This is a genomic window from Bradyrhizobium frederickii (assembly GCF_004570865.1).
GTDB classification, from domain to species: Bacteria; Pseudomonadota; Alphaproteobacteria; order Rhizobiales; family Xanthobacteraceae; genus Bradyrhizobium; species Bradyrhizobium frederickii.
In genome coordinates, this window is the sequence record NZ_SPQS01000030.1 from 1 (window position 1) to 56,483 (window position 56,483).

Consider the following 56,483-nt stretch of genomic DNA (forward strand, 5'->3'; position numbering starts at 1 on the left):
CCCCCCTTGCGGGGGAGGGTGGGGGAGAGGGGTGGCCAAGGAAAAGGTGTTTGTACTCGGCGGCGGGCGGAGCGACCGAGAGATTCCCCGTGTGGTACCCCTCTCCCTGCCCCTCCCCCGCAAGGGGGGAGGGAATGAGACAGAAGTGCTCCCCTCACTTTACTTTCGCGAAATTTGAGCGCAGCGCGGCCGTTGCGCGCTTCTTCAAATTTCCTCCGTGACAACACCGCGTTCTAACAGTTCACCGCCGCACTCCGGCCAAGCCAAGCCCGTTCTACTGTGCATGGGGTTGTTTTCCGCTTTTGTCTTCACCAGCCTAACCCGACCGTCGAGAACGCCATTCACACCCCATTCATGCCGGTTCCCGTTCCATGCGGCCGTTCATGGAGAGGGACCTCATCGATGCAAATTTCCAACGAAGGCCTGCTCGTCATCCTGTTCGTCGGCCTGGTGGCCGGCTGGCTTGCCGGCAAGATCGTGCGGGGCGCCGGGTTCGGCCTGATCGGTGACATCGTGATCGGCATCTGCGGTGCCTTAGTGGCGAGCCTTCTGTTTCCAAAGCTCGGCATCCGCCTCGGCACGGGCCTGATCTCCGAGATCGTCTATTCCGCCATCGGCGCCGTCATCCTGCTGCTGGTGGTGCGGCTGGTGCGGGGCGGCGGCCGGCTCTAGCAGCCGTCCGGCTCGATCGATCGGAACTTGCCGCCTCTTCCAGATCTGGGGAGAGGCGGCGACGTCTGCACCAAAAAGCCGCAAAGACTGTGAAATACCGGACTTGCGTGCTCGGCCGCCAGGAGTAGATGTGGCCCTTCGGGGCTCTGAATGAACCGGCCCGCGTTGGACGCCGCGCCAACATGATGTTAATTCGGGGCGCGTATCCTGAATTGCCCGTGAAATCAGGGGCTTTGGCCCCGCCAGAAAGAGATCAGACTGATGGCAGCCCCTGGCGCCCGCCGTTCAGAGCTCGGTGACGCCTTGCGCGCCTGTCGCACGGCGTTCGTCGGCGTCGGCCTGATGAGCTGCATGATCAACCTGCTCTATCTGACCGGGTCGATCTTCATGCTGGAGGTCTACGACCGGGTGCTGCCGAGCCGCAGCATTCCGACCCTGGTCGGCCTGATCATCCTCGCCGGCTTCCTCTACATGGCGCAGGGCGTGCTCGACATGATCCGCAACCGGATCCTGGGGCGGATCGGCACCGCGCTGGACGAGGCGCTCAACAAGCGCGTGTTCGACACCATCGTGCGCCTGCCGCTGCTGGTCGGCAGCCGCAACGAAGGTCTCCAGCCGCTGCGCGATCTCGACAACGTCCGCTCCTTCCTCGGCGGCATGGGCCCGAGCGCATTCTTCGATCTGCCCTGGCTGCCGCTCTACCTCGCCATCTGCTTCGCCTTCCACGTCATGATCGGCGTCACCGCGTTGATCGGCGCCGTCATCCTGGTTGGCCTGACGCTGGTCACCGAATTCATGTCCCGCCAGCCGGCGAAGGAGGCGATGGGCCTTGCCGCCCAGCGCAACGATCTCGCCCAGGCCAGCCGCCGCAACGCCGAAGTCATGGTGTCGATGGGCATGGCCGGCCGGATGAACCAGCGCTGGAGCGAGGCCAACGAAAAATATCTCGCCGGCAATCAGCGCGCCAGCGACGTCGCCGGCGGTCTCGGCGCGGTCGCAAAGGTGCTGCGCATGATGCTGCAATCGGCCGTGCTCGCGGTCGGCGCCTATCTCGTCATCCACCAGGAGGCGACCGCCGGCATCATCATCGCAGGTTCGATCCTCGCCGCCCGCGCGCTGGCACCCGTCGACCTCGCCATTGCGCACTGGAAATCCTTCGCCGCCGCGCGCCAGAGCTGGCACCGCCTCACCCGCCTGCTGGAGCAGATGCCGGCGCAGGCGACGCCGACCCAGTTGCAGGCGCCCACCAGCCGGCTTTCGGTCGAAGGCGTCGCCATGGTGCCGCCCGGCGACCAGCGCCTCATCGTGCAGGACATCACCTTCACGCTCAGTGCGGGCAACGGCCTCGGCGTGATCGGCCCGAGCGGCTCCGGCAAGTCGTCGCTGATCCGTGCGCTGGTCGGGGTCTGGCAGCCGGTGCGCGGCAAGGTGCGGCTCGACGGTGCGGCGCTCGATCAATGGTCCTCCGACATGCTCGGCCGGCACATCGGCTATCTGCCGCAGGACGTCGAATTGTTTGGCGGCACCATCGCCCAGAACATCAGCCGGTTCGATCCCGAGGCGACGTCCGACGCCATCATCGCGGCGGCGAAAGAAGCCGGCGTGCACGAGATGATCATCAAGATGCGCGAGGGCTACAACACGCAAGTCGGCGAGCAGGGCACCGCACTCTCGGCAGGCCAGGCGCAGCGCGTGGCGCTGGCGCGCGCGCTCTACGGCAATCCGTTCCTGATCGTGCTGGACGAGCCCAACTCCAACCTCGACACCGAAGGCGATGAGGCGCTGACCCGCGCCGTCCGCGCCGCCCGCGAGCGCGGCGCCATCGTCGTCGTGGTGGCGCACCGCCCGATCGGCGTCGAGGCGGTCGACCAGATTCTGGTGCTGCGCGACGGCCGCATGCAGGCGTTCGGTCCGAAGGAACAGATACTGGCCCAGGTGCTGCAGCCGCGCGCGACGCCGCCGGCGCCGATCAAGATCGTCAGCGAAGGCGGAGTGGCCAAACCATGAGCACAAAGCCATGAGCACGATGGCCATCGGCGGCCCCAAGCCAGACGCGAAGAAGACCGTTCGGGACTCGATCAAGTTTCACCTCCTGCTCGGACTTGGCATCGTGCTGGTGCTGGTCGTCGGTCTCGGCGGCTGGGCGTCGACCGTGCTGATCTCGGGCGCGCTGATTGCGCCGGGCCAGATCGTGGTCGAATCCAACGTCAAGAAGGTGCAGCATCCGACAGGCGGCGTGGTCGGCGAGGTGCGCGCCCGCGACGGCGACCTGGTCAAGGCCGGCGACATCGTGGTGCGGCTCGACGACACCGTCACCAAGGCGAACCTCGCCATCGTCACCAAGAATCTCGATGCCGCGCAGGCGCGTGCGGCGCGGTTGCAGGCCGAGCAGCGCGGCGTCGACAGAATCGAATTTCCGCAAACCCTGCTCGAACGCGCCAACGATCCTGACGTCAGGCTGCTGCTCTCCGCCGAAACCAAGCTGTTCGACGTCCGCGTCAACGGCCGCGCCGGACAGAAGGCGCAGCTGCGCGAGCGCATCACCCAGCTCAACGAGGAGATCGCCGGTCTCAGCGCCCAGGAGAAGGCCAAGGACCAGGAGATCGCGCTGGTGCAGAACGAGCTCACCGGCGTACGCGATCTCTACGACAAGCGTCTGGTGCAGCTCTCGCGCCTGACCCAGCTCGAACGCGACTCGGCGCGCCTCAATGGCGAGCGCGCGCAGTACATCGCCGCGCGCGCCCAGGCCAAGGGCAAGATCACCGAGACCGAGTTGCAGATCATCCAGGTCGACAAGGACGTGGTGAGCGAAGTCTCCAAGGATCTGCGCGAGACCAACGACAAGATCGGCGAACTGATCGAGCGCAAGGTCGCTGCCGAAGACCAGCTTCGCCGCATCGACATCCGCGCGCCGCAGGACGGCATGGTGCTGCAATCCAACGTGCACACGATCGGCGGCGTCGTCACCGCCGGCGACGCTCTCATGCTGATCGTGCCGCAGGCCGACGACCTCCAGGTCGAGGCCAAGGTCAATCCGGTCGACATCGACAAGCTCCAGATCGGCCAGAAGACGCTGCTGCGCCTCTCCGCGTTCAACCAGCGCACCACGCCCGAGCTCAACGGTCTCGTCAGCCGCGTCTCGCCCGACGTCACCACCGACCAGCGCACCGGCCAGAGCTACTACACCATCCGCGTCTCGATGCCGGCCGAAGAGATCGCCCGCCTCGGGGACGTCAAGATGATTCCCGGCATGCCCGTGGAAGCCTTCGTCCAGACCGGCGACCGCACCATGCTGTCCTATCTGATGAAGCCGCTGCACGACCAGCTGATGCGCGCGTTCAGGGAGAAATGACGCGCGCGTAGGGTGGGCAAAGGCGCAAAGCGCCGTGCCCACGATCTTTCGCACGATAAGCATATTGGTGGGCACGCTTCGCTTTGCCCACCCTACGGGACCGCCTTCTTTGCTATAGTTCGACTCAAGCCCAAATAACCCGGCGGTCGAACAATGCAATCTCCTCCCTCCATCGCCACTGAATCCTTCTCCGACGCGTCCCTCGCCGTCGCCCGCCTCGAAGAGATCTACGAGCGCAACACAAAGTTCCTGCGCGAGCGGTTCGAGGCCTATGTCGGCGGCGAGGCCGTCGCCGCGCGGGTGCGGGCCTACTATCCTTTTGTCCGCATCACCACCGCGACGCATGCGCGGCTGGATTCGCGTCTCGCCTACGGCTTCGTCGCCGGGCCCGGCGTGCATGAAACCAGCGTGACGCGGCCGGATCTGTTCCGCAGCTATCTCGTCGAGCAGATCGGATTGCTGATCCAGAATCACGGCGTGCCCGTCGAGATCGGCGAATCGGCCGAGCCGATCCCGATCCATTTCGCCTATCGCCGCGACATCAATATCGAGGCCGCCATCACCACCAGCGAGAATTCGTCCGTCGCGCGATCGCTGCGCGATGCGTTCGACGTGCCTGATCTCGCCGCCATCGACGATTCCATCGCCGACGGCACGTTTGAGCTCCGGCCCGGTGCGCCCGAGCCGCTGTCGCTGTTCCGCGCCGCCCGCGTCGATTACTCGCTGCGCCGGCTCTATCACTACACCGGTACAGATCCCGAATATTTCCAGAACTTCGTGATCTTCACCAATTACCAGTTCTACGTCGACGCTTTCGCGCAGCTCTGTCAGCAGCGGCTTCAATCTGGTGAGGTCGGCCTCGATGCCTTTGTCGCGCCGGGCAACCTCATCACGCAGAGCGGCGGCGCGATCAGCGGCACCGCGCCGGCGCGCATGCCGCAGATGCCGGCCTTCCATCTGGTCGTATCGGGCTATCGCGGCATCACCCTGATCAATATCGGCACCGGTCCGTCCAATGCGCGCAACGTCACCGACCACGTCGCCGTGCTGCGTCCGCACGCCTGGCTGATGCTCGGCCATTGCGCGGGCCTGCGCAACACGCAGCGGCTCGGCGATTACGTGCTCGCGCACGGCTATGTGCGCGAGGATCACGTGCTCGACCGCGAGCTGCCGCCGTGGGTGCCGATTCCGGCGCTGGCGGAGATGCAGGTCGCGCTCGAAGAGGCGGTCGAGGACGTCACCGGCCTCGAAGGTTTCGAGCTCAAGCGCCTGATGCGCACGGGGACGGTGGCGAGCGTGGACAACCGCAATTGGGAGATCTCCGGGCCCGAGGTGATCCGCCGCCTGTCGCAATCGCGCGCCGTTGCGCTCGACATGGAATCGGCCGCGATCGCCGCCAACGGCTACCGCTTCCGCGTGCCCTACGGCACGTTGCTGTGCGTCTCCGACAAGCCGCTGCACGGCGAGATCAAGCTCGCCGGCATGGCCAGCGAATTCTACCGCCGCCGTGTCGGCCAACATCTCGAGATCGGCCTGAAGGCGCTGGAGCGGCTCAAGCAGCAGGAATCGGAGCGGCTGCATTCGCGGAAGCTTCGCAGTTTTGCCGAGGTGGCGTTCCAGTAGGGCGAAGCTGCTCTTTGCTGCTGACAACCGGAGCGATTTTCAGCATTGTCCGTCGCGGGGGCTCGACCGGGACGACTTGATGCCACTGACGCGCGACAGGATCATCGGCCACGACCTTGAACGGCTGGCCTTTCGCTTCACTATGCTGAACGACGGCGAGGTCGTGCATTGCCAGATCAGCGACGCCGCGATGGACGAGCTCGCGGGCATGCAGGGCACCGAGAGCAGCGCGCGGCAGGCGCAGTTCCTGTCGCTGCGCGAGACCATCGAGCGGATCGCGTCGGATGTCTATGACGAAGCGCCGCGGGTGCCGGGATATGTGGTGCGGATCTTCATGCGGCATTTGGGGCGGTGAAGTGATCGTTGCCGCAAGCGAAAACCCCGCCCCGTCACCTGAGGTGCTCGCCTCTTCGGCGAGCCTCGAAGGGCGACGGCCCCGCGGCAGCTCGGCCGCCCATCCTTCGAGGCTCCTCACGTGGCGCGTTGCGCCACGTGTCTCGCACCTCAGGATGACGGTTCTGAAATCGTGATTGCTGCGAGCGGCACCAGCATCACCCCTCCAGCTTCCCCAGCAACAGCCTCAGCGCGGTCGCCGCGAACATTTGCATGTTGCCGAGCCGGTCGTTACTGCCCGTCTCCAGCGTCATCACCTCCGACACAGGCCCGGCGACCGCCATGCAGCTATGGCCGGCGGCATCGCCGTAGCGGTTGCCGGTGGGACCGGCGGCGCCGGTCTCGGACAGGCCCCAGTCGCTGTTGAAGCGCGTTCGCATCTGCCCCGCCAGCAGCTGCGCGTAGGGCTCCGACGAGGAGCGAAAGCCCTTCATTCCTTCGTCCGAAATATCCATCAGCACGCGCCTGGCATCTCGGGTGTAGACCACCGCGCCGCCGAGGAAATAGGCGGACGCACCGGGTACCGCGAGCAGGCTGGCCGCGATCAGGCCGCCGGTGGAGGATTCGGCGACGGCAATGGTCTGTTTGCGCGCGATCAGTTTGGCGGCGATCTGTTCCGCAATGCCGACCAGCTCTTTCATTCCCTTAACCTCTCGTTTCCCGCAACCGAGCTGCGCCTTCCTAGCATATGCCGGAAGCCTTGGCCGAGTTGCGGGCGACGGGCAGGCCTGCTTGAATGGCGGGGACAAAAAAGACATGCGAGGAAACGTGAGAAGGGAGACGTGATGGCGTCCCTGATCGCCGGCGGCATCGATTGCGACGTGCATCCGGCCGTGCCGCATCTGACCAGCCTGCTGCCGTACCTGAACGAATATTGGCGCGATCAGGTGACGACGCGCGGCATGGTCGACCTCATCTCGCAATCCTATCCGCAGAACTCGCCGATCACGGCGCGACCCGACTGGCGTCCCGAGACAGGCAAACCCGGCGAGAGCCTGGAGGACATGCAGCGTCATGTGCTCGATCCCTTCAAGTTCAAGCATGCCATCTGCAATCCGCTCTACGGCGTGCAGATGGTGTTCTCCGAGGACATGCAGGCGGCCTTCTGCCGTGCGCTGAACGACTGGCTCGTGAAGGAATGGCTCGACCGCGATCCGCGGTTGCGCGGCTCGATCGTGATCCCCACGCAAAGCGTCGAGAAGGCCGTGGCCGAGATCGAGCGCTGTGCGCAGGACAAGCGCTTCGTGCAGGTGCTGATGCTGGTCATGGGCGACACGCCGCTCGGCAAGCGCGCGCTGTGGCCGATCTACGACGCCGCGGAACGGCTGGAACTGCCCGTCGGCATCCACGCCGGTTCCGCCTATCACAATCCGCCGACCGCCGTGGGATGGGGTTCCTACCACATCGAGGACTATGTCGGTCAGGCCCAGGCGTTCCAGACCCAGCTCACCAGCCTGATCGTCGAGGGCGTGTTCGCCAAATACCCGCGCCTGAAAATGGTGCTGTTGGAATCGGGCGTCTCCTGGATCTCGCCCTATCTCTGGCGATTGCACAAGTTCTGGCGCGGGGTGCGGATGGAGACGCCATGGGTCGATCGCGCGCCGCTCGACATTGTGCGAAGCAACATCCGCTTCTCGTTACAGCCATTTGATGCACCGCCGGATGAGACGACATTAAATCGCCTGTTTGAGCATATGCAGTCCGATGAATTGGTCCTATTCTCCACGGACTATCCGCACTGGCAATTCGACGGCCAGGACGCGCTGCCCGAAGGGCTGTCCCCCGATCTCGTGCGCAAGATCATGATCGACAATCCGCATACAACCTATCCCCGCCTGACGTGAGCCCGCTGCCAAAGGAGGCAAGGCGATGAATATCCAGTTCCGCGAGAACCAAGAAGCCGCTTCCCCGCTGACCGTCAAAACCGCGATTGCGGACTGCGACATCCATCCGGCACGCGCCACCCGCACCGAGCTCTATCCCTACCTCGCCAAACGCTGGCAGCATCATCTCGAAGTCTACGGCGTGCACGCCTATCAGGGCATGATGGAAGGCCCGCCTTACCCAAAGGCGCAGCCCAACGCCTCGCGTCGTGACGCCTATCCGCCGGAAGGCGGGCCGCAGGGCTCCTCGCTCTCTTTCATGCAGAAGCAGCTGCTCGATCCCAACAACGTTCAGCTAGGCGTGCTCAATCCGCTCAACACCGGGCAGGGTATCCGCAATCACGAGCTGTCGGCCGCGCTGTGCTCGGCCATCAACGACTGGCAGATCGACAAATGGACCAGCAAGGACAAGCGGCTGAAGGCCTCGATCGTCGTCGGCAATGAGGATGGGTTGTCGGCCGCCGCCGAGATCCGCGAGCGCGCCGGCGACAAGAACTTCGTGCAGGTGCTGCTGCTCAGCCGCAATGTCGAGCCGCTCGGCCAGCGCCGCTATTGGCCGATCTATCAGGCCGCGGAGGAAGCGGGGCTCCCTGTCGGCGTTCACGCCTTCGGCTTCGGCGGCAACCCGATCACGCCATCGGGCTGGCCATCCTATTACATCGAGGAGATGGTCGGGCATTCGCAGTGCCAGCAATCGGCGCTGGCGAGCCTCGTGCTGGAAGGCGTGTTCGAGCGCTTCCCGAAACTGAAGATGGTGATGATCGAGGCTGGTTTCGGCTGGGGACCGTCGCTGGCCTGGCGGCTCGACAAGGCGTGGCAACGCCTGCGCAGCGAGGTGCCGCATGTGAAGCGGCCGCCGTCGGAATATATCCGCGAGCAGGTGTGGTGGACGACGCAGCCGATGGAGGATCCCGAAAGCCGCGAGGATCTGTTCGACGTCATCAACTGGATTGGCTGGGACCGGCTCTTGTTCGCCACCGACTATCCGCATTGGGACTATGACGAGCCCTCGCGCGTACTGCCGGCCGGCGTCAGCGAGGCCAACCGCGAGGCGTTCTATCTCGGCAATGCGAAGAAGCTCTATGGACTAGCTTGATGGCGCGTCATGTGATTGCCGCGGTCGACGAGCTTCCGCCGGGCACGCGAAAATTCATCGAGATCGACGGACGGCCGATCGCGGTCTTCAACATCAAGGGCGAATATTTCGGCCTGATGAACCGCTGCCCGCATCAGGGCGCGGCGCTGTGCGAGGGCCCGCTGATCGGGCTCGCGCAATCAAAGGACCCTGGTGAGATCGAATACACCAGGCTCGGGGAGATCATCCGCTGCCCCTGGCACGGCTGGGAGTTCGACATCCGCACCGGCCAGTCCTATTGCGACCCCCGCCGCTTCCGCGTGAAGGCCTATCCGGCCCATGTCGAGCCCGGCGCGAACGTGGTGAAGGGGCCGTATGTCGCCGAGACGATCCCGGTCACGATCGAGAGCGACTACGTGGTGGTGGAGCTGTAGGCCAACCGCGCGTCATTCCGGGGCGCGCGCAGCGCGAGCCCGGAATCCATCGTGCGACAGGAATGCTCGGAGAAATGGATTCCGGGCTCGCCCTCTTCGAGGCGCCCCGAAATGACATCCCAGGGGGAAGAATCCGCCGATTTTTCAGGCCTTGTTCTGCGTGGCAGCAAGCATCCATTGGCGGAACGCGGTGAGCTTCGGCGACTCGCGGCGGCCCTCCGGGGCGACCAGGTAGAAACCGGCATCGGCCGGCAGCGCGATCTTGAAGGGCACCACGAGCCGGCCCTTGGCGATGTCGTCTTGCACATAGGAGGTCCGCCCCATCGCCACGCCAATGCCGTCGATCGCGGCCTGGATGGTCATGAAGATCATGTCGAAGGTGATGCCCGGCTGCCTTGCGATGTCCGCCGGCAGTCCCGCCGCGGTCAGCCATAGCCGCCAGTCATCGCTGTTGGCGTTCGAGGTGTGCAGCAGCGCATGGTTGCGCAGATCCTCCGGCCGGCGCAGCGGCTTGTCGCCGCGCAGCAGCGAAGGGCTGCACACCGGAAACAGCTCATCCGCCATCAGCCAGTCGGCGCGCAGGCCCGGCCACTGGCCGCGGCCATAGCGGATCGCGGCATCGACATTGTCGCGCTGAAAGTCGACGAGGCTGGTCGAGGTGGTGATGCGCACGTCGATGCCGGGATGCTGCTCCTGGAAATCTGTCAGCCGCGGCAGCAGCCATTTCGCGGCGAGCGAAGCCAGCGTCGACACCGTCAGCACCTTGTCGTCGTCCTTGCGCAGCAACCGGTCGGTCGCAAGCCGCAGGTCGTTGAAGGCCGCGCGGACGCCAGGGAGATAGTCGCGCGCTTCCGGCGTCAGGGCCAGCGCGCGGTTCTGCCGGATGAACAGGCGGATGCCGAGCTCCTCCTCGAGCCGTCGGATCTGATGGCTGATCGCGGTCTGCGTCACGTTCAGCTCGGCGGCCGCCAACGTGAAGCTGAGATGGCGCGCGGCGGCCTCGAATGCCCGCAATCCGTTCAGTGACGGCAATCTGGCAGTCATTTGGCAGCAGGATACATGACGTTATTTCATGCGAATGGGTACAAATTGTCGTTTGTCGCAGTGCACTAGGAAGCAGATATTAGCACTCAAGTTAGCTCTAGGAGCTCAAGATGTCTACGTTGACCCACACTTCGATGACAAATCATCATGCGCCTGGCTTGATCGAGCAGATCGGCGAGACGCTTCACGTCTGGTATGAGCGCTACCGGACCAGGCGCGAGCTCACCCACTGGACCGCACGCGATCTCCAGGATGTCGGACTGTCCTGGAGCGACATCGCCTATGAGGCCGACAAACCCTTCTGGCGGGCCTGATTGGCCGCCAGGCCGGCGCCGCCTGAGCACAGGGGCGCCGGCGGTCCCTTTCCCGGATGGCCTGTGTCATGAGCACCCTTCGCCTGGAAGAGTTGAAGCAATATTCGGACACGCTGCGCACCCGGCATGGCGAGGCGCTCAACGTCCGCTTCATCGAGCCGCGCGACACCGAGGAGCTCCAGCACTACTTCCGTTCGCTTTCGACCCGCTCGCGCTACAACCGCTTCTTCGGCGCCATCAGCGAATTGCCGGAAGGGTTGTTGCACGACTTTCTCCAGATCGGTGATGGCGAGCGCTTCACGATCGTCGCAACCATGATGGTCGACGGCTTCGAGACCATCGTCGCCGAGGCGCGCTACGCGCTGCATCCCGAGGCCGCGACGCTCGAGTTCGGCCTGTCGGTCCACGACCGCTGGCAGGGCCACGGCATCGCCACCGCGCTCATGAAGAACCTCGAATGCCGCGCCGCCGCCCTTGGCGCCGAGCACATCTTCGGCGAGACGCTGCGTTCCAACGAGACCATGGTCTCGCTCGCGCGCAAATCCGGCTTCACCTTCGTCAATCATCCCGACGATTGGAAGCTGGTGCGTTTCGACAAGGAGATCTCGGTCGCACCGAAAGACATCCCCTGCGCGAGCTGGCGCCTCGCCGCCCTTTCCCGTCAGGCCGAACGCCCCTCAGCCTCGGCCTGACATCACTGAGAAGCCCGGCCTGGTGAAACCAGCCGGGCTTTTTTTGCCCTCGCGATCTCTCTCCAGCGTCATTCCGGGGCGCGCGCAGCGCGAACCCGGAATCCATTTCACCGCGCGTTTCGCGGCCCGATGGATTCCGGGTTCGATGCTGCCGCATCGCCCCGGAATGACGCCGTGGACGTCGAGGCGCCTACTTCCCCGTGAACACCGCTTTCCTCTTCTCGATGAACGCCTGCACCGCCTCCTTGTGATCTGCGGTCGTGGTCAGGCGGACCAGCCGCTCGGCTTCATGGTCGCGCGCGGTCTCGAAGTCGAACAGCACGGCCTCGTCGAGATTGTCCTTCATGTAGCGCAGGGCGAGGCGCGGTCCTTCGGCGAGTGATTTAGCCAGCGCGAAGGCCTCGGTCTGCAATTTGTCGTCGGGCACGACGCGGTTGACGAGCCCGATCGCTTCGGCCCGTGCGGCATCGACGCGGTCGCCGGTGAACATCAATTCGCGCGCCCGCGCGGTGCCGACCAGCCGCGTCAGCAGCCAGGCGATGCCGTAATCGCCTGACAGCGCGACGCGGGCATAGCCGGTGGCGACGAAGGCGGATTGCGCGGCGATGCGGATGTCGCAGGCCATGGCGATGGCAAGGCCGGCGCCGACCGCGGGGCCGGGCAGGGCGGCGATGGTCGGCTTGCGCACCGACACCAGCGCGCCGGTCAGCAGCCGCTGCCGCTCCTGCAGATCGGCGATCCGCTCCTCGATCGACATTTCCAGCTTCTTGGGGTCGCGATGCGCACCCATGCCCTTGACGTTGCCGCCGGCGCAGAACGCCTCGCCCGCGCCGGTGAGCAGCAGCGCGCCGACGTCGCGATCCTCGCCACAGGTCCGGATCATCGTGCGCAGCGCCGGCGTCAGCGCGTCCGACAGCGAATTGCGCGCCTCCGGCCGGTTCAGCGTGATGACAGCGACGCGGTCGCGAATGACGCAGAGCAGCTCGTTGGTGCCGGTGTCGATGGTGGTTTCCGTGGTCATTGATCCTCCCTGTTCTTGTAGGGTGGGCAAAGCGAAAGCGTGCCCACCACCTTTGTCCGTTTGCGTGAGACGGTGGGCACGGCGCTACGCGCCTTTGCCCACCCTACGGCGGTCCGACTTCAAAACGTCTCCACCCAGGGCCGCAGCTCGAGCTCCCAGCTCCAGGCGCTGCGCGGCTGCTGCAATACGTTCCAATAGCTCTGCGCGATCGCATCGGGATCGAGCATCGAATCCGGTCTGTCCGCCGCTTCCGTCCGCGCCGCGCTGCGGATCCCGCCGTCGATCACGAAATGGGCGACGTGAATGCCCTGCGGCGACAGCTCGCGCGCCAGGCTCTGTGCCAGTCCACGCAGCGCGAACTTGCCCATCGCGAACGAGGCCGACTGCGCATAGCCCTTGACGCTGGCCGAGGCGCCCGTGAACAGGATCGCGCCGTGCTTGTTCGGCAGCATGCGCTTTGCGGCCTGCTGCGCCACCAGGAAACCGCCATAGGCGCTGACCGCGATCGCGTTGGCGACGTCGGCCGGAACGAGGTCGACGAACGGCCCGCGCGTGCGGCCGCTGGCGTTGTAGACCACGAGGTCGGGCGTACCGATCTCGCGCTCGACCAGGCCGAACAGCCGCTCGACCTCCTCCGGATCCGCTGCGTTGCAGGCATAGGCCTTTGCGCCGGTCTCGCTGCAGAGCGCGCCAAGCTTCTCGATCTTGCGGGCGGCCAGCGCCACGCGAATATTCTGGGCGGAGAGCAGGCGCGCCAGCGACGCGCTGAGGCCTTCGCCGGCGCCGACGATGAGGGCGATCTTGTATTTCGGATGTTCCATGGCGTGGTCTCTTAGGATGGGGAGCCGTTGATCTATGCATGCCTACGCGAACAACCAGCCGGCGCGATCACAATTCCGCAGAGCGAATTGCTCCATCATTGCGATCATGCCTCCCTGACAATTTGCGGCTTTATCGCTCTCCGCCGCTGGAGCATGATCGACATCATCCCAAGCGGCAAGCGCCAAGTCAGCGCAAAATGCCGGCACGGCGGAAACGATAGAGGAACGATCATGCTCAAGCCGGCCCCAGCACAGCCGAACAACGCCGCGGCCGAGCCATCCGGCCTGCTGGCGCCCGATACCACAGGCATGAATTTCTACCGCGCCGATCCCGCGCTGACGGATCTCTTGCGCATCCATCTGCCGGAGCCCTTGTTTCGCCACATCGAGCCGCATCTCGACCGCCTCGGCGAGCTCGCCGGCGGCCGGCTCGACGAATGCGCGCGGCTCGCCGACCGGCACACGCCGGTGCTGCACCAGCGCGACAAGTTCGGCCGCGACGTGCAGTCGATCGAGTATCACCCTGCCTATCGCGAGCTGGAGAATGCCGCATTCGGCGAGTTCGGCATTCATGCCCTCTCGATCCGCAAGGGCATCATGGGCTGGCCGGACAAATACCCCGTGGTGGCCAAGCACGCCTTCACCTTCCTGTTCAACCAGACCGAATTCGGCATGGGCTGCCCGATCAACGTCACCGACGGCTGCGCCAAGCTCCTCGCAAATTTCGGCAGCGAGGCGCTCAAGGCGAAATATCTCGACGGCCTGACCACGACCGACATGAACAAGCTGACGCAAGGCGGCCAGTTCATGACCGAGAAGGAGGGCGGCTCCGACGTCGGCACGCTGACCACCCGCGCGGTGCAGGAGGGCGATCATTGGCGGCTCTACGGCGAGAAATGGTTCTGCTCGAATGCGGATGCCAAGGTGGTGATGCTGCTGGCGCGCCCCGAAGGCGGCGGCCCCGGCACGCGCGGCGTCGGCCTGTTCCTGATGCCGCGCTTCCTCGACGACGGCGCGCAAAACCATTACCGGATCGTGCGCCTGAAGGACAAGCTCGGCACGCGTTCGATGGCCTCGGGCGAGATCAAGCTCGAAGGCGCGATGGCGTACGCGGTCGGCAAGCTCGACCGCGGTTTCGTGCAGATGGCCGAGATGGTGAACTCGTCGCGGCTCTCCAACGGCGTCAAATCCACCGCGCTGATGCGCCGCGCCTATCACGATGCCATGACGGTCGCGACGAACCGCGTGGTGTTCGGCAGTCGCATCATCGACCTGCCGCTCGGCCGCCGGCAGATGCTGAAGATCATGCTGCCGGTCGAGCAGGCGCTGTCGATGAGCTTCCTCACCGCGGACGCGCTCGACCGCGCCGAAGCGGGCAGCCAGGACGCGGCGGCGCTGCTGCGCATCCTCACCCCGACCTTGAAATTCCGCGCCACCCGCGACGCCCGAAAGGTCTGTGGCGATGCGCTCGAGATGCGCGGCGGCACCGGCTATATCGAGGAGTTCGCCACCGCGCGGCTGTTGCGCGATGCGCATCTCGGCTCGGTCTGGGAAGGTACCGGCAACATCGTCGCGATCGACGCGCTCCGGCGCGCGGTCGGCCGCCATGGCGCCGAAGCCGCACTATCAGCCGATCTGCATGCGCGGCTCGATGACAGCGCGTCCGTGCCGCAGGCCTGGCGCGACAAGCTGCGCGGTCTCACCGATCGCGCCGTGGATTTTGCGCGCGAGGTTGCGGGCAAGTCCGAAAACGAAGCCGACGCGCGGCGCGCCACCAGTCTGCTCTATCATGTCGCCAGCGCGGTGGCGCTCGCCTGGGAAGCGCACCGCATTCATGCCATGCGCGGCGACGCGCGCCGGCTGCTGCTGTCGCGGCTCGTCGTCGACCACAGGGTGTCGCCGAGCGATCCGTTCCGGCTGACGGAAAATGCCGCGCAAGCGAAGATCGCCGTGTTGCTGCTCGGCGATCGCGATGCCGGCATGAGCGAGGTTGGCGAACTGGTTCTGGCGGCGTAGGCTGCTTTCACCTCTCCCAAGAGGAGAGGTGAAGTCTGCGCGCAACGATAATCATAACAACGGGGAAACACCGATGAAGGCCGCCGTCCTCCATGAAGTCAACCAGCCGCTCGTCATCGAGGATGTCAGCCTGCCGAAGCCGGGTCCGCGCGAGGTCCTGATCCGCACGGCGGTTGCCGGCCTCTGCCATTCCGACCTGCACTTCATGGAGGGGCTCTATCCGCATCCGCTGCCCGCAGTACTCGGGCATGAATCCGCCGGTGTCGTCGAGCAGGTCGGCTCCGACGTCACCTACGTCAAGCCGGGCGACCACGTCGTCACCTGCCTGTCCGTGTTCTGCGGCACCTGCGACAATTGCACCACCGGCCGCACCGTGCTCTGCACCGACACCACGGTGAAGATGCTGCCGGGGGTCTCCAACCGGATGCAATGGTCGAAGCCCGAGAAGCTGCACCAGTTCCTCAACCTGTCCTCGTTTGCCGAGCAGATGCTGGTGCACGAGAACGCCATCGTCAAAATCCGCAAAGAAATGCCGCTCGATCTCGCCGCGCTGATCGGCTGCGGCGTCATCACCGGCTACGGCGCGGTGGTGAACACGGCGAAGGTGACGGCCGGCGAGACCGTCGCCGTGATCGGCTGCGGCGGCGTCGGCATGGCCGCGATCAACGGCGCGCAAATCGCCGGCGCCGGCCGCATCATCGCCATCGATACCAACCCGGCCAAGCTCCAGCTCGCGACGAAGCTGGGCGCCACCGACATCATCAACCCGGCGGATGGCGACGTCGTGAAGCAGGTGCGCGACCTCACCAATGGCGGCGTTCATCATTCCTTCGAGGTGCTCGGCCGCAAGGAGACCGCCGAGCAGGCGTTCGGCATGCTCGCCTCGGGCGGCACCGCGACCATCGTCGGCATGATTCCGTTCGGCCAGAAGATCGAGCTGCACGGCTTCGACTTCCTGCGCGAGCGCAGGATCCAGGGCTCGTCGATGGGCTCGAACCATTTTCGCGTCGACATGCCCCGCCTGGTGGATTTCTACCTGCGCGGCCGGCTGCACCTGGAGGACTGGATCTCGGCGAAATTGAAGCTCAACGAGATCAACGAAGGCTTTGCCAACATGAAGGCCGGCAAGACGCTGCGCAGCGTGATCGTGTTCGACAGCTAGAACGGCCGGTGCCGGCGCCGCCCGATCAGGCGCATGCGCGGCATTCTGCGCGATGAGGCGGGACTTCCGGATGGTCCCGCCCGAGACGTGCTTCCACAATCAAGCTCAACGCGACGGGGCCGCACCATCGGCCGAGGCGCAACGCGACTCCCTTATGAGCAGCAGCGTCATGAGCGCGGCAAGGCCCGCGGCGAGCATATAGGCAGGGGATATGTTCAGGCCGGCACCTGCGAAGAGCAAATAGGAGAACAATCCTGCCGTCGACGCAATGAAGCCAAGCCAGGCCAATCTTGGGAGGCGAAATCCACGTCCGCCCTGGCGGAGATCGAGCACGAGGTAGAACACCAAAAAGGTGTTGCAGAGCGCCGCCGGCAACAGGCCCATGACGATCTCGCTCTCGAATGCAAGATAGGATAACACGCCGTCGACCTGGGCAATCACCGCGAACGGCAGATAGCGCAGGTTGAGGCAGGCTAGGGCGATGCTCGCAAGTTCGAACGCGTAGAAGTAGCGCTCGTGCATCTTGGGAAGCAGGTACGGCATCAGAATGAGCGACGCGCATGCGACGAGCAGAGTGAACTCCGGCCCGGTCCGCTTGGACTGTGCGATGAAGATCGATAGGGCAAGCCCGCTCGCTGCCGCGAGCACGAGGCCAATGGCGACCCCGACTGTGTACGGCGTTCCTCCTGCGAACACCCAGACGTTCGCTGCATTCATGGTCAGGTGATGATATGTGTTGGCTTGGCCGAGATAGATGCCGAGCACGGAGACCAGAGATCGGCCTGCAACGAGAACCGGAATGGCGAGGATCAAATAGACTCCCGGAATGGCGGCAAGCCACGCCAGGTGAATTTTGCGGCGCAAGATCATGCCGAGCACGAACGGCCCCAGGAACACGCCCTGCGCCTTCACCGAACAGCCTACGGCGAAAGGCAGAACGCCATTTCGGTTGCGCATGAACATCGCCACGGACAGCAGCGCGAAGAAGGTCCAGATCGAATCGGCCTGCCCCCACATTGCTCCATTGAAGAGCACCGTCGGTGCGAGCCAGACCGAGCAGAAGGCCATGGACGCGCGCAATGGCACCTTCGTTGTACGCCAGACGATCTGTGCGACAACGATCGCGCAACCGAGCTCGAATATCGCCGAGATTGTCTTCACGAGCGAAAGTGGCTGGCCGAGCCTATCAAAAGGGGCGGCGATCAGCAGGAGGTAGCTGTAAAACGGGGCGTAGTTGGTGAAAGGCCCGGCCAGCGCGCCAATACCCTGATCCCGAGCGAAGGTGTACCAGGGGATCAGGAACTGAAACGCATCGCTGTTGGCGTATTCCCGGACAAGGTACCGGAGCGCAAGGCCTGCAAGCCCGCACACCAGCGCGAGGGCGATCGCCAGCGGCTTGGTGGCCAGCGCCTTGTCCGGATGAATGCAGCGGTCGAGCTCGCGCGGCGCGCCGACTCCGCCAGTAATGTTTGTTGCGCCATCGCTCTTTGCTGGAACTGTGCGCGACGATCGATGAGCACAGCTGGGATCCGCGTAATCAGGAGAAGATGGATATTGGTATTCAGAACGTGGTTGGTTCTTGCGGCCCTCTGCAACACAGAGAGACTCAGGGCTTTGATCCATGGCACAACAAGACGTTGAATTTCATCTTGTGTACGTATACGTATATCGATTTCGAGTTGTGTAAATATTGGTTGTGCAACCGAATGAAGGCTCGCGAAAGGATTATTTGGTTAGCGAATCCTTTAGTGGAACAGGCGATCGTCGGAATGAGCGCGAGCGGCAAGCGAGCCCGGCGCTGCGGTCGCAGGATGGCGGCGCGGTATACCAGCGTCTTGTCGGGATTGGAGCAGTAGAACTCGGGCGCCAGGATCTCTTCGAAGCGCTTGACATCGCGGTTCTGAACGGAGGCGACGTAGTCGCGATTGAGCGCGGTGAGTTGGTCGAGGTCCTGGCGCATTGCATGTCCCTCCTGTCATTCCGGGGCGCGCGGAGCGCGAACCCGGAATCTCGATGTCGTCTTACTCCGTCATCGCGAGCGACTTGTCCGCCGTCGCTCCAGGAGCGAAGGCGGAAGCGAAGCAATCCAATCTCCCAGCGCGGACGGATTACTGGATTGCCTCGTCGCAAGAGCGTCTCGCAATGACGAGCGACTAATCGTCGAACATCTTCGGCGGCACGAACCCGCCGAACTCGCGCTCGATCAGCTCGGCAAGCTTGAGCGGCGTGCGATCCTCCAGCCACGGGCCGACGATCTGCACGCCGACAGGCAGGCCGTCCTTCGACAGGCCCAGCGGAACGGCCGTCGAAGGCAGGCCCGGCAACGTCGCGATACCCGGCCAGGCGAGCTGATCGGAATAGGGGTAATCCCTGCCGTCGATGCTGATACGCCGCAGGCTCTGGTCCGGCGAATGGTCATGCGGAAAGGCCGGCGTCGGCATGATCGGGCAGATCACCGCGTCGAAGCTCTTGAACAGCGCGCGCCATTGCGCACGCAGGCCGGCGCGGGCGCCTGCGTCGAGCACCCAGGCGCGGTGGCTTGCGGTGATGCCGCGCAGTCGCTCCGCACCGAGGCTGCGATCCTCGGGCGAAAGCTGGCTCGCCCGGGCTTGCGCATCCGCAAGCTCATCGGGCAGGAAGAACGCGCCGAGAAAGCTCAGGAGCATGCGCATGTAGAGCCGCGACGTCTCCGCGAAGTCCGGGAGCTGGCCGCTCTCGCGCGCGATCCTCGTGCCGGCCTTCGACAGATCGGTTGCGAGCCTGTCGATCGCGCCGCGGACGTCACCGTCGGTCGGCAACAGCGGGTCGCTGTCGATCACCAGGACGCGAAAGTCCCGCAACGAATGATGCCGTGCAGCGGGCAGGTCGAGCTTGTAGGCGACACCGGCGTCCAGCGGTTCCGGCCCGGCCATGACGTCGAGCAGCAGGGTGAGATCTGCTGCCGTGCGCGCCATCGGCCCGATGACGGCGAGGTCGCCCTCGCGCGGAATCGCCGGAAACGGCGGCGGGGTCTCGCCGCGGGCCGGGCAGAGATTGAGAGTCGGCTTATGCGCGAAGATGCCGCAATGAAAGGCCGGCACCCGCAGCGAGCCGCCGATGTCGGAGCCGGTGGCGAGCGCGCAATAACCTGCGGCGAGGGCTGCCGACGATCCTCCGGACGATCCACCCGGCGTGCGGCCGAGATCATAGGGGTTGTTCGTGGTGCCGTAGATGTCGTTGTAGCTCTGCCAGTCGCCGAGGCCTACCGGCACGTTGGTCTTGCCGAGGATCACGCCGCCGGCCTGCTTGATGCGTGCCACCGGCAAGGCGTCTTCGGCAGGCTTGAAATCCCTCTGCGGCAGGAATCCCCAGGTCGTCGGCAGGCCGGCGATGTTGAAGGATTCCTTCACCGTCACGGGCAGGCCGAGCAGCGGCTTGCGCTCGCCGCGTGCCAGGGCGGCGTCCGCCTCGCGCGCGGCACCGAGAGCGCGATCGAAATCCCGGACGCAGATCGCGTTGATCTTGCCGTCGTGACGCTCGATACGGGCGATCGCGTCCTGGGTGAGCTCGACCGCGGAGACCTTCTTCGCGCTCAAGGCGGCCGACAGCTCGACCGCGCTCTTGAAACTCCATTCCGATTTGGCCACCGCGCGTCTCCTGCTCTGGTTGTCGGACGATGATGCGCAGTTTGGCCGAATGCCGCAACGGCTGCTTGATCGCGATTGCTGTTCGAAATCGCGGGAAGGCGGCGTCCGCCGACGGCGGTGTCATCGCCCGCCTTGTGCGCACTTGCGCACTGGGGCGGGCGATCCAGTACGCGGCGGCTTCTCGGTTGAATCAGAGACGACTCTGGAATACTGGATTCCCTGCCTTCGCGGGGAATGACACCGGGGTGAATGTCGCTACGCCGCCCCGATCAATATCCCGACCGCGAGCACGATCGCGCCGCCGAGCACGATCTGGAACACCGCCTGGAGGAACGGGGTGTCCATGTAGCGCGAGCGGATGAAGGCGATCGCCCACAATTCGAAGAACACCACGACGCAGGCGATCGCCGTTGCGATCCAGAACGCGTTGGCCCAGCTGTCGGGCACGAGATAGGGCGCGGTGTGGCCGAGCCCGCCGAGCGTGGTCATCGCGCCGCAGGTGACGCCGCGCAGCCAGGGCGAGCCGCGCCCCGTCAGCGAGCCGTCGTCGGACAGCGCTTCCGCAAAGCCCATGCTGATGCCGGCGCCGATCGAGGCGGCAAGGCCGACGAGAAACGTCTGCCAGTTCTGGTGGGTGGCGAAGGCGGCGGCGAACAGCGGCGCCAGCGTCGAGACCGAGCCGTCCATCAGGCCGGCGAGGCCCGGCTGCACATATTGCAGCACGAACATCCGCCGCCGCGTGCGATCCTCCTCGGCGCGCACGTCGGGACTGAGGATCTCGTCGGTCAATCTGGCGGCGGTGTGCTCGTGAGCCTTCTCGGCTTCGGCGAGGTCGCCGAGCAGCCGGCGCACGTTGACGTCCTCGGCCTGCTCGGCGGCCTTCGCATAGAAGCGCTCGGCCTCGAGCTCCATGGTCTCGACTTCCTTTCGGATCGTGTCGAGCGGCAGGTTCTTGGTCAGCCAGATCGGGCGACGGCGCAGAAAGCCCTTGACGTCCTCGCGGCGGATCGGCGGCAGATGCTGGCCGAAGCGCTGCTCGTACAATTCCAGCAGCATGTGGCGATGACCGCGCTCTTCCTCGGCCATCTGCTCGAATAGCTTGGCCGAGTCCGGATAGCGTTCCTTCAGGTCCTCGGCGAAGGCCATGTAGATGCGGCTGTCTTCCTCTTCCGAGGAAATCGCGACCGCCAGCACCTCGCGCTCGGTCAGATCGGCAAAAGTCTTCACGGCTGTCCTGTTTTCAGTAGTTTAGAATTATTCTAAACTATATAGGAGCCCATTGTTCCCGGGTCAAATCAGGCCGTGCCGGCTTTGGCGAGGAAGTCGAGCAACAGGCGGCCGACCTCGGCCGGCTCCTCCTGCTGCACCCAATGGCCGGCTCCGTCGACGAGATGGCAGCCGAGCATCTGCGTGCAGGCGCGCGCCTGCATCGCCTCGAACACGCCGGGACGCTGGTAAGTGCCCCAATCCTGCTTGCCCGAGATGAAGCAGGAGGGCACGTCGATGCTGCGACCGGAGAACAATTGCAGCTCGTTGTTGAGCATGCCTGACGTGCCGTAGCGATACCATTGCAGCCCGCCCTGGAATCCGGTGTGGCCATATTCGGCGGCGTAATAGGCGAGCTCGCTGTCCGGCAGCCATTGGTTGGCCGCGATCGCCGCGGGCGATGGCATCTCCTTGGCGACCGTCTCCGCCATGGTCTCGTTCAGATCCATCACGTAATAGGTCGGCAGCTTTGCCAGCTCGTTCGCCGACCACGATGTCAGCGGAGCGGGCTTGTTGCCGGCCCAGTCCGCACTCTTGTGATGGTAATAGGCGCGCAGGAAATCGTGCACGCCCTGTGGCGCGCGGTGCATGTCGGCGTTGGCCTCGCGCGTCGAGTAGTACCACTGATAATGCTTGCGCGGACGCGGCAGCGCGGCGAGCTCGCGATGAACGGGGTCATCGATCGGCGGCCTTGCCGGTGTGTCGATCGTGTCGAACGGCAGCGGCGGCGCTCCGCCGAATGGCGCGCTCATCAGCGTCACCGAACGAAACACGTCGGGCCTGATCAGCGCGCACCAGGCTGCGACCGGGCTGCCGAAATCATGTCCGACCACGTCGACCTGCCTGTAGCCGAACGCCGACACCAGGGCGAGCGCGTCGCGCACCAGGTTGAGCAGCGAGAACGGCGCGAGATTGCCGTCGTAGTCAGCGCTCCATCCCGTGGTGCGGCCATAGCCGCGCTGGTCCGGCGCGATCACGTGATAGCCGGCCGCGGCGAGCGCCGGCATCACCTTGCGCCAGGAGAAGGCGAGTTCAGGAAAGCCGTGCAACAAGAGAATACAGCGCCGCCCCCTGGTCTCGAAGCCCGCCTCCAGCACATGCATGCGCAGGCCGTTGACGCCGTCGACGGTGCGCGAGCGGATGCCGGCGGGCAGGGGGATTTCAGGGAGATCGGCCATGATGTCTCCTCGTCATGGCCGGGCTTGCCCCGGCCATCCACGTTCTTCGCTAATGTCGGATTGTAAGAGCGTGGATGCCCGGGACAAGCCCGGGCATGACGGAGCTGGAAGTCTACGGAACGTCCTTAAACCGCCGCGCACACGAACGCGTTGCCCTTGCGCCGGATCTTCCCCACCGACGGCGACGGAAAATGCGCGGTGCAGCACAGCGTGTCGGTGTCGCAATAGCGTTCGAGAAAGCCGCGGCGCGTCGTTGCCGCCTTGGCCGGATCGACGTCGAACTTGATCGACAGCTCCGGATAAAGCGTTTGCAGCGGCGAGTGCATGAGATCGCCGGAGAACACCGCGTCGTCCCTGCCGCGGCCCATGGTGATGGCGATATGGCCCGGCGTGTGGCCGGGGGTCGGCAGGATGCGGACGTGGTCGCCGATCGCATGGTCGTTGCCGACGAGCTCGTGCCTGTTGGCCTCGACCACCGGCAGCACGCTGTCGGCGAAGGGCGGGACTTCCGCCTTCGCGTTCTGCTCCGACCAGTGGTCGAATTCCTGCCTGGCGAAGACGTAGCGTGCCTTCGGGAAGGTCGGCACCCAGCGGCCGTTCTCCAGCCGCGTATTCCAGCCGACATGGTCGACATGCAGATGCGTGCACATCACGAAGTCGATGTCGTCGACCGAGAACCCCGCGGCATCGAGTCCGCGCAGGTAGGTATCGTCCGTCTTCATGTTCCATTTCGGACGATTGGGCCGCGGCTTGTCGTTGCCGATGCAGCTGTCGACCAGGATGGTGTGGTGCGGCGTCTTCACAACGTAGGACTGGAAGCACAGCAGCAGAACATCCTGCTCGTCCAGCGCCTTCGCTTCGCGCATCCAGGCCCGGTTCTCGGCCAGCAGTTGCGGCGTCAGCCCCGGCAGCATCTCCAGCGCCGGGACGAACGAGGTCTCCTGCTCGATGATGCGATGGATGGTGAGATCGCCGACCGAGAATTTCAGGCTCATGAGAACTCCAGCTGTTATGCGGCCGGCGGCACCGAGATCTTCACGGAAGGGCGCTCCAGCATCTTCTGGTGGAAGGCGTCGAGCTTCGGATAGGCCTTGCGCCAGCCGCAATCGGCGAAGCGGAAATCGGCATAGCCGAGCACGCAAACGAGGCCGATCTGCGAGATGTCGAACGGGCCGTTCAGCACCTCGGGCATGTTCTCGAAGCGCGCCATTCCGGTCCAGGCCCTGTTCCAATGGTCGTCCGACCAGGCCTGCCATTGCAGGCCCTGCGGCCGCACCATCTTCTCGTAGCGGCACAGCAGCATGGAATCGAGCATGCCGTTGATCAGGGAGTGATTGGTCTTGGCCTTCCAGCGCCGCGGACCGTAATCCGGAATCAGGCTGCCGCCGGCCATCTCGTTGAGATATTCGACGATGACGTAGGAGTCCAAAATGACGTCGCCGTCATTGGTGATCAGCACCGGCAGCTTCTTCAGCGGCGTGATCTTCGAATAATCCTCGTTGGCCGTGCCCGGCGCGACGCTCGCCGGCGTCAGCTCGATCTTGTCGATCAACCCGAGCTCGATCGCGGCGATGCGCACCTTGCGGGCAAAGGGCGAGGCGGGGGAGAAGGTGAGCTTCATGGGGACTATTCCCTGCAATCGATCGTGTGCGAACGGTGTTTCCTCCGTCATGGCCGGGCTTGACCCGGCCATCCACGCGTCGCGTCGTGGTCAGACTGTGAGACGTGGATGCCCGGGTCAAGCCCGGGCATGACGACGTATGATGCGCGTGCGCCTCACGCCGCCACAATCTCCTGGCGCTGCTCGCCGAGACCTTCGATGCCGAGCGTGACGACGTCGCCGACATTGAGGAAGGTCGGCGGCTTCATGCCGAGGCCGACACCGGGCGGGGTGCCTGTCGTGATGACGTCGCCGGGCAGCAGCGTCATGAACTGCGAGACGTAGGAGACGCACTTGGCCATGGAGAAGATCATGGTCTTGGTCGAGCCGGTCTGGCGGCGCTGACCGTTGACGTCGAGCCACATCGACAGGTTCTGCACGTCCTTGATCTCGTCCTTGGTCGCGAGCCAGGGGCCGAGCGGGCCGAACGTGTCGTGCGACTTGCCCTTGGTCCACTGTCCCAGGCGCTCGATCTGGAAGGCGCGCTCGGAGACGTCGTTGCAGACGCAATAGCCGGCGACATGGTTCAGCGCGTCGGCTTCCGAGACGTACTTGGCCCGGGTGCCGATGATGGCGGCGATCTCGACCTCCCAGTCGAGCTTGGTCGAGCCGCGCGGCTTCTCCACCGGATCGTTCGGGCCGGACAGCGAGGTGTTGGCCTTCATGAAGATGATCGGCTCGCTCGGGATGTCGGCGCCGGTCTCCTTGGCATGGTCGGAATAGTTGAGGCCGATCGCGACGAATTTCGAGATGCCGGTGACGGGGGCGCCGAACCGCGGCTTGCCGGACACGGCGGGCAGCGAGGCGGGATCGAGGCCTGCCAGCTTTTTCAGGCTCTCCGGCGAATAGGCCTCGCCCGTGAGGTCCTTCAGATGCGCCGACAGGTCGCGCAACTGGCCGGATTTGTCGATCAGGCCGGGCTTTTCCGCACCCTTCTCGCCGTAACGAACAAGCTTCATTCTCGTTTCTCCCTGGAGATTGGACCGATCGGTTAACAGCTTCATGGAACAGGGCGGCGGGAAATTCAACCGCTCAAAGCGCGCCGCATTGCAGGCTTCTGGATTCGGTGGGAGCGGCAAGGTCTCGTGCCCCGGACGCTGCGCAGCGCGAAGCGGTGCGCTGCTGAGCCGGGGCCCAATCCCGCGGCATTCTGGGTCCCGGCTCGGCGGAGCAGCGTTGCACGCTGCACCGCGTCCGGGACACAGAGCTCAGCCCAGCGCCACGAACCGGAACGCGTCACCGTCCCGCCTGATATGCCCAGCCGAGAAATGGCCGCCGATCACCAATGTCGGCGTGTCGGCAAAGCGGCCGAACAATTCGCGTCGTGTCCTGGCCGATTTCGCCGGGTCGGAATCGGCGGTCGAGGACCAGTCGAGGTGCGCCATCTGGCAGGGATGATGGGCGACGTCGCCGGTGAGCAGGCCCTGCTCGCCGTCCGACCGGATGAAAATGCTCATATGGCCGGGACTGTGGCCCGGCGTCGGAATCATGCTGATCTCCTCGCAGAGCCGGTGGTCGCTCGGGATCAGATCGGCCCGGCCTGCATCGACGATCGGCTGCACGGAATCATTGAACACCGCCGCCTTGTCCGGCTCGCTGGAGTGGTCGCGCCAGTGCTCGTATTCGGTCCTGCCGAAGACGTAACGCGCTTTGGGAAATGTCGGCACCCATTTGCCGCCAGCCAGCTTCGTATTCCAGCCGACATGATCGACATGAAGATGCGTGCACAGCACGGTGTCGATGCTCTCGGGCGCAAAGCCGGCCGCGCTCATCGTCTCGAGAAACGGAGTCGTGCGGTTGTTCCAGGTCGGAACATTGCGGCCCTGCTTGTCGTTGCCGAGCCCGGTGTCGACCACGATGCGGCGCGAAGGCGTCTCCACCACCAGCGAATGGATCGACATCTTCAGCCGGCCTTCGTCGGTGGCGAAATGCGGGATCAGCCAAGGCAGCTTCTGGATCTCCGCGTGGCCGGCCAGCGGCAGGATGAAGCGGGTCGAGCCGACCGTCTCCAATTCCACCACCTTGGTGATCTTGACCCGACCGACCTTCCATTGCATCCGGCAGCTCCCATGTTCTTGTTTTGGTGCCGAAACATGCGCCGTTTCCGCCATGATGCGCAATGGATCATCTGACGCGATACGGCGTTATCGCGGGAACCGGAGGAGGAGCCATGCCAGAGCTTGCGATTTCCGCTGACAAAGTCGCCTTCATCATCGAGAAGGCGCGCGAATTCGACGTCAAGGAGGGCGATTCCGATCCGGATTCCGGGTCGAACCCGAGCGATGACGATGCGCTCGATGTTCTCGAGGACGACGGCACCGATCCTGTCGTCCAAGAACTCGGCAGCTTCATGATCGCCTTGAACGAGGACGAGCAGCTCGATCTCGTCGCGCTGACCTGGCTCGGTCGCGGCGACGGCACGATCGACGATTGGGACGATTTGCGCGCACGCGCGGCGGAGGCCCGCTCCGAGTACCGCAGCCCGCGCCGCGAAACGGTGCATTATCTGCTCGGCGAGCCCATGCTCGGCGATCTGCTCGCCGACGGGCTCGACGCATTCGGCATCGACTGGAGCGACGAGCGCACGACAGCCGATTCCTCCGCTCCAAGCCAGCAGGACGAAGACGAGCCGACGAAACAGCGGTGATACCTCGAGCATGCGCAGTGCTGTCGACTGAAGGTCGTCATGCCCGGGCTTGTCCCGCCTGCGCGGCCGAAGCCGCTCCGGCGCGGCGAAGGCCCGGGCATCTGCGTTCTTCGTGCTCTGCGGCCAGGCCTGGATGGCCGGGACAAGCCCGGGCATGACGATGCGGAAGCTTTGGCGCAGCCGCCAGCGACGTTACAGCGTCCCCGGGAACGCGCCGCCGTCCAGCAGAATGTTCTGGCCGGTGATGAAGCCGGCCTTGGCGCCGCACAGGAAGGCGCAGGCATAGCCGAACTCGTCGGGCTGGCCGAAGCGGCCGGCGGGGTTGAGCTTGGCGCGCTCGGCCAGAATCTGCTCCGCGGAGACGCCGCGCTTGTCGGCCTCGGCCTTGGCGGTGCCGGTGAGGCGGTCGGTCTCGAACGGGCCCGGCAACAGGCCGTTGATGGTGACGTTGTTGATCACGGTCTTGCGCGACAGGCCGGCGATGAAGCCGGTGAGGCCGGCGCGCGCACCGTTGGAGAGGCCAAGGATGTCGATCGGCGCCTTCACCGCGGCCGAGGTGATGTTGACGATACGGCCGAACTTGCGCGCCATCATGCCGTCCACGGTCGCCTTGATCAGCTCGATCGGGGTCAACATGTTGGCGTCGATCGCCTTGATCCAGTCGTCGCGGGTCCAGTTGCGGAAATCGCCGGGCGGCGGGCCGCCGGCATTGTTGATCAGGATGTCGGGCTCCGGGCATGCCTTCAGCACGGCCTCGCGGCCCGCCGGCGTCGTGATGTCGCCGACGATCTCGGTCACCGTCACGTCGGGATAGGCCTTCCGGATCTCATCGGCCGTCTTCTTCAGCGCCTCGGCGCCGCGTGCGGTCAGCGTGACGTGAACGCCGGCGTCCGCCAGCGCGATGGCGCAGGCACGGCCGAGACCCTTGCTGGATGCGCAGACGATGGCGCGGCGACCTTTGATCCCAAGATCCACTGTTTCACTCCCGTAATGTCAGGCAGGTTTTGGACGGCGGGCACCTTAACCAAGTGCGGCGCCGCTGATAAGGGATGGGCTCGCACCAAAATGCATGCGCCGGGCGCTAGCGATGCAAATGCGTTCTAGATCCGCTGTTCCTGCTTGAGGCGGTCGATCGCGGAGGCCGCTTCCGGCGGCAGCGACTTGAAGCCCATCTGCCCTGCCATCGAGAACAGCGGCCGCAGATGCGAGCCGACGAGAAACGGCGGCTGGCGGTTGGCCGGCACGATCTGGTCGAACACCAGGACCAGCGTGGTGGCGACGAGGCCGACCCTGATGGCGCCGAGCGCGGCGCCGCCGAGCCGGTCGCCGATGCCGGCCTCGCCGAAGGTGTCGTTCAACGCGATGCGGCCGATATGCCCGAACAGCATGCCGACCACGACGAAGATGCCGAAGAACCAGATCCAGTTCTGCAGCAGCAGCGAATTCGGGTTGCCTGCAATTTGCGGCGCGATCAGCGGCAGCAGCGCGACCGCAATCGGCGCGGCGAGGAGATAGGCGAGGATGGTCATGGCGCTACGCAGCAGGCCGGTCCTGAAACCGAAGCCGACCGCGACGGCGAGCGCTGCGTAGACGGCCAGATCGAAACTGTTCATGAGCACAACCTTGCCTTGATGGAGCAAGTGAACGCAAGTCCGATCATTCCGGTTTCAGATCGCTAAAATCGTCTCTATTGGTGACTCCGAAACTCCAGGGCTGCCCGCAGCAATCGTCGAGGAGGCGTCGGGGGGACATGACGGGGAGAGGCCGGAATTTGCGCGAGCAGATTCCGGGTGAGGGGGACTCTCCGCGAGTCCAGCTCCCCGCGTCCCCGCGGAGATTCCCCCTCACCCAACGCTCCCCGCAAGCGGGGAGAGGGAGAAGAGATCCTATCGCAGCTCACCCCGGATCATATCCGCCGCCTTCTCCCCGATCATGATGGTCGGCGCATTGGTGTTGCCGCCGATCAGGGTCGGCATGATCGAGGCGTCGACGACGCGCAAGGCGTCGACGCCGTGCACCTTCAGCGCCGGATCGACCACGGCCATCGCATCCGTTCCCATCTTGCAGGTGCCGACCGGGTGATAGACGGTGTCGACGCGCTCGCGCAGGATGGCGCGGATGTCGTCGTCGGTCTTCACGTTCGCCGTGAACATGTCGCGCTTCTGCAGCGCGCGCAGCGCCGGCGTTTCCATCAGGCGGCGCGTGGTCTTGAAGCCCGCGACCAGGGTCTCGAGATCGTCGTCCTCGCCGAGAAAATTCGGATCGATCATCGGCGCGGCGAGCGGGTCGGCGCTTTTCAGCCAGACGCTGCCGCGGCTCTTCGGCCTGAGCAGGCAGACATGGCATGAGAAACCCGCCTGCTTGTGCTTCTTGCGGCCGTGGTCGTCCAGCATCGCGATGACGAAGTGCAACTGGATGTCCGGAACGTCGAGGTCGGGCCGGGTTTTCAGGAAGCCGCCGCATTCGGCGAAATTGGTGGTCATCAGGCCGCGCCGTTCGCGGCGGTATTGCTGGATGGCGCGGAGCAGGGACGGCAGCCGGCCGAGCGAGGCGTGAACGAAGTGCGGATAGTCGGAGGCGTAGACGAACACGAAATCCGGATGGTCCTGCAGGTTGTGCCCGACGCCCGGCAGATGATGCACGACGCCGATGCCGTGCGCACGGAGTGCATCGCCGTCGCCGATACCCGACAGCATCAGCAATTGCGGGGACTGGAAGGCGCCGGAGGCGAGGATCACCTCGCGGCGGGCGCGCAGCCGCTTGGTCTGCCTGCCCTGCACATATTCGATGCCGACCGCGCGGCCTCCTTCGAACAGGATCTTCGTGGCGTGCGCGCCGGTCTCGACGCGCAGATTGGCGCGCTTGTCCATGTGGGGCTGCACATAGGCGCGCGCCGCGCTCCAGCGCTCGCCATTGTGCTGCGTCGCCTGGTAGCTGCCGAGGCCTTCATGGTCCTCGCCATTGAAGTCCTCGCGGATGCGAAACTGCGCCTCGCGCGCGGCCTGATGGAAGACGTCATGGAGCGGATTGTCCGTGCGCAGCCTGTTGACATGCAGCGGGCCGCCCTTGCCGTGATATTCGCCGTCGAAATCGGCGTTGTTCTCCGAGCGCTTGAAATAGGGCAGCACGTCGGCATACGACCAGCCGACGTTGCCGAGCGTAGCCCAGTGGTCGTAGTCCCGTTTGTGGCCGCGGATGTAGACCATGGCGTTGATCGCCGAGGAGCCGCCGAGGCCCTTGCCGCGTGGCTGATAGCCGATACGGCCGTTCAATCCCTTCTGCGGCACGGTATCAAAGGCCCAGTTGGCTGCACTGTATGGCAAGGCGAGCCCGAACGGCGTGGTGATCCGCCAAGTGTCGTTGCGTCCGCCGGCATCGAGCAGCGCGACCGATGTCCCCGCATCCTCCGACAGCCGCCCCGCCACGGTGCAGCCGCCCGAGCCCGCGCCCACGACGACGAAATCGAATGTGTCCGTCAATTTAGTTTCCCCCCATTGTCGTCCTTCCGGGGCGATGCGGAGCATCGAGCCCGGAATCCATTTGGCCGCATTGTGATTGTGAGATGGATTCTCAGGTGCGCAATTGCGCACCATAGCTCGCCTCTTCGAGGCGCCCCGGAATCAGCTACGACATGAACCGCATCAATTTCTCCAGCCGCGCGACCTTGCCGCCATAGGGCGGATAGAGGTCGGCGAGGCGGTTGAACTTGGAGCGATAGAACACCGGCTTCAGCTTGCTGAAGGTGCGAAAGCCCCATTCGCCGTGATAGGCGCCGGTGCCGGACGCGCCGACGCCGCCCATCGGCTGGTTGATCTGCGTGAAGTGAAACAGGCAGTCGTTGATGGTGACGCCGCCGGAGACGGTGCGCGCCAGCACCTCGTCGCGCGCGGCATCGTCCTTGCCGAACCAGTACAGCGCCAGCGGCCGGTCGCGATGGTTGATGAAGGCGATGGCATCAGTGCGGTCGCGCGTGCCGAGAATGGGGAGCACCGGCCCAAAAATCTCCTCCTGCATCACCGCCATCGCTGCGGTCGCACCGACGATCAGCGTCGGCGGGAATTTGCGGTGCGCCTTCCAGTTCGGATCGTCCGCCACTGCCGGCTGCAGGATTGTTGCGCCGCGCTGCGCCGCATCGGCGACCAGGGCTTCGAGCCGCGCATAATGCCGGTCCGAGACGATCGAGGTGTAGTCCTTGTTGGAGGGATCGGTGCCGAACATCCGCCGCATCTGGGCGCGCACCTTCTCGGCAAAGGCCTGCAGGGATGGCTCCGGCACCAGCACGTAATCCGGCGCGATGCAGGTCTGCCCGGCATTGAGCAGCTTGCCGTAGGCGATGCGCTCGGCCGCTTCATCAAGGTCGGCCGAGGCGTCGATGATTGCGGGCGACTTGCCGCCGAGCTCCAGCGTGACCGGCGTCAAATTGCGTCCCGCGGCTTCCGCGACCAGCCGCCCGACCCGGGTCGAGCCGGTGAACACGAGGTGATCGAACGGCAGGCGCGCAAAGGCCTCGGCGATCTCGCCCTCGATGCCGGTGACGAGCAACTCGGCCACATCGAACCTCGTGGCGATCGTTTCCTTCAGCAGGGCTGCGAAATGCGGCGTCAGTTCGCTCGGCTTGATGAGGACGCGGTTGCCGGCGGCGAGCGCGCCGATCGCGGGCGCGAGCGTGAGCTGGAGCGGATAATTCCACGGCGCGATGATGCCGACGACGCCGAGCGGCTGCGGCATCAGCCGGTTGCGGGCGGGGAGGAATTGCAGCGCGGTCGCGACCCGCTGCGGCGCCATCCAGGCCTTCAGGTGTTTGGTGGCGTGCCGGATCTCGGAGAACAGCAGCATGGTCTCGGCGATGGTGGTCTCGACCGCCGAGCGGTGGCCGAAATCGGCAGAGATCGCCTGCCGGAAGCGCTCCTCGTTGTCGGCGACGACGCTGCGCAGCCGCGCCAGCCGGTCGAGCCGCTCGGCAAGGCCGGGTGCCGACTCGTCCCGCGACCGCGCGACCATGGCTCGGAAGGCCTCCTCCAACGCTCCGACCGGGGCGCTCGTCAGGGATTCGTCCACGGCGTTCCTCCCTCGAGGGCGCGTTTTCTGCTTAATCTTGTTGCCGCAAGCTGGCCCTTTGTGGAACTTCTGGCAAGAGCGCAGGGAATGCAGCGGAAATCGGTCGATTCCCCTGTCATAAAGTCGAAAAAAACGTCCCCGCAGCCCTTTCCAAAGCCAGCCCGCCTTGATACATACGCCCCGCACCCGATGGGCACTGCCCCGGGGTTGCCTTCCAAGGAAGCCTTTGGGACGGACTGGAAAAGCCACGCGAACAGCGCCGGCCTCAACCGACCGTCCCCGGGATTTAACCGAAGGCATGCAAGTGTTTAACGCGGGGTGGAGCAGCCCGGTAGCTCGTCAGGCTCATAACCTGAAGGTCATAGGTTCAAATCCTATCCCCGCAACCAAATTCGGATTTGATCGGATCCGATACGAAAATGGCCCGCTTGATGCGGGCCATTTTTGTTTGTGAAACAGCTGCGCGTGCCGCAGCCCGTACAGAGCATGATGGGCCAGCGCTCCACTGGCGCGCTTGCCGCGCGCAGCAGCGCGCGTTCGGCCGAACAGCACGGCAATTGAAGGAACGCAATATCGATCCTCGCGTCATCGTTATTGCCGGACCCGTCCAGCACTTGCTTTCCGGCGGTCATTCGGAAGGCTAGTCCCATGAAATTCGAGGATTTCGACGCCGCCGATGTACAGGCGGCGGAAGCGCGGATTTTCATCCGCCGGGCTGGTTCGGGGCCGGCGCTTCTCCTGCTGCACGGGTTTCCCGAGACGCATCTAATGTGGCGAGACGTTGCGCCCTTGCTCGCGCAAGACTTCACCGTGATCTGCGCCGATCTTCGCGGATATGGGCGCAGCGCTTGTCCGCCCTCCAGTCCGGACCACGCGCCATATTCGAAACGGGCGATGGCAAAGGACATGGCGTCCATCATGACGAGGCTCGGCTTCGACCGCTTCTCGGTTGCGGGCCATGATCGCGGTGGCCGTGTCGCCTATCGGCTTGCGCTCGACCATGGCGAACGTGTGGAGCGGCTCGCCGTCCTCGACGTCGTTCCGATCGCTGATGCCTGGGAGCGCGCCGACAAGAAACTGGCGGTCGGCTACTGGCCCTGGTCATTGCTCGCGCAGCCTGAACCTCTCCCAGAGCGGCTCTTGTCCGCTGCCCCCGATGCCGTCGTCGACAATGCGCTCGATGGCTGGGGGTCTCAAGCAGACAGTTTCAGTCCGGCCGTCCGGACAGCCTATGTCGAGGCGTTGCGCGATGAGGCGCATGTTCACGCGATCTGCGAGGAATATCGCGCGGCTGCGACGATCGATCACGAGCACGATCTTGCGGATCGCCATTCCGGCCGCCGGATCGAGTGCCCTGTCCTGGTGCTCTGGAGCGGCCGCGGCCCGTTGAACTCCTGGTATGCGAGCGAGGGCGGTCCCCTGGGGGTATGGCGGACCTGGGCCGATGACGTGCAAGGAAAGCCGCTCGATGGTGGACACTTCTTCCCCGAGGAGCTTCCGCAGCAGACTGCGGGCGCACTGAACCGATTTTTCGGCAGGCTGTAGGCAGCGATGAACTGCCGCGGTAGCGCCACGGCGGTTCACGGTGGCGACGGCGGGAGGCCCACTTGCGGTGCGGCGGGAAACAAAACGCCCGCAGCTGTCGCTCGCGGGCGTTGATGACCTTGTTGAATGAGCCGAGTGGTCGGAAGCTCACTCCCTGTACGGGCAGACCATCGTCAAATTGAGCAGCGTCGGCGTGTTCGAGCCCTTCTTGTACTCCCACTCCAACCGGATCTCATGCCGGTGGGCATAGGCGTCGTTCGGCCCGTGGACGATGATGTTGGTCTTCATCGGGATCGGCGGCTCGGAGTTGAAGCACTTCCGCACGCAGGCATCGAGCAGGTCGCACCGGGTCAGCGGGATAACGCCGGGCTCATCTTTGGACAGCGGGACCGTGTTCGGCTGGGTGCTGAGGTCGAGACGCGCCCGGCCCTTCTCCTTATGCCAGTACTTGGCGCTGCCCTGCGGCCACTTCGACGGCGGGTTCAGGATCAGGTGGTACTGGCCGTATTCCAAGGTCGGCAGGTCGATGTCTTCGGAAGCCTTGAGCTTGGCGACGCTCTTCTTCATGTTTGCCAGAGGGTAGTAATTGCTGTTCATCAAGTCTCGAAATGCCTTGCCGCTATATGTCCTGCCGCCCATCGCCTTGTCCTTCGATATGATCCAACCAATCAGGGTGACCTGCAGCCCAGAAAAGCTCGTTGGCTAAACGAAAGCCCTCGGCGCCCCCAGAACGCGCGGCCCCACGTTCGCGCGCGTAAACGCTACCATCTGAAATTGTGTTTCGTCCAGAGAGAGGCCTGCTGGTGATGCAGCCATGCTTGCGTGCAAGTTCGATTGCCATGAATCTTCCGATAGGTAATCTTGCGTCAGGCTCCTCGCGAGCGCCGATCGAAGGACGGTGCTGCGACTTTTGAAGGCACGGAAATGCATTGTGCCGCGTGTCAGTCGGCGATCGACCCAGGCGACAGCTGGTGCTCCAAGTGCGGGGTGGCCGTGCGGCGCTCCGAACCAGAGAGCGAACGGCGGTTCGTGACGATTCTCCGTGCCGATGTCGTGGATTCGACCGGGCTCGTTGCCGATCTCGATCCGGAGGCGGCGGTCTCGCGCCTGGAGCCGGCGTTGGCTGCGATGAGAGGCGCGGTACGTCAGTTCGGAGGCATCGTCAGCAAGGAGTTGGGCGACGGGCTCTCTGCGGTGTTTGGTGCTCCGATCGCTGACGACAATCATGCGCCGCTGGCCTGCCACGCGGCGATCGAGTTGGTCCGGCGTGTTGCCGGTCTCGGTGACCCCGGCCTTCAGGTTCGGGTGGGTCTCCACTCCGGCCATGTCGTTGCCTATATGGTCGCCAGCGAGTTTTCCAAGGTCTACGAGATTGGCGGGGCGGCCCAGCACCTGGCCGCCCGGCTGGAGGCGGCGGCCGAGGCGAATCAGATCTACGTGTCGAAGGCCTGCCAGGAGCTTGCCGAAGGGCACGTCCGATTCGAGTTTCTGGGTGACAAGCCGCTGCGCGGCTTCAATCAGTCCGTGCCGGTCTATCGGATCGTTGGGGCCAGCGATCTGTCGAGCTGGCGGGTACGGCGTGCGCGCAGCGTCTCGCGATTCGTCGATCGGACGACCGAGCGCGCGTTGCTGGCCCGTGCGGTCGAGAGCGCCGGAACGGGCCGGCAGACGGTTCTGCTGCTGGGCGATGCCGGTATCGGCAAATCGCGGCTCGCGCACGAATTTGTCCAGGAGCTCAGGCCTCACGGTTGGCGCCTGATCGACGCCGAGTGCAGCCCGAACCTCCAGGGGGCGCCGTTCAGCACGCTCAAGCGGCTCCTGCTCTCGGCGCTGGAGTCGGTCGCCAAGGAGCCCGGCAGCCCCCCAGATCCCCGGAACGATCTGGTTGAGATTCAGCGTTGCGCCCTTGACGCGGTGCTCGATCTGCCGATTGCGGATCCGCAATGGAATCAGCTCGAGCCTCACGCCCGGGGACGTGCGATTTCCGAGGTCAGCTGCGCCATCGTCGAGGGTATCGCCCGTCGCCAGCCAACGGTTCTCCTAATCGAGGACCTGCACTGGATCGACCGGGCCAGCGATACGATCATGGCGACGATCGCTTCGCTTCAGGTGCCGGGCCTTCTCGTCCTCCTCACATCCAGGCCAAACGGCATGCCGGTCTGGATTGCGCGCTGCCGCGCCGAGATCGTTGCGATGCAGCCTCTCGACGATCATTCAGGACTGGCCATGCTGGCCGACATGCTCGGTCCCTCTACGGCGAATGACGATCTGAAGAATCGGATCATTTCGCACACGGCCAATGTCCCTCTGTTCATCGAGGAAGTCTGCCGCGGGCTTCGGGATAGCGGTACACTCCATGGCCAATGGGGCGATCTCGCGCTGATGCGTCCGATCGAGGAGCTCGGCATTCCCTCGAGTATTCAGGGCGTCATTGCAGCGCGGCTGGATCGGGTGTCGCGGCAGGAGCGGTCGGTCCTACAGGTAGCGGCTGCGCTGGGCCCGCGATCGAGCGTGGCGATGCTGCGCACGCTCCTTGAGCTGCGCGAGGATACGCTGCAGGATTGTCTCGCGTCGCTTGATCGCGCCGAACTGCTGGTGAGGATCGACAGCGACTTGGGCGATGTAGTCGAGTTCCGGCACGAGATGGTCCGTCAGGTGACCTATGATTCCATGGTCGAAAAGGTGCGCGAAGGCATTCACGCGCGCATTCTTGCGAGGCTGGAGAGCGACGGGGCGGGCGCGGATGAGCCCGATGCTCTGTGCTATCACGCGGTGCGCGCCCGCGATTGGCTCAAGGCCTTCGGCCACGGCAGGAGCGCGGGTCGAAAATGCTTGAGCCGCTCGGCATTTTCGGACGCGGCCAGCTACTTCGAGATCGCGATGGGCTCGCTCGACAAGACGCCGATGGCGCCTGTGCGGGAGACGGATGCCATCGATTTGCGGATGGAAGCTCGTGCGGCATTCATCGCGTCCGGCCAGGTGACCGAGTGGCTGGATCTCGGAAAGGAGGCCGAGCGGCGGGCGGGAGCGATCGATGACATCGGACGCAAGGTCGCCGCCATGACGGTCAGGGCCGGCGCACAGAACTTCTTCGGAGCGCCGGTCGAAGCCGTCGCGGTTTCCGAGGAAGTGGTGCGGCTCGCCGAAGAGTGGGGCAATGCGGGGTGGCTTAACCTCGCGCGATACGGTCTCGGACAGGCCTATTTCCTCGCCGGCCGCTATCGCGAAGCAGGGCAGATGTTGGCCGTCGCTCACGCCCAATTGGAGGGACCGCAAGCGAGCGCCCCGATCGGCACGACCCCGCGATCCCTCCTCCTCCTCTGCTGCATGATGAACAGCATCACCCACACCGTCATGGGTGAGCTCGCCGCCGCCGAGCAGCTCCAGCAACAGGCCGCCGAGATCGCCGAGGAGACCGGCCGTCCCTACGACCGCGTCGCCGCCGCCTATAGCGGCGGCTGGCTGAAGCTTGGTCAGAACGATCCCACGGCGGCCGCTGCCATTCTCGAAGACGGCTTTGTGCTGGCGCAGAAGCACGGCATCCGGCTGTTCGTGCCGGTGCTCGCCTGCCACCTCGGCATGGCCTATCTGGAGCAGGGGCTGTTCGACCGGGCGCGCGGCATGCTGACCGAGGCGCGCGAGGAGGCGAAGGCGGTCGGCTATACCTCGGCGGTGCTGCGCAGCTCGATCTACCTGGCGCTCGCGACCTGGCGTCTCGGCGATGTTCAGGCGGCGCAGAACATGTTGCGCGAAGCGCGCAACACCGCCCGCCAGCAGGGGTTTTCAGGTCTCGAGGCCGAAGCCCTGTTCGGCGAGGCCGTGGTGACGCCTGTCGCCAGCGAGAACGGCAAGGCGGCCGTCCTCGCGTCCTTGCGCGGGGCAATCGCGATCGCGTCCGAAAGCGGCGCGCTGCCGCTGCAGCGCAAGGCCGAGGCAATGCTGGCCGGGATGCTGGCGCGCGGCGGCGAGTTGATCTGAGGCCGCTCCTGGCCGGCACCGACTGTCGCCGCGGAAGCGTGGGGGAGCCGACATGTCAAAAAAATCTCGCACGTGCACAATGGGTTAGCTACTGTGCATGGGGTTGTTTTTCGATATTTTGATTGGGCGCCGGGTCCGGGCGGCCGCGGGGCAGCCCGCTCAGCGCAATGACGAGCGGTTGCACGGAGGCCCAGCTGGGCTAACGTCGGCACCAGCCGCAGCGCTAGGTGACTTTTGAGAGATTCTTTTTAGCATTCCATTTTGCCGGCGCCGCGATGGCGCGACGCCCAGCGAGAGAGGCGGGGCCATGCTCACCCGGGACCAGTCAGCTCTGTTGTCGCCGGTCGAGCGCGACCTGCGGCTCGATCTCTTCCGCGGCATCGGCCTGTGGATGATCTTCCTCGACCACATCCCGCATGACGTCGTGGCCTGGCTGACCTTGCGCAATTTCGGCTTCAGCGACGCCGCCGAGTTCTTCGTTTTCATCTCGGGCTACCTGGTCGGCTGGATCTACGGGCCGATCGTCGCCGGCGGCTGGTTTCTTGCCGCGGTGAAGCGGCTGTGGCGTCGCGCGGCCGAATTGTATGTCGCGCACATCATGCTGTTCCTGCTGTTCACGGCGCAGATCGCCCGCACCGCGCGCCGCTTCGACAATCCGATGTATCAGCACGAATTCAATGTGTTCAACTTCCTGTCGCATCCGGACGAGCTGATCGGGCAGGCGATCGTACTGAAGTACAAGCCGGTCAATCTCGACGTGCTGCCGCTCTACATCGTGCTGGTGCTGGCCGCGCCGTTCGTCGTGTGGTGCCTGGTGCGCCGGCCGAACCTGACGCTCGCCGGCTCCGTGGTGCTCTACGTGCTGTCGCGCTGGTTCGACTGGAACATCGCCTCCTATCCGACCGGCACGACCTGGTACTTCAACCCGTTCTGCTGGCAGCTGATGTTCGTGTTCGCTGCCTGGTGCGGCATCGGCCAGATCGACAAGATTGCCGGATGGGTGTGGTCGAAGGCGACGATGGGGCTGGCCGCGGTCTGGCTGGTCTTCGCGCTGCTGATCGTGATGACCTGGCACGTCCCCGCGCTCGAGGCGTTGATCCCGAGATCGATGATCAAGGCGATCTACCCGATCGACAAAACCGATCTCGACATGCTGCGCTTCACGCATTTCCTGGCGCTGGCGATCTGGGTGACCCATTTCATCTCGCGCAAATGGCGGGCGCTGCATTCGACATGGCTGCGGCCCGTCATCCTCTGCGGCCAGCATTCACTGCCGATCTTCTGCCTCGGCGTGTTCCTATCGTTCTCGGCGCACTGGATCCTGACCCAGTACACCAAGGGCGTCTGGGAGCAGCTCGCCGTCTCCATCGTTGGCATCGTCATCATGATCGGCGCGGCCTGGCTGCTCGACCGCGCCAAGCGCGTGCCGAACCTGTTCGTGAAGGTGACCGAGGTCGAGGAGGACGAGGCGGCCCTGGACAACAGCGCGCCGGCGACGACCGCCGCCGCCGCGCCAGCGGCGCATTGAGCATCGCCAGCCGAATGTCTCGTGGAGAAGTCCAACGGAGGAGCCCATGTCCAGACGTGTGTTGACGATCGCAGGCGTCCTCCTGCTCCTGGTCTGCGGCGCCTCCGCGGAAGGACCCGCACCCGAGGCGATGACCGCGGCCCGCAAGCTCATCCTCACCTTGAGGATCGCGGACCAGTATCGCGCGCAGTTGCCGCAGCTCCTGCTCAGGCTCCGGCCGGTGGTCGCGCAGGACAGGCCGGAGATCGAGCGGGACTATGACGCGATGACGGCGCCCGGCTCCGAGATCTACGCCCCGCTGCTGGCAACGATGATCGACCAGGTCGCGGCGCTCTACGCCCAGAGCTTCAGCGTGGACGAGTTGCGCCAGATCGAGGCGTTCTATGCCCAGCCGGCCGGGAAGAAGTACTTGGAGAAATCGGATGCGCTGGCGCAGGCGAGTGCGCAAATCAGCCAGGACGTTAGCCAGAAGGCCGTCGACGAATTGAAGCAGCGCCTGATCGAGGCGCTGCGCCAGAAGGGCCACAAGCTTTAAGGCTCCGGCGCGCCTCACGCCAGAAACGCGCGAAACCTCCGCAGCGCGATCACGAAGAAGACGCCGCCGATCACGGCGAGCGCGGCAAGCTGCGGCCACACCGCCTCCAGGCCCGCCCCGCGGAACAGGATCGCCTGTGCCAGCATCACGAAATGGGTGTTGGGCGCCGCCAGCATGATGTCCTGGACGAATTGCGGCATGCTCTCCCGCGGCGTCATGCTGCCCGACAGGGTTTGCAGCGGCAGCAGGATCATGATCAGCAGCATGCCGAACTGCGGCATCGATCCGGCGACGGTCGCAAGAAAGATGCCCATGCTGGTGGTGGCAAACAGCTGCAGCGCGGCGCCGACGAGAAACAGCGCCAGCGAGCCGTCGATCGTGACTTGCAGCCATCCCTTCACGACGAAGGCGATCGACAGCGCCGAGGCGACCAGCACCACCGCGCCCATCGACCAGACCTTGCTCACCATGATCTCCAGCGGCGTGACCGGCATCACCAGGAGGTGCTCGATCGTGCCGTGCTCGCGCTCGCGGATCAGCGCCGCGCCGGTCAGGATGATCGAGAGCATGGTGATCGAGGTGATCACATGGTCGATGGCGCCGAACCAGGATTTCTTCAGCTCCGGATTGAACCGTGCCCGCAGCGCCAGCTCGATCGGCACGGTCTGGGCATCGCGCGTGCGCGCCAGGAACTCGGCGATTTCCGCGCTGACGATCTGCTCGATATAACCGCCGCCGTTAAACGCCTGCGAGATCCGCGTCGCATCGACATTGAGCTGGATGCTGGGCGATTTGCGCGCCAAGAGGTCGCGCTGGAAGTCGGGCGGGATGTCGAGGGCGAAGGTGTCGAGGCCGGCGTCCATCCTGCGGTCCATCTCGTATTGCGAGATCAGGCGCGGCTCGGAGAAATAGGGCGGCGTGAACGCCATCCCGATCCTGGTCGAGACCGGCGAATGGTCCTCGTCGACGATGGCGATCGCGGCGTGGTTCAGGGTTTCGGGCAGCGCCTTGGCGCCGGCATAAACCGCCAGCGTGAAGGAATACACGATCAGCACGAGCAGCATGGGGTCGCGGACGAGGCCGCGCAATTCCTTGATGCCGAGCTGGAGCACGTTGTCGATGCGCATGGTCAGCGGGCCTGTTTCTTCAGCAGCATCGTGCCGACGATCACCAGGACCGGGACCATGATGGCGAGCGCCAGGAGATCGTTGTGGAGGGTGTCGAACGCCAGGCCCTTGGAGAAGGTGCCGCGCGAGATCGTGACGAAATAAGTGGTGGGATAAAGCCGTCCGATCAGCGCGCCTGCTCCCTGGAGGGATGAAACCGGGTCGATCAGCCCGGAATATTGGATGGCCGGAATCAGCGTGATCAGCACCGTGCCGAACAGGGCCGCGATCTGGCTGTTCATGAAGGCCGAGATCACCATCCCCATGCCGGTCGTCGCCGTGACGTAGAGCAGCGCGGCCAGCGCATAGGTCGAAAAGCTCCCGGTGAACGGCACCCGGAAGACCGCGAGGGCAAAGCCGACGAGGAGCAGGAAATTGCCGAAGGCCAGCACGACATAGGGCAGCTGCGTGCCGAGCAAGAATTCCAGCCGCGTCACCGGCGTCACGTAGAAATTGACGATCGATCCGAGCTCCTTCTCGCGCACCACCGCCAGCGCGGCGAGCACCGCCGGAATCATCACCAGCAGCAGCGGGATGATGCCCGGCGCCATGGCGACCACGCTGATGACGTCCGGATTGTAGCGGTAGCGCACCTGGAGCTGGTAGGTGCCGGCGACCGCCGCCTCGCCATAGAGCTCGCGGCCTTTCTGCGCGAGCCAGCTGGCGTGGATCGCCTGGGCGTAGGAGCGCAGCGTCTCGGCCCGCGTCGGATTGGCGCCGTCGACCCAGGCGCCGATCTCGACATGGCGGCCGCGGCTGACGTCGCGGCCGAAGCCCGGCGGCAGCTCGATGGCGAGGCCGATCTCGCCGGCGCGCATGCGGCGGTCGAGATCGGCATAGTCGGTGATCGGCGATTTCTCGGTGAAATAGCGCGAGCCGGCGATCTGGAGGCTGTAGTCGCGGCTGATCGTGCTGTCGTCGCGATCGAGCACGGCGAAGGTCAGGTTCTCGACGTCCATGCTGATGCCGTAGCCGAGCACGAACAATAGTAGCACGCTGCCGAGGATCGCGAGCGTGGCGCGGATCGGATCGCGCCGCAGCTCGAGCGCCTCGCGCCGGGAATAGGCGAGCATGCGCGTTGCATTGAATGCGGCTGTGCGCCGGGCGGGCGGCGCGGCGGCTGCCGGTGCGGGCGCCCGTAAGGCGGCCGCCGGCCGGCTGGCCGGCTCCGTCGTGTCCGCGATCGCCTCTTCCAGGCAGGCGATGAAGGCCTGCTCCAGCGTCGCGGTGCCGCGCGCCGCCACGATCGCCGCAGGCGTGTCCGACGTCAGCACCTTGCCGGCATGCATCAGCGAGATCCGGTCGCAGCGCTCGGCCTCGTTCATGAAATGGGTCGAGACGAAGATGGTGACGTTGTCCTTGCGGGACAGCTCGGCGAGGATCTGCCAGAAGCGGTCGCGGGCGACCGGATCGACGCCCGAGGTCGGCTCGTCGAGGATGAGGATGTCGGGCGCATGGATCAGGGCGACCGCCAGCGACAGCCGCTGCCGCAGCCCGAGCGGCAACGCATCGGGCAGAGAATCGGCGACCTCGGCGAGATCGAACCGGGCGATCATCTCGTCGATGCGCGCGGTGATGGTCTCCGCCGGCAGCTCGAACAGCCGCGCATGCAGATCGAGATTTTGCGCGACCGTGAGCTCCGAATAGAGCGAGAAGCCCTGCGACATGTAGCCGATGCGCCGCCGCACCGACATGTCGCCGGCATCGATGGTGTTGCCGAACAGCCGCGCGGTGCCTTGGCTGACCGGCAAGAGGCCGGTGAGCATCTTCATGGTCGTGGTCTTGCCGCATCCGTTCGAGCCGAGAAAGCCGAAGATCTCGCCCTTCCTGATGCGGAAGCTGACGTCGTCGACGGCCACGAAGCCGTTGAACCGCCGGGTCAGGTGGTCGGCCTCGATCGCGATCTCGTCATGGTCCTCGCCGCGCGGCGGGATGACGACGCCGGCATGATCGCCGCGATCGGCTTCGGGCAAGAGACGGATGAAGGCCTCATCGAGCGTATCGGCGCCGGTCTGCCGCTTGAGCGCGGCGGGCGTTGCGGTCGCCAGCACGCGGCCGGCATTCATCGCGACCAGAAAATCGAACTGAGCGGCCTCTTCCATGTAGGCGGTCGACACGATCACGCTCATGCCGGGCCGGCTTTGGCGGATCGAGGCGATCAATTCCCAGAATTGGCGGCGCGACAACGGATCGACGCCGGTGGTCGGCTCGTCCAGGATCAGGAGCTCGGGATCGTGAATCAGCGCGCAGCACAGGCCGACCTTCTGCTTCATGCCGCCGGAGAGTTTTGCGGCCGGCCGGTCGGCGAAGGGCGTCAGCCCGGTGTCGCGCAGCAGGCCGGCGATCCGTCTGTTTCGCTCCGCCTTGTCGTGTCCGAACAGGCGGCCGAAGAAGTCGATGTTCTCGAACACCGACAGCGTCGGATACAGGTTCTTGCCGAGCCCCTGCGGCATGTAGGCGATGTCGGGGCACACGTTGCGGCGGTGGCGCGCGCTCGCCATGTCGCCGCCGAGCACGTGGACATGCCCCTGCTGGATCGCGCGGGCGCCGGCGATCAGCGAGAGCAGGCTGGATTTGCCGACACCGTCGGGCCCAATCAGTCCGACCATGCAGCCGGATGGAAGGTCGAGGGTGATGGCTTCCAGTGCGCGGGTCTTGCCGAAGCTCAAGCCCACGTCGTCGAGATGCACCACGCTGCCGCGCCCGGCAGGCAGCTCGGCTGCGGCCCTCGTGCTCATCTCGTCAGCTTGATGTTGAGATTGCCTGGCCATTGCGCGGCCGGATCGAGCTGCACATAGGCCATGCCCGGCAGGCCGGTCTTCACCTGCTCGATGTGCTGGCGCAGCAGCTCGGGCGCGACATGCGCCTTGATGCGGAACATCAGCTTCTGGCGTTCCTCCTCGGTCTCGACGGTCTTCGGCGTGAATTGCGCGACGTCGGCGACGAAAGTCGCCTTGGCGGGGATCACGTATTGCGGAATGGCGTCGAGCACGAGACGGACGTCGGCGCCGATCGCGACCCGGCCGGCAGCGGCCGTCGGCAGGAAGAACGTCATGTAGACGTCGCCGAGATCGACCATGTTGAGGACGCGGCCGCCGGCGGCGAGCACCTCGCCGGGCTGCGACACGCGATATTGCACGCGACCGTCGCGCGGCGCCTTCAGCACGCTGTCATTGAGGTCGGCATTGATGCTTTCGATCGCGGCCCTTGCCGCGTCGACGGCGGCGCCGGCGTCGATCACCATGGCGCGGGCGGAACTGATCGCAGCCTCGGATGCCGCGACCTGAGCGTGGGACGCGGCCAGCGCCGCCTTTGCCGTGGCGTTGGCGGAGCGGTCGTCGTCCAGGACCTGCTGCGCCACCGCACTCGTCTTGATCAATTGCTCGGAGCGGTCGAGCTTGCGGCTCGTGGTGTCGAGCTGGGCGACGCGCTGGTCGACCACGGCCTCCGCGGCCTTGCGTTCGGCCTCGCGCTGGTTCACCAGGCTCTTCGCGGTCTCGACATTGATCGCGGCGCGCTGCAGCTGCGCCTCGGCCTGGCGGCGCTGCGCCTGCAATTGCTCGGTGTCCATGCGCGCCAGCACCTGGCCCGCGCGGACGAAGTCGCCTTCGCCAACCAGGATCTCGCGGATCCGGCCCGGCGTCTTGGTCGCGATGTCGATTTCGACCGCTTCGATGCGGCCGTTGCCGCGGGCGAAGCCTGCCGGCAGGGTGTTGGTATCGCGGTGCTGCCAATAATAGTAGGCGCCACCTGCAACGAGGACGGCGATCGCGGCGATGACGCGACCCGGAGTGAAGTTCATCTGTTCAAAACGCCGTGCGGCGGCGCCCATTGTGAGAGACATGCGCCCGGCCGCTGATCGCGCGAAGGGCGGCCTCAACATTGCAGCGAATTTTGCATCGCAACTTGATGCAGATCAGATGGCGGCGCGAGGCGTCCTTGCCTCTATTTTGGGCTGCGCGGCGTCGTTGCCGCTCGTCCGCCCAGATGGATCAAGCGGACGAGCGGGCTTGCTGAACGGATTGCGATCGGCTCGATCCCCGCCGCCTCACTTCAGGCAGCCGCCATCCTTCAGCGGGCGACGCCCTCGGTCTCCCACCATTTGCGGGCGATGGTGGAGGCGACGTCGGGCTTGTTGAGAACGTCGGCCGAAACCATGTCGATCGGCTTGCCGAACATCCGGCCGCCGAAATCCTCGATCGCCAGCTTGGTCGCCTCGACATTGCCCATGCCGCCAATGTCGGAATAGACGGAGGAGAGGTTGGAGAGCACTCCGATCTTGAGCGGCGCCTGCTGGGCGAGGGATGGATTGATTGCGAACGATGCGAGCCCGGCCGCGAAGGCGGCAAGCACAATAGTCCGGCACATGGCATTTCGTTTGAATTTATAGTTGGTGCGCCGGTTCAGATTGCCTCGGCGAAATTGCAATTCTTGCGTGACGGCGCCGCGCATGCGAGCCGAATTGACGCGGCCCATCGCGCCGACTAGGTTTCGCGCAAACATCAAAAGCCCGCGAATGCAACGGCCTGGCCAAGCTCCGCGGATATCCGGCAGATTGCCAATTCAGGGGACGGAAATGACCGCAGACATTGCAGCCACCATTTCGAAGGCGCGCGAGCATTCCATCGGCGATCTGCTGCGCCGCTCGGCGGGACGCGAGCCGGACAAGCTCGCGGTGAGCTGCGGCGACGTGAGCTGGAGCTTTGCCGAGATGGATGCGATCTGCAACCGGCTCGGCCGCGGCTTGCTCGGCCTCGGCGCCAGCAAGGGCGATCGCATCGCGGTGCTGTCGCGCAATTCGCACGCCTTCGCCGCGCTGCGCTTTGCGGTGGCGCGGATCGGCGCCGTGCTGGTGCCGATCAATTTCATGCTCAATCCGGACGAGATCAATTTCATCCTGAAGAGCTCCGGGGCGAAGCTGCTCGCGGCCGGTCCCGATTTCGTCGAGCCCGCGCGCGCAGCCAGCGCCAAGGATTGCGCGGTCGAGAACATGATCTGGCTGCCGGGTGAGGATCCTGCGACCGCGCCCGCGGGCCTCACCACCTTCGACGATCTGCTTGATGCCGACGGCTCGTTCCTCGAAGCGTCGGTCGACAGCCGCGATCTCGCCCAGATCGTCTACACCTCAGGCACGGAATCCCTGCCCAAGGGCGCGATGCTGACCCATGAAGCCGTGATGTGGCAGTATGTCAGCTGCATCATCGACGGCGGCATGAGCGTGGAGGACAGGTTCCTGCACGCGCTGCCGCTCTATCACTGCGCCCAGCTTGACGTGTTCCTGGGACCGCAAATCTATCTCGGCGCCTCCGGCGTCATCACCGGCAAGCCGACGGCCGACAACATTCTGGCGCTGATCCAGGCGCACAAGATCACGTCCTTCTTCGCGCCGCCGACGATCTGGATCGCGATGCTGCGCTCGCCGAACTTCGACAAGACCGATCTGTCGACCCTGCAGAAGGGCTATTACGGCGCCTCGATCATGCCGGTGGAAGTCCTGCTCGAGCTTCAGCGTCGCCTGCCTGCCGTAAAATTCTGGAACTTCTACGGCCAGACCGAGATCGCGCCGCTCGCGACCGTGCTGCGGCCGGAAGACCAGCTCCGGAAAGCGGGTTCGGCCGGCAAGCCCGTGCTCAATGTCGAGACGCGCGTGGTCAACAATGCGATGGAGGACGTCAAGGTCGGCGAGGTAGGCGAGATCGTGCACCGCTCGCCGCATCTGCTGTCCGGCTATTACAACGATCCCGTGAAGACCGCGGCGGCGTTTGCCGGAGGCTGGTTTCACTCCGGCGATCTCGCCACCGTCGACGACGAGGGCCACATCACCGTGGTCGACCGCGTCAAGGACATGATCAAGACCGGCGGCGAGAATGTCGCGAGCCGCGAGGTCGAGGAGATGGTCTATCGCATTCCCGCCGTGTCGGAGGTCGCCGTGGTCGGCCTGCCGGATCCGCGCTGGATCGAGGCGGTGACGGCCATCGTCGTGGTCAAGAGCGGCGAAAAGCTCGACGAAGAAGCCGTCATCAAGCATTGCGCCGCCCAGATGGCGCATTTCAAGGTGCCCAAGCGCGTCATCTTCGTCGATGCCTTGCCGAAGAATCCGAGCGGCAAGCTGCTCAAGCGCGAGCTGCGCCAGCGCTTCGTCGGCGGCGAGACGCTGGACAAGGCTGTGCAGAAGAGCTTTGGCACCTGAGCGGGAGCGCTTCCCCGGACGCGCTGCGCCTGATGCAGCAGGGAAGCCATTTCGGCAAGATCGTGGTCGAGTTCGCCTAGCCGGCCTCGCCGGAAAGCTTCCGGACGTCGTCCGGGGTCTGTCCGAAGCGGCGGCGAAACGCGCGATGGAAATAGGAGACGTCGTGGAAACCCGCGAGCTGGGCGATCTCGATGATCTTGCGGGTGCGCATGGCGGGATTTCGAAGTAGCCGCTCGGCGCGCAGCAAGCGTTGCTCCAGCACGAAGCCGCTATAGGTGATGCCGGCCTGCTCGAACAGCAGCTGGATCGTACGTGGGCTGATTCGATGAGCGGCCGAAAGACCGGTGAGCGACAGTCCGGGGCTGTCCAGCTGCGCCAGGATCTCGGATTTGAGAGTCTCGAAGCGAGCTGCCGTAAGGCCGCGCATGCGGGCTTCTTCGGCGACATCGCCGCGGGCTCCGATCATCAGCACGGCGAGGTCGAACAGATGCTGCGACACCGCGTCGAGCTCTGCGGGTGCGAGCTTGCCGGCATGCGCTTGCGCAAGGTCGTAATACCTCAGGAACATCGACGTGATCGGATTGGCGCCGGAGATCGACTGCGCGATCAGGTCTTCGGCATTCGGGCATGCGCGCAGCAGCGCCTTGCGCGGCAGCAGCGCGGTCTGGAAATTGCCGTGCGCCGTCTGGGTGATATGGGCGCCTTTGATCGAGGGGTCGCCGATGGTGATGTCACCGGCGGCGATCTCCAGCGGGCGCTTTCCCATGGCTCCGCTCAACGCCGAATTGGGCGAGGTTGTAATCACCAATTCGTCGTTCGTCCCCAATGACACGAAAGACATTGGGGTGCCGAAGGAGGCCGAGAGCCTGATACGGGGAAGAATCGAAGGCACAATGGTCCGGTGGACTCGCCCGTCGCCGACCGGCACGAAATCGACGTTCGCCACCTGGCGACAGAACTGCTCGCGCCATCTTTCGTAGGCCGGACCGTTCGGATCGCCATCGAATGAGAGCTGAGGCTGGGTCATCGATCGCGGGAAGGTTGCCGTTTCATTGCGGTGAGCATTTTCGTCGGGGTCGCCGGGGGCGGCAACCAGAAAAACGCTGGATTGCGCGAAAAGCCACTCGCAACTGCGCGCTGAGCCAGCGACCAGGTGCCGCAGCCTGCTTGTGGGCGCAGATCGAAGGCGGACCCGTTGCGTCGCGACCTCCTGTACGGCGATGTCAAAGCTCAGTACTTCTTCACCGCCGCCCCGAACGCGAACCACAGCACCATCGACGCGAGGCCAAAGCCGCCAAGCAGCAGGAAGGTCGGCCCGTAGCCGATCCATTGTGCGATCCAGCCGCCGAGCGCGGGACTGAGGCTGGCGCCGACGCCCTGCACCGTGATCACGGCGCCCTGGCCGAGATTGATGCGACCGGTGCCGTTGAGTGCGCGCGCGACCATGCCGGGAACGGCGACCGTCTGCAGGCCGGTGCCGATGCCGTCGAGCACCTGCATCGGCACCACGCCCCACCATCCCGTGACGAAGAACGCCAGCACGCCGCGGATGGGCAGGAACATGAAGGAGATCAGGATGACCGGCCAGTAATTGCGCTTGCTCGCGGCCTTCATCGCGATCAGCGAGGTCACGATCATCACGCCCTGTGCGATCACCACGGTGGTTGCGACGAAGCTCGGGCCGTTGGCCTGTCCCTCGGCGACCGCTGCAAGCCCGTAGAGCGGGACGATCGCAGCATTGCCGAGATGGAACAGCGCGAGCGCCAGCGCCAGCACCAGCAGGGCGCGGTGCTTGAGCAGCATCGTGAACGCGTCCGGCGCGCTGTCGGGATCGTCCTCCTTGCAGCCGCGCGCGGCGCGGTCGTCGATCGCCTTGGCAGGGATCATCAGCACGCAGGCGATTGCGATGGCGCCGAAGATTGCGGCCAGAACGAAGACGGCGACATAGCCGAACTTGTAGCCGAGATAGCCCGACAATGCCGCGCCGACCATGTTGCCGGCGTGGTTGAACGCCTGGTTGCGGCCGTTGAGCGCGTTGAAGCCCTTTTGTTTGGCGATGCCGAGCGTGATGCCCGTCACCGCCGGCACGATCGCGGCGCTCGCCAGCGATTGCGCGACCTGGGAGAACGTCACCGCCCAGAAATTCTGCGAGATGAGGATGATGGCGGAGGCGAGAACGACGCAGATGCCGGGAATGACGACCCACAGGCGCTTGTTGCGGCTGGAATCGATGAAGCCGCCGATCGGCGTCGTGACCAACATGCCGGCGACGTTTCCGATCGTCATCGCGGTGCCGATCAGCCCGGTCGCCCAGCCGCGCTCCTGGAGGAAGACGCCGACGAACGGGCCGATGCCAGACTGCATGTCGGCCATGAAGAAATTGAGCGCGAACAGAGGCCAGATACGGGACGGGGAGGGAGGCCGCGATGTCATCGATACCCAAGCATGCTGTTCGTCTGTCGTGATCCTGTTGGCCAATCGATCTGGCGTTGATCTGAACGTAACGGGCGCTCGCCGCGTTGGTTCCCGTCACTCCTGACGCTCATCGACCTTGCTGAAAGCTTGTTCGCAATGTCATCCTGCGATCTTCCCACGGAGCTCGAACCATGCCTCTCTGGACCTGCGAAACCTGCGGCGCGCAATTCCCGAACGGCGGAAATCCGCCCGCCTCCTGCGTGATCTGTGGGGACGAGCGGCAGTTCGTGAACTGGAAGGGACAGAGCTTTCTCACGCGCGAGGAGCTGGCGCGGGAGCACCGAGTGGTGGGCCGCGACGATCTTGGCCTCACCGGCATCGGCCTGGAGCCGAGCTTCGCCATCGGGCAGCGCGCGCTGCTGGTGCCTCAAGGCGACGGTTGCGTGATGTGGGATTGCATTCCGCTCGCAGCCGATGAAGCCATCCAGTACGTCGCAGCCCTCGGCGGACTGAAGGCGATCGCGATCTCGCATCCGCACTATTACGGCGCGGTCGCCGACTGGAGCGACACCTTTGGCGGCGTGCCGGTCTATCTGCATGCGGACGATCGCGCATTCGTCACGCGACCGCATTCTTCGATCGTGCACTGGACGGGCGAAAGCCATCGGATCTCCGACGATTTGCTGCTGCTGCGAACCGGCGGTCATTTCGCCGGCGCCACCATGCTGCACTCGGCGCGCAGTGCGGACGGCAGAGGGGCGCTGCTCACCGGCGACATCGCCCAGGTGACGATGGACCGCCGCTTCGTCAGCTTCATGTACTCCTACCCCAACTACATGCCGCTCAATGCAGCCGCGGTGCGGCGGATCGCGGCAGCCGTCGAGCCGCTCGCCTTCGATCGCATCTATGGCGCGTGGTGGGGGCGCAACATCGCCAGGGGCGCCAAGGCCGCCTTCGCGGCGTCGGTTGCGCGCTATCTGGCAGCCATCGCCTGAGCCGGATTTATCTTGCTCGTCTTAAATAACTGTACTATAAGTACAGTATAAACTGCGATGACGCAGATGCGAGCCCGGCATGATCGATGCATCGTGGAAGCGCCGCACCCTGCGGCCGCGTGAGCGGGAGTTGGACGCATGACGGGGCTGCAGGATTACGAGATTTTCGACGCCGGCGACGTCATGCTGCAATCCGGGGCCGTCTTCCCCTCGCTGAAGCTCGCCTACAAGACCTATGGCACGCTGACCCCGGCCAGGGACAACGTCATCCTTTATCCGACCTCGTTCAGCGCGCAGCATGTCGACACCGAATGGCTGATCCGGCCCGACGGCGTGCTCGACCCCACGCGCTACTTCGTCATCATCCCGAACCTTTTGGGCAACGGCCTGTCATCTTCGCCGTCGAATACCCCCGCGCCATTTCCCGAGGTGACCTATCACGATGCCGTCGCGGTCCAGCACCGCCTCCTCACCGAGCGCCTTGGCATTTCGAAGCTGGCCATGGTCTATGGCTGGTCGATGGGCGGCATGCAGGCCTATCACTGGGCGGCGCTGCATCCCGAGATGGTTGAGCGCGCGGCCGTGGTCTGCGGCAGTGCGCGTTGCGCGCCCTACAATTACGTCTTCCTGGAAAGCGTGAAGGCCGCGCTCACCGCCGATCCCGCCTTCCGCGACGGTCGCTTCGCCGAGAAGCCGGTCGCCGGCTATCGCGCCATGGGGCGGGTCTATGCCGGCTGGGCGATGTCGCACGGCTTTTATCGCGACGAGCTCTGGCGCGAGGCCGGCTTCACCTCGCTGGAGGATTATCTCGTCCGCACCTGGGACGCGACATTTGCCCGGCGCGACGCCAATGATCTCCTGGCGCAGATCGGCATCTGGCAGAACGGCGATATCAGCCGCTGCGCGACGTTCGCAGGCGATTTCGATCGCGGGCTGGCGGCAATCAAGGCCCACATGCTGCTGATGCCGGGCGCGACCGATCGCTATTTCGACCTGCGCGACAACGAGGACGAGCTCGGCCGGCTGGTGAACGCGAAATCGGCCGTGCTGCGTCCGATCCCGTCGCTGCATGGCCATCGCGCCGGCAACCCAGTCAACAATCCGCGCGACCAGGCCTTCCTCAAGGCCGAGGTCGCGGCGCTTCTCGGCAAGTAGGACAGGCATTTCGATCATGACCGATGCGACCGTTTCAGAGCCTGGCCATCGCCTGAAGCCGCTGACGTCGGCGATGCTGCGCGAATTGTCGGTCCGCTCCGATCTCAGGGGCGCCATGCAGACCCTTGGCCATTATGGCGCGATCGTGCTGGTGGGCGCGCTGATCTCTGTGGTTTCGTCGAGATGGGGCGTGCTCTGGGCGCTGCCATTGATGGCGGTGCAGGGCTATGTCGTCGCCTTCCTGTTCATGGCGGTGCACGAGACCGCGCACAAGACCGCGTTCAGGAGCCGCGGCCTCAATCTCGCCGTGGGCCACGTCTCGGCCTTCATCATCGGATTGCCCTACGAATATTACTGCCTGTTTCACTGGGATCATCACCGCTACACCCAGGATCCTGACAAGGATCCCGAGCTGATCGTCGGGGTGAAACCGACATCCGACACGCAGCTCGCGATCGCCTATAGCGGCCTGCTCCAGGTCGCCGGCCGTCTCAGGCTGATGCTCGGCCATGCCATCACCGGCAGCGTCACCGTGCCCTGGATCCCCGAGGGCAAGCGCGCCGTCATCGTGACGGAGGCGCGAGCCTATGTCGCGCTCTATGCTCTGCTGCTCGCGCTCTCGCTGTGGTTTACGTCAGCGCTGCTGCTCTGGGTCTGGATCGTCCCGCTCATCATCGGGCAGTTCTTCCTGCGGCCCTATCTCTATGCCGAGCACACCGGTTGCGAGCGCACCCGCAGCGCTTATGAGAACACGCGCACCACCTACACCGCCGCGTTCGTCAAATGGTTCGCGTGGAACATGCCCTACCATGTCGAGCACCACGCCTATCCCTCGATCCCGTTTCACGCGCTGCCGAAGCTGAACGCAATCATCGACGGCGAGATCGTCCATCGCGGCCACGGCTACGTCAGGACGACCCGCGAGACCTGGGCTTGGTTTCGCCGGCAGCGGCAGGCCGGCTAGGCGCGCGCAAAACTCCGGCCGCGGTGCGACCGGAGCTTTGTCGTGGAGGCTGGTATCAGTACATGCCGTAGGCGCAGACGTTGACGACGCGCACGCGCAGGCCGTGACGGGTCTGGACCAGGCGCTCCTGGTAGCAGTTGCTGACGCCGGTGTTGACGTAGAGACCGCCGAAGCCCCAGCCGGGACCCCAGTGGTGATGACCGTGATGGTGATGGAAACCGCCGGCCGAAGCGGCGGTGGGGGCCAGAGCGGCAACGCCGAGCGTACCGGCGGCGATCAGACCAAGAGCAAGCTTACGAAACATCTTCATTCTCCATTTGGCGCTAGGGCCATTGTTGTGTCCCTGCATCTCGGTCGGGCCGAGATGCGATCGCGTTCACGCGGGATGAGGAGAATCGTGTTTCAGGATTGTTTCGTGGACTGCGGCGAAATGTGCCGGCGTCATGTTTTCCGCGCCGCGCGATAGCGCGCGGCCATTGCCTGCGTCAGTTCCGTCATCCGGTCGCGGAGATCTGTGGGCTCCAGCACTTCGGCCTCGGGGCCCAGCCGCAACAATTCGGCTGCGGCGTGCCAGGATGTCTTGCCGACAGGCACGCGCGCAATGCGCCAGCCGTCGGCATCGCTGGTCTCTGCGAGCTGCGTGCGTGCCTTGACGTAAGGCTGGCTCAGTGCGTCGAGCAGCTTGACGCCGAACGGCGACAGCCGCACCACCGCGACATTGGGATGCATCTCGGCCTCGAGGCGAAGCGTCGCGGCCTGCCAATAGGCGGCGAGATCGAAATCGGCGGGGCGCTCGAAGTTTTCGTCGAGCGCCGTGCAGTCGAGCACGCGCGCGACGCGATAGGTGCGCACGCTGGCATCGACTTGGCCCGCGAGGTACCAGTTCCCGCCCTTCAGCACGAGGCCGAGCGGCGCGAGGCGGCGCTGCTTCTCGGAACGCCAGCTCTGGTAACGGATTTTCATCAATGTCCCGCGCAACACCGCGCCGGCGATGGTGCGCAGATGTTTTGGTTCTTCCGCCTCGCCAAACCAGCCCGGCGCATCCAGGTGAAAGCGCTCCTGCATCCGGTTGGCGTCCTCGCGCAGATGGGCAGGCAGCGCCGCCATCAGCTTATTCTGCGCGGCGATCATCGCCACATCGAGGCCGAGGGCGGCCGCAGGGCCAGGCAATCCGGTCAGGAACAGTGCGCCGGCCTCGCTCTGTGACAGGCCGTTCAGTCGCACGCGATAGCCGTCGAGCAGGCGATAGCCGCCCTCTGCGCCGCGGTCGGCGTAGACGGGGACGCCCGAGGCCGCGAGCGCGTCGATGTCGCGATAGATCGTGCGCACCGAGACCTCGCAGGCCTCCGCAAGCTCGGGCGCGGTGACCTGCCCCCTGGCCTGGAGGGTGGTGAGGATCGACAGCATCCGGCTCGCGCGCATGATTTCCTTAAACCATACCTGACAGAGGATGTCAGGTATGAGCCTCTACAAGGTGCGCCTCGCCAGAGAGCGCCCCAGGAGAACCTGCCATGACCGATCCGAACCGCATCACGCTGTATTACTCGCCGCAAAGCCGCGCCACCGGCACGCGAGTGCTGCTGGAGGAGCTGGGCGCGCCCTATGATCTCCACGTCCTCAACATGAAGGCCGGCGAGCAGCGGCAGCCGGCCTATCTCGCCATCAATCCGCTCGGCAAGGTCCCGGCGATCCGCCACGGCGAGGCGCTCGTGACCGAGCAGGTCGCGATCACCATCTATCTCGCCGATCTCTTTCCGCAGGCGGGCCTGACGCCCGCGCTGAATGATCCCCTGCGCGGTCCATATCTGCGCTGGATCGCCTATTACGGCTCATCCTTCGAGCCGGCGCTGATCGACAAGTTCATGCAGCGCGAGCCGGCGCCCATTACCCAGTCTCCCTATGCCGACTACGACACCATGCTCGGCGCGCTTGAAGGGCAATTGTCGAGGGGGCCGTATCTGCTCGGCGAGCGCATGACGGCTGCCGATGTGTTGTGGGGCGTGGCGTTCAGCTGGACCATGATGTTCGGCATCGTGCCGAAGAAGGACGTCTTCGTCCGCTATGCCGAGCGCATGACCTCGCGACCGGCATTCCAGCGCATCAATGCGGCGGATGAGGAGATGGCCGCGCAGCATGCCAAGGCGGCTGGGGCGTGAGGGGGCGCGTTGATGACGAAAGGCGGACCCGCAATCTCCGCCGTCGTCCCGGGCAAGCGTCAGCGCAGACCCGGGACCCATAGCCACAGGGAGGTGTTTTGCGAAGACTCGGAGTTGCCAGCTTCCCTCCATAACCGCTCCCTGTGGTTATGGATCCCGGATCTGCGCGCGCCTGAGGCGCGCTTGTCCGGGACGACAGCGGTGGGTTTGGCTTTCTCAAAACCTCGGCGCTCTCTTCTCCGCGAACGCCTTGATGCCTTCCTTGATCTCCTCGCCGCGCATGCTGTCGCGGTGGCGCTGGTCGGCGGCGCGATCATCGAGCTCGCCGCGGGCGAATTCGTTGATCGCGCGCTTCATGCCGCGCATCGCCTGCGGCGCGTTGCCGGCGAGAACCGTGGCGAGCTGGTCGACCTCCTCGTCCAGGAACTCCACCGGCACCATGGCGGTGAGATAGCCGATGCGCAGCATCTCCGGGGCGGTGATCTTTTGCGCGGTCAGAAACAGTCGTTTCGCGTTGTCGACGCCGAGGCGGGTGACGTAGCGCTTGATGCCGCTCCGGTAATAATGCAGCCCGAGCCGCGCCGCCGGCATGAACATCTCGGCGGTGTCGACACCGATGCGGAAATCGCAGGCGAGCGCGAGATCGGTCGAGCCGCCATAGACGCCGCCGTTGAGCCGGCAGATCGTCGGCACGCCGAGATCCTCCAGCCGGTTGACGACGAGTTCGAAGGCAGAGCCCGCGCTCTGCTGCTCGTTTGCGCTGACGGCGCGCTCGGCGACTGAGTTGAGGTCATACCCGGCGGAGAAGGCGCGGCCGGTGCCGGTCAGCACCAGCACGCGGATATCAGGATCGGTCTCGATCAGGTCGAACAGCCTGACGAGCTCCTCGAGGTCTTCCGCCTGGAGCCGGTTGAGATGTTTCGGCCGGTTGAGGCGGATGGTGGCGCGCGCGCCGTCGCGTTCGAGCAGGGGGCCAGTCGCTGCGTCGGTGATGTCCGACATTCTTGTCTCCATCCTACTTGTTTTCGAGCGCGCGGCGTTTCGCCTCGGCGTCGATGGTCTCGGCGAGATCGGGGTGCCGTGCCATCAGCACGCGGAAGTCGACGAGGTCGAGCACCAGCAGCCGCGACACTTTCGTGGTCGAAACGTTGGCGCCGCGCTTGTTGTTGCCGAGCAGCGCCATCTCGCCGAAGAAGGCGCCGTCGCCGAGCTGAACCTTCTTGCCGGGCAGCTCGACCTCGACCTCGCCGGCGGCGATGAAATACATGCAATCGCCCTGCGTCCCCTTGCGGATGATCGTGGTGCGCGCCGGCAGCTCAATGGTCCGCAGCATGTGGGTAACGTCGGCGATGGCAGCGGGTCCCAGAGTTGCGAAGAACGGCACCTTGCTGACGGATTCCCAGGTCTTGAGGAAGTTGTCGCGCCGCGTCTCGGCGGCAAATCCGGTCGCCAGGATACCGGTCCAGAGGCCGAACACACCGAGGCCGGAGATCATCACCGCGGCCGCCACCAGCCGCCCGAGCGGCGTGACCGGCACGACGTCGCCGTAGCCCGTCGTGGTCAGCGTCACCACGGCCCACCACAGCGCGGCCGGCACGCTGCCGAAGGTCTGCGGCTGCACGTCCCGCTCCAGGAAATATTCGGCGACGGAGGCGAGGAAGACCACCATCAGGAAGATCACGAGCACGCTGACCAGAGGTCCGGATTCCAGCACCAGCACGCGGCGAAGCTGCCGCAGGCCCGGAATTCCAGGCACCACCTTCAGCACCCAGAGCACGCCGAGCAGCCAGGCCGTCCGGGGCTCGACGCCGAGAACCAGCGCGACCGGCACCGCCAGAGCCCCGATCGCGTCGACCAGCCCGGCGGAGGAGGACATGTACAGCGAAAGCCGCCCATGCTGCGTCATGTGGCGCAGCCGG

At 65.1% G+C, this 56,483-nt stretch carries 49 protein-coding genes, 1 tRNA gene and 1 pseudogene (1 of these 51 running past the window's edge); 23 read left to right on the forward strand and 28 right to left on the reverse strand.

Annotated elements, in window-relative coordinates; genetic code table 11:
* The first annotated feature begins 402 nt into the window (after positions 1-402).
* The 5 genes from E4K64_RS34055 to E4K64_RS34075 all read left to right on the forward strand — a co-directional run bounded on the left by E4K64_RS34055 (position 403) and on the right by E4K64_RS34075 (position 6,002).
* On the forward strand, positions 403-672 hold the full coding sequence (locus E4K64_RS34055) for a GlsB/YeaQ/YmgE family stress response membrane protein (protein WP_135167255.1): 270 nt from the start codon (positions 403-405) through the stop codon (positions 670-672).
* Positions 673-930: 258 nt separating this feature from the next.
* Entirely contained in the window at positions 931-2,679 is a 1,749-nt protein-coding gene (locus E4K64_RS34060) for a type I secretion system permease/ATPase (RefSeq protein WP_135167256.1), read from the forward strand.
* 10 nt (positions 2,680-2,689) lie between these two features.
* Positions 2,690-4,024 (forward strand): HlyD family type I secretion periplasmic adaptor subunit, encoded by a 1,335-nt coding sequence (locus tag E4K64_RS34065; RefSeq protein ID WP_135167257.1) that lies wholly within the window; start codon positions 2,690-2,692, stop codon positions 4,022-4,024.
* 153 nt (positions 4,025-4,177) lie between these two features.
* Complete coding sequence (locus tag E4K64_RS34070) at positions 4,178-5,647, forward strand: AMP nucleosidase (protein ID WP_135167258.1); 1,470 nt, start codon at positions 4,178-4,180, stop codon at positions 5,645-5,647.
* A 79-nt stretch (positions 5,648-5,726) separates the two neighbouring features.
* Positions 5,727-6,002 carry a DUF1488 family protein gene (locus E4K64_RS34075; RefSeq protein ID WP_167772407.1) on the forward strand — a complete coding sequence of 92 codons (276 nt, stop codon included), beginning with the start codon at positions 5,727-5,729 and terminating at the stop codon, positions 6,000-6,002.
* Positions 6,003-6,198: 196 nt separating this feature from the next.
* Here E4K64_RS34075 and E4K64_RS34080 read toward each other — a convergent pair whose 3' ends face one another.
* Positions 6,199-6,681 carry a CinA family protein gene (locus E4K64_RS34080; RefSeq protein WP_135167259.1) on the reverse strand — a complete coding sequence of 161 codons (483 nt, stop codon included), beginning with the start codon at positions 6,679-6,681 and terminating at the stop codon, positions 6,199-6,201.
* 144 nt (positions 6,682-6,825) lie between these two features.
* Between E4K64_RS34080 and E4K64_RS34085 the strand changes: the two genes are divergently transcribed.
* Genes E4K64_RS34085 through E4K64_RS34095 form a run of 3 tightly spaced genes read left to right on the forward strand, consistent with a single transcriptional unit; the run spans position 6,826 to position 9,432 of the window.
* A complete protein-coding gene (locus tag E4K64_RS34085; protein WP_135167260.1) occupies positions 6,826-7,884 on the forward strand; it encodes an amidohydrolase family protein in 1,059 nt (352 codons plus the stop codon).
* A gap of 25 nt (positions 7,885-7,909) precedes the next feature.
* Entirely contained in the window at positions 7,910-9,019 is a 1,110-nt protein-coding gene (locus E4K64_RS34090; protein ID WP_135167261.1) for an amidohydrolase family protein, read from the forward strand.
* Entirely contained in the window at positions 9,019-9,432 is a 414-nt protein-coding gene (locus tag E4K64_RS34095) for a Rieske (2Fe-2S) protein (RefSeq protein WP_135167262.1), read from the forward strand. Before E4K64_RS34090 ends, E4K64_RS34095 begins: the two co-directional genes overlap by 1 nt.
* 144 nt (positions 9,433-9,576) lie before the next feature.
* Here the strand turns inward: E4K64_RS34095 and E4K64_RS34100 are convergent, their stop codons facing one another.
* On the reverse strand, positions 9,577-10,476 hold the full coding sequence (locus E4K64_RS34100) for a transcriptional regulator GcvA (RefSeq protein WP_135167263.1): 900 nt from the start codon (positions 10,474-10,476) through the stop codon (positions 9,577-9,579).
* A 110-nt stretch (positions 10,477-10,586) separates the two neighbouring features.
* Here E4K64_RS34100 and E4K64_RS34105 point away from each other — a divergent pair, with 110 nt between their 5' ends.
* Both E4K64_RS34105 and E4K64_RS34110 read left to right on the forward strand, forming a co-directional pair.
* Positions 10,587-10,790: a DUF1127 domain-containing protein gene (locus E4K64_RS34105; protein ID WP_135167264.1), complete on the forward strand. Its 204-nt coding sequence runs from the start codon at positions 10,587-10,589 to the stop codon at positions 10,788-10,790.
* A 68-nt stretch (positions 10,791-10,858) separates the two neighbouring features.
* Positions 10,859-11,482: a GNAT family N-acetyltransferase gene (locus E4K64_RS34110; RefSeq protein WP_135167265.1), complete on the forward strand. Its 624-nt coding sequence runs from the start codon at positions 10,859-10,861 to the stop codon at positions 11,480-11,482.
* Positions 11,483-11,672: 190 nt separating this feature from the next.
* Here E4K64_RS34110 and E4K64_RS34115 read toward each other — a convergent pair whose 3' ends face one another.
* On the reverse strand, positions 11,673-12,503 hold the full coding sequence (locus tag E4K64_RS34115; RefSeq protein ID WP_135167266.1) for an enoyl-CoA hydratase: 831 nt from the start codon (positions 12,501-12,503) through the stop codon (positions 11,673-11,675).
* A gap of 119 nt (positions 12,504-12,622) precedes the next feature.
* Positions 12,623-13,324 (reverse strand): SDR family NAD(P)-dependent oxidoreductase, encoded by a 702-nt coding sequence (locus E4K64_RS34120; protein ID WP_135167267.1) that lies wholly within the window; start codon positions 13,322-13,324, stop codon positions 12,623-12,625.
* 231 nt (positions 13,325-13,555) lie between these two features.
* Between E4K64_RS34120 and E4K64_RS34125 the strand changes: the two genes are divergently transcribed.
* Together E4K64_RS34125 and E4K64_RS34130 are read left to right on the forward strand one after the other, a co-directional pair.
* On the forward strand, positions 13,556-15,340 hold the full coding sequence (locus tag E4K64_RS34125) for an acyl-CoA dehydrogenase family protein (protein ID WP_135167268.1): 1,785 nt from the start codon (positions 13,556-13,558) through the stop codon (positions 15,338-15,340).
* Positions 15,341-15,413: 73 nt separating this feature from the next.
* A complete protein-coding gene (locus E4K64_RS34130; protein WP_126259624.1) occupies positions 15,414-16,502 on the forward strand; it encodes a Zn-dependent alcohol dehydrogenase in 1,089 nt (362 codons plus the stop codon).
* Positions 16,503-16,607: 105 nt separating this feature from the next.
* Here E4K64_RS34130 and E4K64_RS34135 read toward each other — a convergent pair whose 3' ends face one another.
* From E4K64_RS34135 to E4K64_RS34175, 9 genes are all read right to left on the reverse strand, one after another.
* Positions 16,608-18,125, reverse strand: coding sequence for a hypothetical protein (locus E4K64_RS34135; RefSeq protein ID WP_235884867.1), 1,518 nt, complete (start codon positions 18,123-18,125; stop codon positions 16,608-16,610).
* Positions 18,109-18,462, reverse strand: coding sequence for a nuclear transport factor 2 family protein (locus E4K64_RS41335; protein ID WP_235884868.1), 354 nt, complete (start codon positions 18,460-18,462; stop codon positions 18,109-18,111). Before E4K64_RS41335 ends, E4K64_RS34135 begins: the two co-directional genes overlap by 17 nt.
* Positions 18,463-18,655: 193 nt before the next feature.
* Positions 18,656-20,128, reverse strand: a complete 1,473-nt coding sequence (locus E4K64_RS34145) for an amidase (RefSeq protein ID WP_135167269.1) — start codon at positions 20,126-20,128, stop codon at positions 18,656-18,658.
* A 255-nt stretch (positions 20,129-20,383) separates the two neighbouring features.
* The gene (gene mbfA / locus E4K64_RS34150) at positions 20,384-21,355 is read right to left on the reverse strand and encodes an iron exporter MbfA (RefSeq protein ID WP_126259627.1); all 972 of its coding nucleotides are present in this window, start codon (positions 21,353-21,355) and stop codon (positions 20,384-20,386) included.
* 68 nt (positions 21,356-21,423) lie between these two features.
* A complete protein-coding gene (locus E4K64_RS34155) occupies positions 21,424-22,572 on the reverse strand; it encodes an alpha/beta hydrolase (protein ID WP_135167270.1) in 1,149 nt (382 codons plus the stop codon).
* A gap of 125 nt (positions 22,573-22,697) precedes the next feature.
* Positions 22,698-23,567, reverse strand: a complete 870-nt coding sequence (locus tag E4K64_RS34160) for an MBL fold metallo-hydrolase (RefSeq protein WP_135167271.1) — start codon at positions 23,565-23,567, stop codon at positions 22,698-22,700.
* Positions 23,568-23,581: 14 nt separating this feature from the next.
* A complete protein-coding gene (locus E4K64_RS34165) occupies positions 23,582-24,193 on the reverse strand; it encodes a glutathione S-transferase family protein (RefSeq protein ID WP_135167272.1) in 612 nt (203 codons plus the stop codon).
* Positions 24,194-24,348: 155 nt separating this feature from the next.
* Positions 24,349-25,191 carry a fumarylacetoacetate hydrolase family protein gene (locus tag E4K64_RS34170; RefSeq protein WP_135167273.1) on the reverse strand — a complete coding sequence of 281 codons (843 nt, stop codon included), beginning with the start codon at positions 25,189-25,191 and terminating at the stop codon, positions 24,349-24,351.
* 249 nt (positions 25,192-25,440) lie between these two features.
* Positions 25,441-26,289 carry an MBL fold metallo-hydrolase gene (locus E4K64_RS34175; protein WP_167772408.1) on the reverse strand — a complete coding sequence of 283 codons (849 nt, stop codon included), beginning with the start codon at positions 26,287-26,289 and terminating at the stop codon, positions 25,441-25,443.
* 113 nt (positions 26,290-26,402) lie between these two features.
* Between E4K64_RS34175 and E4K64_RS34180 the strand changes: the two genes are divergently transcribed.
* Positions 26,403-26,879 carry a DUF3775 domain-containing protein gene (locus E4K64_RS34180; RefSeq protein ID WP_135167275.1) on the forward strand — a complete coding sequence of 159 codons (477 nt, stop codon included), beginning with the start codon at positions 26,403-26,405 and terminating at the stop codon, positions 26,877-26,879.
* Positions 26,880-27,071: 192 nt separating this feature from the next.
* Here E4K64_RS34180 and E4K64_RS34185 read toward each other — a convergent pair whose 3' ends face one another.
* From E4K64_RS34185 to E4K64_RS34200, 4 genes are all read right to left on the reverse strand, one after another.
* Complete coding sequence (locus E4K64_RS34185; protein WP_135167276.1) at positions 27,072-27,854, reverse strand: SDR family oxidoreductase; 783 nt, start codon at positions 27,852-27,854, stop codon at positions 27,072-27,074.
* A 125-nt stretch (positions 27,855-27,979) separates the two neighbouring features.
* Complete coding sequence (locus E4K64_RS34190) at positions 27,980-28,492, reverse strand: CvpA family protein (protein WP_135167277.1); 513 nt, start codon at positions 28,490-28,492, stop codon at positions 27,980-27,982.
* Positions 28,493-28,765: 273 nt separating this feature from the next.
* Positions 28,766-30,358 (reverse strand): GMC family oxidoreductase, encoded by a 1,593-nt coding sequence (locus E4K64_RS34195; protein ID WP_167772409.1) that lies wholly within the window; start codon positions 30,356-30,358, stop codon positions 28,766-28,768.
* A gap of 145 nt (positions 30,359-30,503) precedes the next feature.
* A complete protein-coding gene (locus E4K64_RS34200) occupies positions 30,504-31,937 on the reverse strand; it encodes a coniferyl aldehyde dehydrogenase (RefSeq protein WP_135167279.1) in 1,434 nt (477 codons plus the stop codon).
* Between the two features lie 312 nt (positions 31,938-32,249).
* Between E4K64_RS34200 and E4K64_RS34205 the strand changes: the two genes are divergently transcribed.
* Both E4K64_RS34205 and E4K64_RS34210 read left to right on the forward strand, forming a co-directional pair.
* Positions 32,250-32,326, forward strand: a tRNA-Met gene (locus E4K64_RS34205).
* A gap of 259 nt (positions 32,327-32,585) precedes the next feature.
* Entirely contained in the window at positions 32,586-33,482 is an 897-nt protein-coding gene (locus E4K64_RS34210) for an alpha/beta fold hydrolase (RefSeq protein ID WP_135167280.1), read from the forward strand.
* Positions 33,483-33,629: 147 nt separating this feature from the next.
* On the opposite strand, the gene E4K64_RS34215 is transcribed toward E4K64_RS34210, so the two are convergent.
* Positions 33,630-34,121, reverse strand: coding sequence for a hypothetical protein (locus tag E4K64_RS34215; protein ID WP_135167281.1), 492 nt, complete (start codon positions 34,119-34,121; stop codon positions 33,630-33,632).
* Positions 34,122-34,406: 285 nt separating this feature from the next.
* Between E4K64_RS34215 and E4K64_RS34220 the strand changes: the two genes are divergently transcribed.
* The 3 genes from E4K64_RS34220 to E4K64_RS34230 all read left to right on the forward strand — a co-directional run bounded on the left by E4K64_RS34220 (position 34,407) and on the right by E4K64_RS34230 (position 39,523).
* Positions 34,407-37,460: an ATP-binding protein gene (locus E4K64_RS34220; protein WP_135167282.1), complete on the forward strand. Its 3,054-nt coding sequence runs from the start codon at positions 34,407-34,409 to the stop codon at positions 37,458-37,460.
* Positions 37,461-37,767: 307 nt separating this feature from the next.
* A complete protein-coding gene (locus tag E4K64_RS34225) occupies positions 37,768-38,988 on the forward strand; it encodes an OpgC domain-containing protein (protein ID WP_135167283.1) in 1,221 nt (406 codons plus the stop codon).
* Between the two features lie 46 nt (positions 38,989-39,034).
* On the forward strand, positions 39,035-39,523 hold the full coding sequence (locus E4K64_RS34230; protein WP_135167284.1) for a DUF2059 domain-containing protein: 489 nt from the start codon (positions 39,035-39,037) through the stop codon (positions 39,521-39,523).
* A gap of 14 nt (positions 39,524-39,537) precedes the next feature.
* Here E4K64_RS34230 and E4K64_RS34235 read toward each other — a convergent pair whose 3' ends face one another.
* The 4 genes and pseudogenes from E4K64_RS34235 to E4K64_RS34250 all read right to left on the reverse strand — a co-directional run.
* Positions 39,538-40,650 carry an ABC transporter permease gene (locus E4K64_RS34235; RefSeq protein WP_135167285.1) on the reverse strand — a complete coding sequence of 371 codons (1,113 nt, stop codon included), beginning with the start codon at positions 40,648-40,650 and terminating at the stop codon, positions 39,538-39,540.
* A 2-nt stretch (positions 40,651-40,652) separates the two neighbouring features.
* The gene (gene rbbA / locus E4K64_RS34240) at positions 40,653-43,427 is read right to left on the reverse strand and encodes a ribosome-associated ATPase/putative transporter RbbA (protein ID WP_167772410.1); all 2,775 of its coding nucleotides are present in this window, start codon (positions 43,425-43,427) and stop codon (positions 40,653-40,655) included.
* Positions 43,424-44,491 carry an HlyD family secretion protein gene (locus E4K64_RS34245; protein WP_135167304.1) on the reverse strand — a complete coding sequence of 356 codons (1,068 nt, stop codon included), beginning with the start codon at positions 44,489-44,491 and terminating at the stop codon, positions 43,424-43,426. Before E4K64_RS34245 ends, rbbA begins: the two co-directional genes overlap by 4 nt.
* Positions 44,492-44,769: 278 nt before the next feature.
* A pseudogene (locus E4K64_RS34250) lies at positions 44,770-45,057 on the reverse strand (ABC transporter substrate-binding protein); the annotation flags it as partial.
* 208 nt (positions 45,058-45,265) lie between these two features.
* Between E4K64_RS34250 and E4K64_RS34255 the strand changes: the two are divergent.
* The gene (locus E4K64_RS34255; RefSeq protein WP_135167287.1) at positions 45,266-46,879 is read left to right on the forward strand and encodes an acyl-CoA synthetase; all 1,614 of its coding nucleotides are present in this window, start codon (positions 45,266-45,268) and stop codon (positions 46,877-46,879) included.
* A 76-nt stretch (positions 46,880-46,955) separates the two neighbouring features.
* On the opposite strand, the gene E4K64_RS34260 is transcribed toward E4K64_RS34255, so the two are convergent.
* Both E4K64_RS34260 and E4K64_RS34265 read right to left on the reverse strand, forming a co-directional pair.
* Entirely contained in the window at positions 46,956-48,209 is a 1,254-nt protein-coding gene (locus E4K64_RS34260; protein WP_235884869.1) for a helix-turn-helix domain-containing protein, read from the reverse strand.
* The gene (locus E4K64_RS34265) at positions 48,110-49,312 is read right to left on the reverse strand and encodes an MFS transporter (RefSeq protein ID WP_135167288.1); all 1,203 of its coding nucleotides are present in this window, start codon (positions 49,310-49,312) and stop codon (positions 48,110-48,112) included. The genes E4K64_RS34260 and E4K64_RS34265 overlap by 100 nt, the downstream gene beginning before the upstream one ends.
* A 173-nt stretch (positions 49,313-49,485) precedes the next feature.
* On the opposite strand from E4K64_RS34265, the gene E4K64_RS34270 reads away from it, so the two are divergent.
* The 3 genes from E4K64_RS34270 (at position 49,486) to E4K64_RS34280 (ending at position 52,408) form a co-directional block, all read left to right on the forward strand.
* Positions 49,486-50,289, forward strand: coding sequence for an MBL fold metallo-hydrolase (locus E4K64_RS34270; RefSeq protein WP_135167289.1), 804 nt, complete (start codon positions 49,486-49,488; stop codon positions 50,287-50,289).
* 138 nt (positions 50,290-50,427) lie between these two features.
* Entirely contained in the window at positions 50,428-51,444 is a 1,017-nt protein-coding gene (locus tag E4K64_RS34275) for an alpha/beta fold hydrolase (RefSeq protein ID WP_135167290.1), read from the forward strand.
* A 16-nt stretch (positions 51,445-51,460) separates the two neighbouring features.
* Positions 51,461-52,408: a fatty acid desaturase gene (locus E4K64_RS34280; protein ID WP_135167291.1), complete on the forward strand. Its 948-nt coding sequence runs from the start codon at positions 51,461-51,463 to the stop codon at positions 52,406-52,408.
* Positions 52,409-52,463: 55 nt separating this feature from the next.
* Here the strand turns inward: E4K64_RS34280 and E4K64_RS34285 are convergent, their stop codons facing one another.
* Together E4K64_RS34285 and E4K64_RS34290 are read right to left on the reverse strand one after the other, a co-directional pair.
* Positions 52,464-52,712 carry a hypothetical protein gene (locus E4K64_RS34285; RefSeq protein ID WP_135167292.1) on the reverse strand — a complete coding sequence of 83 codons (249 nt, stop codon included), beginning with the start codon at positions 52,710-52,712 and terminating at the stop codon, positions 52,464-52,466.
* Positions 52,713-52,849: 137 nt separating this feature from the next.
* Entirely contained in the window at positions 52,850-53,830 is a 981-nt protein-coding gene (locus E4K64_RS34290) for a helix-turn-helix transcriptional regulator (RefSeq protein WP_135167293.1), read from the reverse strand.
* A gap of 89 nt (positions 53,831-53,919) precedes the next feature.
* Here E4K64_RS34290 and E4K64_RS34295 point away from each other — a divergent pair, with 89 nt between their 5' ends.
* Positions 53,920-54,564: a glutathione S-transferase family protein gene (locus E4K64_RS34295; protein WP_135167294.1), complete on the forward strand. Its 645-nt coding sequence runs from the start codon at positions 53,920-53,922 to the stop codon at positions 54,562-54,564.
* A gap of 216 nt (positions 54,565-54,780) precedes the next feature.
* Here the strand turns inward: E4K64_RS34295 and E4K64_RS34300 are convergent, their stop codons facing one another.
* Positions 54,781-55,566: an enoyl-CoA hydratase/isomerase family protein gene (locus tag E4K64_RS34300; RefSeq protein ID WP_135167295.1), complete on the reverse strand. Its 786-nt coding sequence runs from the start codon at positions 55,564-55,566 to the stop codon at positions 54,781-54,783.
* Positions 55,567-55,579: 13 nt separating this feature from the next.
* Positions 55,580-56,483: the 3' portion of a cyclic nucleotide-gated ion channel gene (locus E4K64_RS34305; RefSeq protein ID WP_135167296.1), read on the reverse strand. It continues 203 nt past the right edge of the window; only the last 904 of its 1,107 coding nucleotides appear in the window; its start codon lies off the right edge, out of view — the gene reads right to left on this strand; the stop codon is at positions 55,580-55,582.

What these genes read in the sequence shown, in the direction of transcription:
- E4K64_RS34055 (WP_135167255.1), top strand. Translation starts at nt 403, where the DNA reads ATGCAAATTTCCAACGAAGGCCTGCTCGTCATCCTGTTCGTCGGCCTG.
- E4K64_RS34065 (WP_135167257.1), top strand. Translation starts at nt 2,690, where the DNA reads ATGAGCACGATGGCCATCGGCGGCCCCAAGCCAGACGCGAAGAAGACC.
- E4K64_RS34070 (WP_135167258.1), top strand. Translation starts at nt 4,178, where the DNA reads ATGCAATCTCCTCCCTCCATCGCCACTGAATCCTTCTCCGACGCGTCC.
- E4K64_RS34075 (WP_167772407.1), top strand. Translation starts at nt 5,727, where the DNA reads ATGCCACTGACGCGCGACAGGATCATCGGCCACGACCTTGAACGGCTG.
- E4K64_RS34080 (WP_135167259.1), bottom strand. Translation starts at nt 6,681, where the DNA reads ATGAAAGAGCTGGTCGGCATTGCGGAACAGATCGCCGCCAAACTGATC.
- E4K64_RS34085 (WP_135167260.1), top strand. Translation starts at nt 6,826, where the DNA reads ATGGCGTCCCTGATCGCCGGCGGCATCGATTGCGACGTGCATCCGGCC.
- E4K64_RS34090 (WP_135167261.1), top strand. Translation starts at nt 7,910, where the DNA reads ATGAATATCCAGTTCCGCGAGAACCAAGAAGCCGCTTCCCCGCTGACC.
- E4K64_RS34095 (WP_135167262.1), top strand. Translation starts at nt 9,019, where the DNA reads ATGGCGCGTCATGTGATTGCCGCGGTCGACGAGCTTCCGCCGGGCACG.
- E4K64_RS34100 (WP_135167263.1), bottom strand. Translation starts at nt 10,476, where the DNA reads ATGACTGCCAGATTGCCGTCACTGAACGGATTGCGGGCATTCGAGGCC.
- E4K64_RS34105 (WP_135167264.1), top strand. Translation starts at nt 10,587, where the DNA reads ATGTCTACGTTGACCCACACTTCGATGACAAATCATCATGCGCCTGGC.
- E4K64_RS34110 (WP_135167265.1), top strand. Translation starts at nt 10,859, where the DNA reads ATGAGCACCCTTCGCCTGGAAGAGTTGAAGCAATATTCGGACACGCTG.
- E4K64_RS34115 (WP_135167266.1), bottom strand. Translation starts at nt 12,503, where the DNA reads ATGACCACGGAAACCACCATCGACACCGGCACCAACGAGCTGCTCTGC.
- E4K64_RS34120 (WP_135167267.1), bottom strand. Translation starts at nt 13,324, where the DNA reads ATGGAACATCCGAAATACAAGATCGCCCTCATCGTCGGCGCCGGCGAA.
- E4K64_RS34125 (WP_135167268.1), top strand. Translation starts at nt 13,556, where the DNA reads ATGCTCAAGCCGGCCCCAGCACAGCCGAACAACGCCGCGGCCGAGCCA.
- E4K64_RS34130 (WP_126259624.1), top strand. Translation starts at nt 15,414, where the DNA reads ATGAAGGCCGCCGTCCTCCATGAAGTCAACCAGCCGCTCGTCATCGAG.
- E4K64_RS34135 (WP_235884867.1), bottom strand. Translation starts at nt 18,125, where the DNA reads ATGGATCAAAGCCCTGAGTCTCTCTGTGTTGCAGAGGGCCGCAAGAAC.
- E4K64_RS41335 (WP_235884868.1), bottom strand. Translation starts at nt 18,462, where the DNA reads ATGCGCCAGGACCTCGACCAACTCACCGCGCTCAATCGCGACTACGTC.
- E4K64_RS34155 (WP_135167270.1), bottom strand. Translation starts at nt 22,572, where the DNA reads ATGGCCGATCTCCCTGAAATCCCCCTGCCCGCCGGCATCCGCTCGCGC.
- E4K64_RS34160 (WP_135167271.1), bottom strand. Translation starts at nt 23,567, where the DNA reads ATGAGCCTGAAATTCTCGGTCGGCGATCTCACCATCCATCGCATCATC.
- E4K64_RS34165 (WP_135167272.1), bottom strand. Translation starts at nt 24,193, where the DNA reads ATGAAGCTCACCTTCTCCCCCGCCTCGCCCTTTGCCCGCAAGGTGCGC.
- E4K64_RS34170 (WP_135167273.1), bottom strand. Translation starts at nt 25,191, where the DNA reads ATGAAGCTTGTTCGTTACGGCGAGAAGGGTGCGGAAAAGCCCGGCCTG.
- E4K64_RS34175 (WP_167772408.1), bottom strand. Translation starts at nt 26,289, where the DNA reads ATGCAATGGAAGGTCGGTCGGGTCAAGATCACCAAGGTGGTGGAATTG.
- E4K64_RS34180 (WP_135167275.1), top strand. Translation starts at nt 26,403, where the DNA reads ATGCCAGAGCTTGCGATTTCCGCTGACAAAGTCGCCTTCATCATCGAG.
- E4K64_RS34190 (WP_135167277.1), bottom strand. Translation starts at nt 28,492, where the DNA reads ATGAACAGTTTCGATCTGGCCGTCTACGCAGCGCTCGCCGTCGCGGTC.
- E4K64_RS34210 (WP_135167280.1), top strand. Translation starts at nt 32,586, where the DNA reads ATGAAATTCGAGGATTTCGACGCCGCCGATGTACAGGCGGCGGAAGCG.
- E4K64_RS34215 (WP_135167281.1), bottom strand. Translation starts at nt 34,121, where the DNA reads ATGGGCGGCAGGACATATAGCGGCAAGGCATTTCGAGACTTGATGAAC.
- E4K64_RS34220 (WP_135167282.1), top strand. Translation starts at nt 34,407, where the DNA reads ATGCATTGTGCCGCGTGTCAGTCGGCGATCGACCCAGGCGACAGCTGG.
- E4K64_RS34225 (WP_135167283.1), top strand. Translation starts at nt 37,768, where the DNA reads ATGCTCACCCGGGACCAGTCAGCTCTGTTGTCGCCGGTCGAGCGCGAC.
- E4K64_RS34230 (WP_135167284.1), top strand. Translation starts at nt 39,035, where the DNA reads ATGTCCAGACGTGTGTTGACGATCGCAGGCGTCCTCCTGCTCCTGGTC.
- E4K64_RS34235 (WP_135167285.1), bottom strand. Translation starts at nt 40,650, where the DNA reads ATGCGCATCGACAACGTGCTCCAGCTCGGCATCAAGGAATTGCGCGGC.
- rbbA (WP_167772410.1), bottom strand. Translation starts at nt 43,427, where the DNA reads ATGAGCACGAGGGCCGCAGCCGAGCTGCCTGCCGGGCGCGGCAGCGTG.
- E4K64_RS34245 (WP_135167304.1), bottom strand. Translation starts at nt 44,491, where the DNA reads ATGAACTTCACTCCGGGTCGCGTCATCGCCGCGATCGCCGTCCTCGTT.
- E4K64_RS34255 (WP_135167287.1), top strand. Translation starts at nt 45,266, where the DNA reads ATGACCGCAGACATTGCAGCCACCATTTCGAAGGCGCGCGAGCATTCC.
- E4K64_RS34260 (WP_235884869.1), bottom strand. Translation starts at nt 48,209, where the DNA reads ATGGATCGGCTACGGGCCGACCTTCCTGCTGCTTGGCGGCTTTGGCCT.
- E4K64_RS34265 (WP_135167288.1), bottom strand. Translation starts at nt 49,312, where the DNA reads ATGACATCGCGGCCTCCCTCCCCGTCCCGTATCTGGCCTCTGTTCGCG.
- E4K64_RS34270 (WP_135167289.1), top strand. Translation starts at nt 49,486, where the DNA reads ATGCCTCTCTGGACCTGCGAAACCTGCGGCGCGCAATTCCCGAACGGC.
- E4K64_RS34275 (WP_135167290.1), top strand. Translation starts at nt 50,428, where the DNA reads ATGACGGGGCTGCAGGATTACGAGATTTTCGACGCCGGCGACGTCATG.
- E4K64_RS34280 (WP_135167291.1), top strand. Translation starts at nt 51,461, where the DNA reads ATGACCGATGCGACCGTTTCAGAGCCTGGCCATCGCCTGAAGCCGCTG.
- E4K64_RS34285 (WP_135167292.1), bottom strand. Translation starts at nt 52,712, where the DNA reads ATGTTTCGTAAGCTTGCTCTTGGTCTGATCGCCGCCGGTACGCTCGGC.
- E4K64_RS34290 (WP_135167293.1), bottom strand. Translation starts at nt 53,830, where the DNA reads ATGCGCGCGAGCCGGATGCTGTCGATCCTCACCACCCTCCAGGCCAGG.
- E4K64_RS34295 (WP_135167294.1), top strand. Translation starts at nt 53,920, where the DNA reads ATGACCGATCCGAACCGCATCACGCTGTATTACTCGCCGCAAAGCCGC.
- E4K64_RS34300 (WP_135167295.1), bottom strand. Translation starts at nt 55,566, where the DNA reads ATGTCGGACATCACCGACGCAGCGACTGGCCCCCTGCTCGAACGCGAC.